Genomic DNA, 57,182 nt, shown 5'->3' on the forward strand with positions numbered 1-57,182 from the left:
CTGGCCGCGACCCCGTGGTCGCGTTACGCGATCGTCTTCCCGTTCCTGCTCGCACGATGTGCCCGGCGGGCTCCGAAGGACGCTCCGCTCCCCGGGTCGACCGCGGCCGTCGCCCTCGGACTCGGTCTGCAGATCGCCGCCGCCTTCGCCGGACAGATCCGCTGGGCCCGCCCCGGGCTGGCGCTGGCCGTGTGGGGGCTCCTCGCCCGCAGCGGCGTGCGTTCGCCAGCGGTCTGGGTGCTGCTCGCCTTCTGTGTGCCCGCACCTGCGTTCCTGATCCACGGAGCCTCCGAGGCGTTCCAAGCAGCGCTGATCGAGCCGATCCTCGGCATCTGGCGCGGACTGGGCCTCGAGGTGCTGCACCACCAGCGCGTGTTGGTCGTGCCGGGCGAGACGGGCCTCGAGCTCACGCGCGGCAATCTCGCGCTCGCCCCGCTGCTGGCCGGGATCGGCTGGTACCACCAGACGCTCCGCCAACAGGGCCCCATGCCGACCGCCGTGCTCGCGGGCCTGATGGCGTTGGCGTCCCTACCGATCGCCGCGCTCTTCCTCGCTATCGCGGCCGGGGCCGCTGCGGCGGGCTGGGACGGCCTGGCACACTTCGCGAACAGCGACGGGCCGTGGCTGCTCACCGCGGCCGGAGCGCTGTCGGCGAGTGAATGGATGCTTCGAAGGGGAGACGCAGCGTGAGCAAGGAATCGATCGCGAACGTCGCGTTGCTGGTGACCATGGTCGCCGTGGGCGCCGGGGCCTGGTGGCTCCAGCTGCGGCCCGCACTCGACTTCGACGCCCGCGCGCTCGAGGGTCTGCCGCTCCGGGTGGGCGCCTGGCAGGGGCACTCGGTCCCGCTCGAGTACGGCGTCGAGCGCATGCTCCGCGCGGATCTCAACCTCCAGCGCGAGTACGAGAGCGATACATCACCGGAAGTCGTCTGGATGTACGTGGGCTACTACGGAACCGAGCGCGGTGGACGCCCCGAGCATACTCCCGAGGTCTGCTACCCCTCCGCGGGCTGGGACATCGTTCGCCACGAGGAACAGCAGTTCGGCGATGGCCATCGCGTGAACGAGTTCATCGTCGAACGCGCGGGCAACCAGCGTCTCGTTCACTTCTGGTACCACTCCTCGCGAGGCGCCGGGCTGCTCGACAACCTCGACGTGAGCGTCGACCACCTGAAGGGCCGCCTATCGGACGGGCGCGCCGATGGCGCACTGGTGCGACTCTCCACGCCGATCACCGACGCCGGCATCGAGGCGTCGCGCGAGCGGCTCACGGCGTTCTACACCGATCTCGTGCCGGAGATCGGATCGCGCTGGCCGAGCGAGGCGCCGAAGCGCTCCTAGGCCTCAGCCGATGTGCGGGAGCGTGCCGAGGATCGGCCCCTCGCTGAGGTTCTCGAGGTGCCGGGCCGTCGCGACGACCGGGTCGATCAGCTCGAGCAGGACCGCGATCCCGAGAGCGAGCGCGATGCTCGCCGCGAACCCGATCAGCGCGATCATCCAACGCGGTCGGACCGGTGAGCTCGGGCGCGACGCCTCGTCGAGGACCGAGACCTGGCCGCCCTGGTGGGCCGACTCGAGACTCTCGGCGAGCTCGGCCTCTTCGACCTTGCGCAACGAACTCAGGTAGTCGTCCCGCAGCACGCCTTCCTTCTGCTCGAGCGCCGTGAGCTGCTCGGCGATCCCCGGGGTCGCATCGATGCGCTCGTTCACGATGGCAACGTCCTCGTCGATCTTCGCGAGGGTCCCCTGGAGACGCGCGATCTCGCGCCGCTCGGACGCGAGTACGATGTTCATCTGGGAGTTTTCCCCGCCCAGGCCACCCGACGCGACCACCTCGTTCAGGCGCACGATCCGCTCGCGCAGGGCGATCACGTTCGGGTGCTCGTCGGTGTGGGCCGCGAGCTCGCGCGCGAGCTGCCGCTGCAATTCCTCGAGCAGGACGCGGCTCTCGGACGGCACGGCCGCCCCCGTGGAGGCGATCTCGAGCAAGCGGTTCTGCTTCTCGGCGACCTGATCGGTGATCGACTCACGTCGGGAGGTCAGCAAGTCGAGCTTGCGCAGGTTCGTCTCGAGCTCGCCCGGGAGGTTCCCCCGATGCTCGCGTCGGAACTCGCTGATCAGCCGTCCCTGTTCACGAAGCTCGTCCTCGTCTCGGCGCAGCTCCTGGCGCAGGAAGGCCGTGGTGCGCTGCGCCTGCCGGTTGCGACGGCTGATGCTCGACTCGACGAAGAGCGCGGCCAGCGCGTTGGCGATGTCCGCCGCTTCGGCGGGCTTCTCGGATTCGTAGGAGATGGCGAACACGATCGAGGAAGCGCGCTTCGAATGGCTGGGAAGCGGATAGGCCTCGATGTTCGAGCGCATCTCGTTGACCAGCGCGATGCGCGGGGTCGTCTCGCGCTGCGCCTGGAAGAGATCGCGCGCATCGATCAGGTTCGAGAGGTTCTGGGTGGACAGGATCTTCCCGATCATCGCGTTGATGTTCGAGAGCGTGTCCTCCTGGACCGTGGACTTCACGAACTCCCGGGGAATCTGCTGGCTGGTGATCAGCACCGTGGAGAGCGCGACGTAGGTCGGCTTCCAGGCGTAGGTCACGCCCACCGTCGCCATCACCCCGATCACGAAGCAGATCACGACGGGCAGCCAGCGTCGCCGCGCGACACCGGCCGGATCGAAGAGGAACTCGGGGATGCCGAGGCTTTCCTCCTCGCCCCAGGGATCCTGTTCTTCGCGGCTCACGGCGCGTCTTCCTGTTTCGGCGGCGCGTCGTCCTCGACGACGGCGTTCACGACGTCGACCCCGTAGTAGCCGTACTCATCGTCGGCGTCGCCGGTGCGCTGGCCGTTGAGGATCGCGGGAAGCATCTGCTTCCGCGGCAGACGCCCGACGAGCTGGCGCATGTTGCGGGCTCGGGTCTTCCCCGCCCGCGCGACGGGAACGCAAGCGCCGACGTGGCGCAGCACGAGGGTCACGTCCGGCACCAGGAGCGCGGGCGGCGTATCGATCAGCACGGTCGCGTAGCGTGATTCGAGCTCCTGAATCATCGCTGCGAAGGCGGGCTGCACGAGCAACTCGTGGGCCGCACGCTGGGGCTCGACGGCCTGGTAGACATCGAGGGTCGGGTTCTCGATCTCGACGCGCACCTCGTCGAGAGTCACCTTGCGTCGCAACACGTCTTCGATCCCGGGCCCTTCGGGCAGGGAGAGGTAGCGACCGAGCGAGGGCTTGCGGAGGTCCAGGTCGACGAGGGCGATCTCGCGACCGCGCGACAAGGACGCCAACGCGATCCCGAGGTCACAGAGGACGGTGGACTTGCCATCGGCGCGTTCGGCGCTCGCGACGGCCACGCTGCGGGCACCGCGCTCTTCCAGCTCGGCGCGCAGGCGCAGGGCCAGGTGGCGGCACTCTTCAGCGCGCGCGCCGTCTTCGAGGATCACCGCTTCGTTGGTCACCTCGACGGATTCGACGCGCTTGCCCAGGAACGGCACGCGACTGCGGATCGAGTCGAGCCCGAAGGAGCTACCCGTGTCTTCGGGCGGCGTCGGGGGCGGAGCTTCCGGGGCCGCCGGAGCCGCCGCTTCGGCCTGGGTGCTGCGAAGGGTGGGCAGCGTCAGCTCCCGCTCACGGGACTCCCCGCGTTCACGGGCACGGCGGATGGCGTCGGCGATCTCACCCACGCCGCACCTGCTCGCCCTGTCGCGCTGCTTCGCGAATCGACACTTCCCCTAGGACTCCTGTGACTGCGCCATGGTTCGTAGGACGATCGACGCGGCGCGGTCTTCGCGCGCGGTGATCGAGAGTTCGCATCGGATCCGGAACCACCGGAACCACGGCCAAGCCCCCGGGGGCCCGTCTCCAACTCTTCGGTCGGCCCCCTGGTCTTCGTGAGTGCTCGAAGACCGTGCCAGGGTAACGCAGTGCAGCGAGCCCCCGTTGCCGATGGGTTGCGGGTCGCTGGACCCAACGATGCGGCAGAATGCGCGTCGATGGGCACCAGCCGCTTCGCTCCCTCCAGCACCGGACCGGCCCATCCGGGGACCCTGCTCGCCGCCCTGCTCGGCTGGCTCGACGCGCGGTCGCGAGGCGACCAATGGCTAGTGCGGATCGAGGACCTCGACCCGGAGCGCACGCGCCCAGAGTGGGACGCGGGCCTGCAGGAGGCGTTGGGCTGGCTCGGGCTCGCCTGGGATGGGTTCCAGCGCCAGAGCGAGCGGGACGGCGCCCATGCCGCCGCCCTCGACCGCCTCGCCGCGCGTGGCGGGCTCTACCCCTGCACGTGTAGCCGGCGTGATCTCGCAGCCGCCGGAATGCCGAGCGCCCTCGGCGGGTTCGCCTACCCGGGCACCTGCCGCGAGCGCCCGCTGCCCGCCGGGGGCTGGCGGAGCAGCACCGAGCCGCTGCGGCTGCGGCTCCCCGCGCAACGCTTCGAGATTGCGGACGAGAGTGGCCGCGACCTCTCGGGCGACCCGAGTCGGGACCCGGGTGACCCGGTCGTGCGCCGACGCGACGGCGCGATCGCGTATCACCTGGCGGGAGTCGTCGACGATGTCGACGCCGGCGTCACACGCATCGTGCGTGGCCACGATCTCGCCGCGACGACGGCCACCCAATGGGCGATCCAAGCGGCGCTCGACGCACCGCACCCCGAGTACCGCCACCACCTGTTGCTGCTCGAGGAGCGCGGGGAGAAGCTCGCGAAGTTCCACGGCGCCGTCGGCTTTCCGACCCTGCGCGAACACCTGAGCGGACCCGCGATGTGCGGAGTTCTCGCTGCGGCGGCGGGCCTGCGCCCCACGCCCGAGCCCGTTCAACCGGAGGCACTCGTCGCCGACTTCGACTGGAGCCGGGTGGCGACGCGCGACCGCACCTTGCGCTGGACCGGCGATCGGCTGCTGCTGCTACCGGCGACGGCGTGACGCGCGCTCAGGGTCGCTCGAAGGTGCCCGCTCCCTCGACCGCCAGCCCGACCAGCCCGTAGCGACTCGGCCGCCACCCGTGGAGCTTCGGGTGGGGATCGTCTCCATCGAAGTCTTGCACGACGACGTTCAAGCGGAAGGCCTGCCACGGTTCACCCGCCTGGGCGTCGAGGGCGGCGTGGGGAATCGCGATCTCGGCGCGATACCCGGCGTCCGTGGGAACCACGACGCGCTCGTACCCCTCGGGCAACGGCGCCATGAACGCGTCGAAGATCGGGTCGGGCGCGGGTTCGATCGGATTCAGCCAGGCCATGAAGATCTTGCGGAAGTCCCCCTGGCCGAGCGCCTGTCGGAAGGAGAGATTCCGGTTTCGTTCTTCCGCCGGACGCGCGTCGAGTTCGACCACCAGTCCGTCCTGTTCGCGCGCGATGCGGTTCGGGTCCTGGGTGGGCGTCGGATCGTTCACCGCGAACGCGAGATAGAGCCGATCGGGCCCGGTGCGAACGTCGAAGCGCAGGTCGGCCTCGGCGACGCCGCCTTCGCGCCGCGGCCAGCCGGTGAGATCGAAACGCAGCGCGCCCCAATCCTCCAGGTCTCCATCGATGCGCAGCGGACGGGTCCGGGTGACCGGGAAGCGTCGGTCGGGAAACACCCACCCCGTGTTCTCCACGCGCACGGGCGCGTGCTCGCCGGGCGCTTCGACCGTCCAGGACGCGAAGGCCGGCGCCAGCGTTTCGAGCCCCCGCGAACCGTCGGTGCGCAGCGTGAAGGTGACCTCGTCCGTCGCCCCCGGCGCCAGCTCGTGCTCGAGGGTCGCCGGAGAAACGCGGAGGTCGGGCCCTTCGCGCAGCTCGGCCCGCACGACGATCGGAACCGAGGTCGGGTTGTGGAGCTCGAAACGCTGCTCCCCTTCGCGGAACCGAGAACCCGGCACCCACGACGGCTGCGCGCTCACCACGTGGTCCAGGCGCCGCACCAGATCGCGGGTCGCGAGGGTACGCACGCTCTCGCCATGGATCCCGTCCAGCATGAGGTTGGCGACCACGGGGCCGTCATCGCTCATCGTCACGAGTACGACGTGATCGAACTCGCCGCGATCGATGCCGCGCATCTCGCTGCCACCGCCGGTCGTCGCGAGCGTGATGTAGCTGTGGTCGTGGCGCACCTGGCGCACGTAGCGGTGGTAGTGACCGGCGAAGACCGTGTGGGGTCGGCCGGCGAGCTGTTCCTCGATTGCCTGCCAGGCGGGGAGAGGCTCCTGCTTGGCGCCCGGCGGGTCCCAGAGCGGTTGGTGGACGATCACGATCGTCCAGCGTGGATCCGGGTGTTCGGCCAACACGCGCTCGACGTAGGCGAGCTGGGCGTCGGCCGTGTCCGGCCCGGCGATCGGCGTCCCGGGTTTCGCGACGCTCGACAGGATCTCGCTGTTGAGCACGAGGAAGAGCACGTCCTTGTACGAGAACGCGTAGTACGACGGACCGAAGCGGCGCTGCCAGTCTTCGGCCATCGCCGTGTTCGAGTAGTCGTGATTCCCCGCGGCGTAGAAGAAGGGCGCGTCGAGGCGCTCGACGAAGCCGTCGAACTCCTCCCACTCGCTGGCGAGCTGGCCGGTGTCGTCGGTGTAGCCCTCGATCAGGTCACCCACGCTCACGACGAAGGCGGGCTGCAGCAGGTTGATCTTGTCGACCGCCGCGTCGAAGACACCGGGGCGCTCCTCGCCGGTGCGATCGCTCACGACCACGAACTTGAAGTCGTCGGGCCCGTCGGCGACCTCGAGGTGCGTCCAGGGGGTGGCCGCCTCGAGGGGTTCGACCTCGATCGCGGGCGGCGCGCCGTCGGGTGTCGCGCAACCGAGCACGACCCACAGACTCGCCACGATCGCGGCGCGCCGCGCGCCGATTCGAAACCCACGCCCCATGTCGTCCCTCCCCTGCATCGCAAAGAGCAGGCGCTGTGTTCGCGCAGTGCGCCACGCCGGTCGAAGCGCGGGTAGGGTACGCCCGAAGCCCGCGCCCCGCCGGAACAGTTCGGGGTGCTTCGGAAAGCGCTAGGAGGCCTGACCCGGCGCTTCTCGGGCCGCGGTCAGCTTGCGCAGCTCGCGCCGCATGGCGCCGCGGGCGTCGGGGGCGACGGCGCCGAGCGCCGCTTCGAGCAGCGCCACGGCGTCACCCGTGCGTCCGTCGCGCACGTAGGCCCGGGCCAGCGCGCGGTTCGCATGGGCCAGGCTCGGGTCGAGGCCAAGGGCCTGTTCCAGGGCCGAGATGGCCTCGGAACGGTGCGCGGCGGCTTCGCTTCCCGAGCTGGACGCCTCCCAGGCCCCGTGCACATCGGCGATGCGCGTCCACAGCCCGGGGGCGTCTCCGGCAAGCGCCTGCGCCTCGGCGTAGGCGGCGAGCGCCTCCGGCCACTGCTCTTGCGCCGCCCGGCTCTCGCCGAGCCCGATCCAGCCGGCCAGGCTGGGCTGGATGAAGACGCTGCGTTCGTACTGGGCGACCGCCGCGGCGACGTTCCCGCGCTGGGCGTAGGCACGGCCGAGCGCGGCGCGGTCCTCGGCCGAATCGCGTCCTACCCAGCGCAGCCGATCCAAAGCGCCCCCCGCCTGCGCCAGGGTCTCGTAGGTGACCGCGCCCAGGGAAAGGCGCCGCTCAGCGAGCTCGTAGACGCCCACCGCGAGGGCCAGCGCGCCGGCGACCCAGACGGCCGTCCACCCGCGCCCGGGCGCGCGGCGTTCGGTGGGCGCATCACTCGGGCCCGAACGCAGCAGCGCTTTCGCCACCTGGCCGTCGCGCAGCTTCCACACCGCTCCGTCGAGAGCGAAGTGGTGCAGGTTCACCACCGCGAACAAGAGCACCCCGAGCCCGGCGTGCCAGGACACCCCGCCGAGCAGCTCGGGCAGGAACAGGAAACCGGGCACCATCGTCACGAACGCGCCCGCCAGGAGCGCGCGCAGCAGGTAGGTGCGCGACCCGAGCTCGGGGTCGGCGCGCTGTGCGTAGTAGGTGGTGACCCAGAGATACTGCACGCTGTGTGCGGCCGAGATCCAGATCGCGGCGAAGGGCAGCAGCGCCCCGCTGTAGTCGCCGGTGAAGAAGAGCAGCACCGGAACCACGAACCACAGCGCCTGGGACAACAGGATCGACACCACCGGGACGAGGTCGGCCACGCGGGCCTGGCGCGAGAAGCGCCAGAGCGCACCGAGCACACAGCCCAGGTACACGAGGAACACCGCCGGCCCCGCGATCGAGGCGAAGCCCGGGGGAATTCCCAGGCGCAGCACCGAGAAGTGACTCCCGCCGCTCTCGGCTCCCGGGGCGTAGATCACGTTCGAGCCGGACGTATGGGTGGAGAGGAAGGCCAGCACAAACGCGAAGACGAAGCTCAGGTAGAGCAAGCGCTTGCCGAGCGGGTCGACGTCGATGCCGCGTCGCCGCAGGAACATCAGCGCGACGCCGTAGTTCTGCCCACCGACGTGCCACGGGCTCGTGGTGATGTAGACGGTGAGCAGCAGCGATCCGACCGTCACCGAGTACACGCCGAACATGAACGCCGCGACGAGGAAGATCGTCAGGTGCACGGCGAAGAAGGCGTAGCGCTGGCGGTCGGCCCGCTGTTCGTAGACGCGCAGCAGGGTGGCGCCGTAGTGGGGGGCGCTGATGAAGAACGAGATCGCCGCCACCACGAGGATCGGCCAGCTATCGACGCCGAACAGCGTGGGCGCCAGCAGCAGCAGTGGGAAGGTCGCCAGATAGACGAAGCCCGCCCCGAAACCGAGGTCGAGGGTCCGCCCGAAGAGCCAGGCGGCGTCACGGGAGATCGCTTGGGTGGGAGCCGCCATCGTTCCTGGGGCCATTATACCCCCCACTCCCCCTCCCCAAGGAACGAGAGTGTCGGGCGGCGTGGACGCGCTGCGCATCGATTGCACAGGGGCAGCGACCGAACGGGGCGGCGCGAGCCGCCCGGGTCGGCTCCCGCAGCGAAACTCAGCGCAGCCCGAGCGAACGTGGATCTGGGCACGGCGGAGCGTCGGACCGACCCATCCGCCGACGCCAGGACGCCCGCAGCGAGCCATTTCGCGGAGGGAGCCCGACCCGGGCGGGCCCCGTCTCCCTACACCCGACCCGCGCAACTCCCGTCAGGAACCCGGCCTGGGAGATCAGCCGTTCCACTCCACCGGCGCATCCACGCCGCCCGACACCTCGGCCAGGCACTCCTCGAGACTCCCCCAGGCGAGCGACCGATCCTTGCCGCGCAGCGTGAAGAAGTAGAGATCGTTCTCCTCGATGATCCCGTTCCCGCCGTGGATCTGGTGGGCGAGCATCACCACCTCGGGCGTCGTTCGCGAGGCCGAGGCCTTCGCGATCGCCACCTGGGCGTCGCTGCCGCCGCCCGCGCCCACCGCGTGCAGGGCCTCGAAAACGAGCTGCCGGCTCGCCGAGACGCGGATCGCCATGTTCGCGGCGTGGTGCTTCACCGCCTGGAAGCTGCCGATCGGGCGTCCGAAGGCCTCGCGGACCGTCGCGTACGCCACTGTCTGATCGAGGGACTGCCCGGCCGAACCGACACACTGCACGGCGGCGAAGAGACGCGACAGGCGCAGCAGCGCCTCCGCACCCTTCGCGTCGGCGACCTTCTCGGCAGGCGCTCCGTCGTAGCGCACGCGCGCGCTGGGCGTGCGCCCGATCGTCTGGAGCGCCTCGGTCGCCACGTCGGGTCCACCCGCATCGACCCAGAAGAGCGCGGGCGTCGAACCGTCGAGGGCCGCGACCAGGTGGTGCGTCGCGAACTGGCCGTAGTCGACGAAACACTTCTCCCCGCGCAGCCGGCCTCCGTCGACGGCCAGGCGGATCGAAGCGAGATCGTCCTCGGCTTCGAGCCAGGCCGGCGTCGGAACGATCGACCCCGACAGCATCCCCTCGATGCAGCGGCGCGCCGCCTCCGGGTCACCGTGACGTTCGAGGGTGATGCCGCAGGCAAGCGCCTCGGCCAACGGAACGACCGCCGCTCGACGCGCCACGGCCTCGAGCAACACGCCGACGTCCACCAGGGAGCCATCGCCGCCGCCGAAGCGCTCGTCGAAGGGCAAGCCGAGCCAGCCCTGGTCGCAGAGTCCCTTCCACAGGCCGTCGTCCCAGCGCCCTTCGCGCTCGAGCTCGCGAATCCGCTCGAGGGGCACTTCGGCCTCGAGGTACTCGCGCACGGTGTCGCGCAGCAGCTCCTGGGTGGGATCGAGATCCAGGTTCATCGGGTGCTCTCCCCTACCGCGGCAGACCGAGGCCGGCCCCGGCCACGATGTCGCGCATCACTTCGTTCGTTCCGCCGCCGAACCGGAAGATCGGCGCGATGCGGAAGGCCCACTCCATGCGCCCCTCGGCGGGAGCCAGGTCGCCGTTCTCCTTCGACAGCCCGCCGTAGCGACCGAGCAGGTCCATGGCGGTGTTGGCGAGACGCGCGCGCAGCTCGGTGCCCGACACCTTCGCCATCGAGGCCTCGGCGATCGGAGTGCCGCCCTTCGAGATGATCCAGGCGTTGTTGAGGGCCAGCGCACGGTGCTCCTGCAGGTCGAGCTGGAGCTCGGCGAGCTTTCGTCGCACCAGCGGGTCCCCGAGCTTCCCCGGCGCGTGCTCCTGCAGGTAGGCGACGAGCTGATCGTAGAGCCGCGCCAATGCACCGGTCGCGGCGAGCCCGACGCGCTCGTGGTTCAGCGCGTGCATCACGATGCCCCAACCCTGATTGAGCCCACCGACGAGGTTGGCGTGGGGGACGCGCACGTCGTCGTAGAAGGTCTCGCAGGTGTGGCCGCCGTACATCGCGTGCAGCGGCCGGATCGTGAGGCCGTCGGCGTCGGTCGGCACGATGAACACCGAGATGCCCTGATGCTTCGGGAGATCCGGGTCCGTGCGCACGGCCAACCAGATGTGGGTGGCCACGTCGGCGAGCGACGTCCAGATCTTCTGGCCGTTGATCACCCACTCGTCTCCGACCCGGACAGCCTTCGTGCGCAGCGAGGCGAGGTCGGTTCCGGCGTTGGGCTCGCTGTAGCCGATCGCGAAGGTGTACTCGCCGCTCCAGATGCCAGGCAGGTAGGCCTCGCGCTGGGCGTCGTTCCCGAATTGCTGAATCGACGGGCCGATCGAGGTGTAGGTGAGGTTGCCGTAGGGCATGCCCCAGTACTCCATCTCTTCGACGAAGAGGTACTGGTAGAGCAGGTTCTTCCCCTGCCCTCCCTGCTCGACGGGCCAGCAGATCCGTGCCCACCCCTTTTCCTCGAGGGCCGCGCGAAACTTCGCGAGCTCGGGACCGCCGGCGCCGTAGGTGGCCGCGTACTCGGCCAACAGCTGCGGAGTTCGCCATTCGCGAATGAAGGCGCGCAGCTCGTCGCGAAACGCCAGGTGATCGGGTTCCCAGGAAAAGTCCATCGCGTTGCTCCCTGGCCGGAGCGGCGTGCAGAGCGCGCCGGCAGCCTCTCGCATTCTGGCAGAAGCCGCCGGCCGAACGCGAACGTCTCGCCCCCTTGACGGTCCGCCCCCGGGCGCGAGCATCCGGCGCATGCCCGCTCACCTCGAACTCCCCCCCGAACATCCCCACGTCGCGCTGGTGACGATCGACCGCCCCGAGCGCGCGAACTCGCTCGATCCGCCGACGCTGCGCGAGCTGGCCGCGGCCTGGGAGCGCATCGCCGACGACGACGAGATCCGCTGTGCCGTGCTGACCGGAGCCGGACCGCGCGTCTTCTGTGGCGGCATGGACATGCAGGCGACGATCGCCGTCTCTCAGGCGCTGGCACGCGGCGAACGCATCGACCCGAAGGACTTCGAGGGCCTGCGCGCCGTCCGCACCGCGACCCTCGCGGGCTTCGATCTCGAGACGCCGCTCATCTGCGCGATCAACGGACACGCGCGCGCCATCGGTTGCGACATCCTGCTGGCCGCCGAGCTTCGCTTCGCCGCACCCCACGCGACCTTCGCCCTCGAGGAGGTTGCGCGCGGTCTCTACCCGACGGGAAATGCCACCGTCATGCTCGCGCGTCAGATCGGCTGGGCCCACGCCCACGAGATCATGCTGACCGCCCAACCCCTCGATGCGACGCGCGCCGCCGAGATCGGTCTGATCAACCGGGTGGTACCCGAGTCCCTGCTGATGGACACGGTCTTCGAAGCGGCCGACGCCATCGCCGCCAATGCGCCACTCGCCGTGCGCGCCACGCGACAGGGCGTCCGCGAGCTCTTCCACCTTCCGCTGGCCGAGGCCTACGAACGCCAGGAGGAACTCGGCAAACCCCTCCGTCGCACCGAGGACGCGGCCGAAGCCACGCGGGCCTTCGCCGAGAAGCGACCGCCGGTGTGGAAAGGTCGCTAAGCGGGAGTCCGGAAGGGCCGCTGGCCGAGCGTTCGGAAAGATCGCGAGGCCGGGTTCTGGAGCGAGACGCGCGGCCTCGCCGTCGACGGCCTAGAGCGGCAGGTCGTGGAAGGTCAGCGCGACCCGGTACGCCTTGAACGAGATCGTCTGAGCCGCGCCCGCCGCCGCGTAGGCCAGCTCTTCGGGGATCTCCTCGATCACGATCACGCCGCGCACGTTGCTGCGGTCCTTCGCGAGGTGCTTCTTCACGTAGCCGATGCGCGCGAAGATCTCGGGCATCAACGTGTCGACGTCCCGCGGATCCGGAACGGCCACCACGACGAAGTCGCCATCGGCGTCGCGCGCGAGGATGTCGATCGAACCCACCGGTGTGCGGTAGTCGACACCGAGCTGGTTGTTGCGCGGATCGCTGTAGAGCTTGAGGTTCGGCTCCACCAGGTCGGGCTGCTCACCCACCAGCGTGCGCACCTGCGCCGCCGAGAGGTGCAGCACGGCCGGCCCGGGCTCCCGCTCGAGCGAGCGCGTGCGTCGCGGTCGCGCGGGACGCTCGGGCTTCAGCTCTTCGGCAGCGGCCGGGTCGACGGCTTCCGCCAGTACATCCACTTCAGCGAGCTCCAGATCCACCGCGCCGTCTCCCTGTTCGTCCTCTTCCACCGGGGCCTTCGCGCGGCCGAGCGAGCGCGCTTCCGCAACGGGAAGGCGCTCGGGCTCGGGACGACCGCTATCGGGGATCGTCGCGAACGCCCGCCGCCCACAGCTGGGGCACGCGCTCTTCCCTTCCTGGAATCGCGTGTTGCACGCTTTGCAGAGGAGCATGGAAGAGGCATCGGCCGATCGGCAGAAGACCTGAAACGGGAACGCAGGCGCCCCGCGAGAACCCCGGAATTTCGTGCATTTTCGGGCGTTTTCGGGCCCTTCCCGTGGTAGAAGAGGGCCATGTCGAAGCCCTTCGAGACGCTCCAGACGGAAACCGCGGGCGGCATCACCACGGTCACCTTCGATCACCCCCCGATGAACCTGCTCGACGGGGCGGTGATGGCCGACCTCGACCGCCTCGGGCGCGAGCTCGAAGCCGACGCGAACCTGCGCGTCGCGATCTTCCAGAGCGCGAACCCGGACTACTTCCTCGCACACGCAGACGTCACGCTGATCCAGCAGCTGCCCACCGAAGTACCGCCGAAATCCGAAGAGCTCTCGTACTTCCACGTGCTGGTCGAGCGTTTCCGCACACTCCCCGCCGCGACGATCGGGGTGATCGAGGGACGCGCCCGCGGCGGCGGCAGCGAGTTCCTGTTGTCCCTCGACATGCGCTTCGGCGCTCTCGGCCACTGCCTCGTCAGTCAACCAGAAGTGGCGCTGGGCATCCTGCCGGGCGGCAGCGGCACCCAACGACTCCCGCGTTTGATGGGACGCGCCCGCGCCCTCGAAGCGATCCTCGGCTGCGACGACTTCGACGCCGCCACCGCCGAACGCTACGGCTGGATCAACCGCGCACTGCCACCGGCCGCCCTGCGCCCCTTCGTACGCGACCTCGCCCAGCGCATCGCGTCGTACCCCCGTGAAGCCATCGCCCTCGCGAAGGCGAGCGTCGACGCGGCGGACGAGACCCTCCGAGACGGCCTGCTCGAGGAAGCCCACCTCTTCCAGCAGACCCTGGGCACGCCCGGTGCCCGCGACCGAATGGCGCGTTTCCTCGAGGTCGGCGGCCAGACCCCCGACGGGGAGCGCGACCTCGCCTCGCTGTTGCAACGCCTCTCTGACTGAAGGAACCCGAATGCCGACCCGGATCCCCCTGATGGAGCCCGAGAACACGCCGGCCGAAACACGCGCCGTGTTCGAAACGCTCCCCGTGCACCTCGACATCTTCAAGCTGATGGCCGTCGCCGAGAACCACTTCCGTCCCCTGCTCCGACTCGGCGCATCGATCCTGGGCCAGCAGGAACTGGATCCGAAGCTGCGCGAGTTCGCGATCCTGCAGGCGGCCGCCCTGACACCGGGACGCTACGAGTGGGTGCAGCACGTTCCGATCGCCCTGGCTGCGGGAGCGCGCGACGAACAGATCGAAGCCCTGGAGCGAGGCGATCTCGGAGCTTCGGTTTGGGACGAGCGCGAGTCGCTCTTGCTTCGCTTCGGCGCCCAGGCGCTCCGCGAGACGCGCGTCGACGCGGAGCTCTTCTCCGAGATGCAGGGCGCGTTCTCGTCGCGCGAGATCGTCGAGGTGCTGATCACCCTCGGCTACTACAACATGCTGGCGCGGCTGACCGAAGTGGTGGACCTCGATCCCCAGTCCCCCGCCGGCACGGCGGTCTCCGACGCGGCGAAGCGTTGAAGCGGCGGCGGGCGGCGGCCCGTGTCCCGCCCGAACGGCGCTAGGCTCGCCCCGTGAGCGCGGCAGAAGCGACCCAACAGGACCGGATCGAACTGGGCATCACGCCCTGGGATTTCTCGGCCGGAATGCAGGCGGACCGGCTTGCCCAACAGGGCGAGCGCGCCGAAGCCCTGGGCATAGGCTCGTTCTGGCTCCCCGAAAACCACTTCTCGGGTCCGGGCGCGATCCCGCAGCCGCTCCTGTGGCTGGGCGCCGTCGCCGCGCGCACCCGCCGCCTGCGACTCGGCACGACCTCCTACCTCTTGCCGATCCGGAATCCGCTGCAGGCCGCGGAAGAGGTCGCCGTGCTCGACCGCCTGTCTGGCGGCCGCGTCATCCTCGGCGTCGGACGCGGTTTTCGAAAGGCGCTCTTCGAAGCCTTCGACGTCGACGTGAGCACCAAGCGTGACAACTTCGAAGCCACGCTCGCCGTCATGCAGAAGGCGTGGTCCGGCGAATCGCTCACCGACGGCCCTGGGCCTCCGACCCGGCTGGCGCCCCTGCCCGTGCAGGCACCCCACCCGCCGATCTGGGTCGCGGCCTTCGGACCGAAGGCACTCGCCCAGGCGGGACGCCTCGGCCTGCCTTATCTGGCATCGCCGATGGAGAGCCTCGACTCGCTGGTGGAGAACTACGGCCGCCACCGGGAGAACCTCGCCGAGCACGACCACGACGGCAGCGACCTCGCGGTGCCGATCATGCGCACCGTGTTTGCCCACCCCGATCCCGGCGTCGTCGGCCGGGTGCGCGACGCGCTCACCCGACAAACCCTGGCGATGGCGAAGAACGCCTCGCCCGCGCTGCGCCGCGCCGGCAGCACCGACGTCGAGGACTTCGCGCTGCTCGGAGAACCGGCCCGCGTCGCCGATGCCGCGGCCCGCTATCGCGAGAAGCTCGGCATGACGCACCTGATCGCCCGCACCCAGCTCCCCGGCGCCGAGGAGACGGAGCTGCTCGAAGGCCTCGAGCACGTGGCGGGCCTGTTTGCCTGACCGATGAACGAGCGCATCCCCGTGCTCATCGTTTCGGGCTTCCTCGGTAGCGGGAAGACGACGCTCGTTCGGCATCTGTTGGCCGACGCCCAGCGCACCGGCGTCCGGCTCGCTGTGGTGTCGAACGAGTTCGGAGAGCTCGGCGTCGACGCGACGCTCTTCACCGCGGCGCGCGAAGACTACGTGGAGCTCTCGGGCGGCTGCATCTGCTGCAAGCTCTCCGACGCGCTCGTCGAGACCCTGCAAGAAATCCGCGAGCGCTCGAACCCGGATCGCATCGTGATCGAGACCTCCGGCGTCGCCCTTCCCTTCGACACCCAGCTCCAGCTCTGGCGGGATCCCGTACGAGATTGGGTGTCCGACGACGTCGCGGTCGTGGTGGTGAATGCCGAGCAGGTCGCGACGGGACGCGACCTCGACGACACCTTCGAGCAACAGGTCTCGTCCGCGGACCTCTTGTTGCTGAACCAGGTCGACCAGGTTCCCGAAGACGCGCTGCCCCGGCTCGAAGACACCCTGCGCGAGCTCGAACCCGAAGCGCCGATCCTGCGCGCGAACCACGCCCGCGTGGCGCCGGATCTGCTGTTCCCGCCCGACCCCGAGGGCCTGCGCCAGCGCCGACGCGCAGACGGCGAGAGCGCCGCCCCCCACACCCACGAGCCCTTCGCCTCCGAGGAGCTCGCGGTGCCCGACGGCATCTCCGAGGCGGCACTGCTCGAACGACTCTCGAACCTGGGCGCGTTGCGCGCGAAGGGGTTCGTGGTCACCGACGCCGGGCTGCGGGTGGTCCAGGGGGTCGGCGCGCGCGTTCAGCTCGAGGTGCCCGACTTCGAGGTACCCGCCGAACAGCGCGGTCGCATCGTCGTGATCCGCCGCGCTGGCAGCGCCGCGGTTCCGCACGGAAGCCCTGCCGCGTGAACCTCGGCGAGCGCATCACCGCCGCCGCGGATGCCGACGCGATCCTCGACCGCTTCCTCGCCTGGGTGAGCGATCAGGGTATCTCTCCCTATCCGGAGCAAGAGGAGGCCATCCTCGAGCTCCTGGCGGGGCACCACGTGGTGCTCTCGACGCCGACGGGCTCGGGGAAATCCCTGGTCGCGCTCGCGCTGCATTTCAGAGCGCTGTGCGACGGCGAGCGATCCTTCTACACCGCACCGGTCAAGGCACTCGTCAGTGAGAAGTTCTTCGCGCTGTGCGACACCTTCGGCGCCGACAGGGTCGGCATGCTGACGGGCGACGCGAGCATCAACCCGGATGCTCCGGTGATCTGCTGCACCACCGAGGTGCTCGCCAACATGGCGGTGCGCGGCGGCGAGAGCACCGACGCCCCCTGCGTGGTGCTCGACGAGTTCCACTTCTACGACGACGTGGAGCGCGGCATGGCCTGGCAGCTGCCGCTCCTCGTGCTGCGCCACTCCCAGTTCCTGTTGATGTCGGCGACCATCGGAAACACCGACGGACTCGAGCGACAGCTCGCCGGCTTCACCCAGCGCGATGTCGCCCACGTCCACTCGGATCTGCGCCCGGTCCCGCTCGAGTTCGAGTACCGGGAGACGCCACTCCACGAGACCCTCGAGGACCTGATCCGACGCGACCTGGCGCCGGTCTACGTCGTCAACTTCACCCAGCGCGAGTGCGGAGAACTCGCCCAGGGGGCGACCAGCGCCAACCTCGCCGACCGCGAGGCCCGCCGCGCGATCGCCGAGGAGGTCGGCGACTTCCGCTTCGACTCGGCCTACGGCCGCGACGTGAAGCGCTTCCTCTCCCACGGCATCGGCATCCACCATGCGGGGCTGCTGCCGAAGTACCGGCTCCTCGTCGAGCGCCTGGCCCAGCAGGGCCTGTTGCGGGTGATCTTCGGGACGGACACGCTCGGAGTTGGCGTGAACGTGCCGATCCGCACCGTCGTCTTGAACAAGCTGTCGAAGTTCGACGGGGAGAAGGTGGCGCTGCTGCGCTCGCGCGAGTTTCGTCAGATCGCGGGACGCGCGGGGCGCAAGGGCTTCGACGACCGCGGCATGGTGATCTGCCAGGCGCCGGAACACGTGATCGAGAACCTCCGCCAGGAAGCGAAACAGCGCGAGTCGGGGAAGAAGAAGCCGCCGCGTCGCAAGCCCGCCCCGGCGGGCTTCGTCCCCTGGAACGCCGAGATCTTCGACACGCTCGTCGAGAAACCGCCCGAGATGCTGCGATCGCGTTTTCAGGTCGACCATGGCCTCGTGCTCGGCGTGCTCCAGCGCGATGGCAGGGCGGACTACGCGGCGGTCGCGCGGCTGATCGAGCGCTCCCACGAATCAGACGCCTCGAAGGCGCGACAGCGACGCCAATCGGCCCAGTTGTTTCGCTCCCTCGTCCAGGCAGACCTCGTCGAGCTGGTTCCCGCGCCGAACGGACGCGAGATCCGCGTGAGCCCCGAACTCCAGGCGGACTTCTCGCTCCACGACACCCTCTCCCTCTTCCTCGTCGAGGCGGTCGACGCCCTCGACCCCGACAGCGACACCTACCCCCTCGAACTCCTCAGCGTGGTCGAGGCCGTGCAGGAGAACCCGCGTGCGATCCTGCGCGAGCAGGAGCGCCGCGAGAAGGGCGAGTGCATCGCGCGCTGGAAGGCCGAGGGCGTCGAGTACGACGAGCGAATGCGCCGCCTCGAAGAGGTGAGCTACCCGAAACCCGAAGAGGAGTTCCTCCGCGGGGCGTTCGCCGTGTTCGCCGAGCAGCATCCGTGGGCCCGGGAGGACGCGATCCGCCCGAAAGGCATCGCCCGGGAGATGGTCGAGAGCTTCCGGAGCTTCGACGACTACGTCCGCGAACTCTCGCTCGCGCGCGGTGAAGGCGTGCTGCTCCGCTACCTGAGCCAGGTCCACAACGCGCTCGTCAAGACCATCCCCGAGGCGGCGAAGACCGACGCCGTGATCGAGGTGATCGCTTTCCTGCGCTCGACCCTGGCGGCGGTGGACACGAGCCTGCTGGAGGCCTGGGAGGCGCTGGTCGCTCCGGACGCGACTCGCGAACGCGCGGCGACCCCCGAACCGCCGCGCTTCGACCTCGCCGCCCAACCGCGCCTGCTGCGCGCGAGGGTCCGCTCGGAACTCCTGGCCATCGTGCGCGCTCTGTCCCACCGCGACTACGGGGGCGCTCTCGAGTGGTTGTGCCCCGACGGCGAGGAGCGCTGGGATGCCGCGCGGCTCGAAGCCGACCTCGAGACCTTCCACGAGGAATACGGCGCCATCCTGTTCACCCCCGAGGCTCGGCAAGCCCATTGGACCCAGCTGAAGCCGGTCGCCGAGCGCCGCTGGCAGGTGTCCCAGGTGTTGCTCGACAGCGCTGGCGACCACCTCTGGGCCCTCCACGGCGAAGTCGACCTGCGGCAAGATCGCGAACCCGACGCCCCGCTCTTCCAGCTGCTGCGAATCGGCACCTAGCGCGCGCGAAGCCCTCGCGCGGTGGTCCGCCCACCCGGAAAGCCAGCTAGGCTCTGCGACCCTATGGCGCTCGACCTCTTCCTGATGGTGGTCGGCCTCACCCTGCTCATGGTCGGCGGCGAGGCCGTCGTTCGCGGAGCAACGGGACTCGCGCGCGCGCTGGGTGTCTCACCGCTCGTCATCGGCCTGACCGTCGTCGCCTTTGGAACGAGCGCGCCGGAGCTCGCGATCAACCTGATCGCCGCCTGGGACGGACGTCCGGCCATCTCCTTCGGCAACATCATCGGCTCCAACCTCGCGAACATCGGCGTGGTGGTGGGAGCAACCTCGCTGTTCCGCCCGATCCTGGTGAGGGGCGTCGTGATCGCGCGCGAGCTTCCCATGATGCTGCTGGCGACGGCCGCCGCCGTCGTGATGGGCTTCGATCGGGTGCTCGGCATGGGCACCGACGCCTTCGATCGCGCCGACGGCCTGATGCTGTTGATGCTCTTCCTCGTGTTCCTCTACTACACGATCGGCGACTTCGTGCGTGAGCGGAGGAGCGCCAACGGGGCCGCGGACGAGGACGAGGAGCAGAGCGCCGCAGCCGAGGCATTGGGCAAGAACGCTCTCATCACGCTCGCCGGACTCGTCGGCCTGGTGGGAGGCGCGGAGATCACGGTCGACGCGGCCGTCGATCTGGCACGCGCCTTCGGTGTCCCCGAGGTCGTGATCGGGCTCACCGTGCTGGCGATCGGAACCAGCCTCCCCGAACTCGTGGCGTCGATCCTCGCCACCGCCCGGGGCCACGCCGATCTCGCCGTCGGCAACGTGGTGGGATCGAACATCTTCAACCTGCTCCTCGTCTGCGGCATCACCTCGCTCGTCACGCCGATCGTGATCCCGCCGGGCGGCCACCTCGACCTCTTGATGCTCGCCCTGTTGTCGCTCGTGCTCTTCGGCGTCGCGATGACCGGCAAGCGTCAGATCGTCCGCCTCGAAGCGGGCCTCTTGCTCTTCAGCTACATCGGCTATCTGACCTGGCGCGCCGGCCAGGCGATGCTCTAGCGCCGCCTCGACCGCGCGGTCTCGCGGGCGACCTGCGCCTTCGACGCCGCCCACCCGCAGATCGGACACGTTTCCAGATCGTGCCCCCGCGCCGGACAGTGTTCCCGTCCGAAGAAGATGATCTGCAGGTGCACCTTGCCCCAGGTCTCCGGGGGGAAGAGCTTCTTCAGATCGCGCTCGACTTCGACGACGTTTCGCGCCCGCGACAAGCCCCAACGTCCCGCCAGGCGGTGGATGTGGGTGTCGACGGGAAAGGCCGGCACACCGAAGGCCTGGGACATCACCACGCTTGCGGTCTTGTGTCCAACGCCCGGCAGGGACTCGAGCGCCCCGAGATCGGACGGAACGCGACCCTCGTACTCGTCGCGCAGGATCACCGAGAGTGCGCGGATGTTCTTCGCCTTCGCGGGGGCGAGACCGCAGGAGCGAATCATCCGCTGGATCTCGGACGCGCGCAGCTTCGCCATCGCATCCGGCGTCGAGGCGCGCGCGAAGAGCGCCGGCGTCACCTGGTTCACGCGCGCGTCCGTGCACTGGGCCGAGAGCAGCACCGCGACGAGCAGCGTGTAGGGATCCGTGTGATCGAGGGGAGCGTCGGGACGCGGGTAGCGCTCTTCGAGAATGGCAGCGATGCGCCGGGCTTTCTCAGCGCGCGTCACGCCGCCTCTCGGTCGCGGGTGGCGTCCTCGACGCGGCCCATGAAAGCCGCAAGGTTCGGGCGCTCTTGGATCAGACGCGACGCGCCGGGGATCGCATCCTTGCGCATCGTGAAGAGCATCGCGTAGACGCCGAGGTCGGCCATGCTCAACGTCTCGGAGTAGAAGAAGGGACGCGCGCCGAGGAAGTTGACCAGGTCATCCATGCGCAGCCCGAGCTCGCGCAGGAGCGCGGTGAGCGGACGCTCCCAGGTTCCTCCGGCGCGCAGCCAGGCGCCCAGCCGGCGTAGCGAACCCGACGTGGGCGACGGCGTGTCGTAGGTGCCGCCGTCCGAGCCCTCGGCGAGGGGCAGGCCCAGCTCTTCGCCGATCATTCGGCGGTACTTCAGGAAGTACCAGAGGAAGGATTCGTCGGCCCATTCCTCGAGCTGTCGCTGCTGATCGGCCACCATCGGGTCCCTCGAGAGCAGCGGGGGCTCGGGGAAGCGCTCGTCCAGTCGCAGCAGGATCTCGGTCGAGTCTTCGATGCCCTCACCGTCGAGGTCCAGGAAGGGAAGCAAGCCCGTCTTCGGGTTCCAGCGCGTGTAGTCTTCCTTCGACCGGGGCTCGCGCAGCTCGAAGGACACACCCTTGTAGAGCAGGGCGCGACGCACCTTCTCGGTGAAGGGAACACGAGCAGCCCCGTAGAGGACGATCATGCTTCGTCCGCTCCCCCTTGGCGCCGACCGCGCTCCTGGATGCCTGCCCGGCGATCGGCGATCGCCTCGGGCGTGACGCTCTCGAGGTGTCTCCGCGACAGACGCGTCTCGGTGCGCAACCCGTCGCCGAAGGTCTGGGCGTAGCCCTCGTCGATCATCTGCTTGTAGCGAACCAGGGACGCCGGATCGCAGGAGAGCATGTCGGCGGCCAGCGATTCGCACGCGGGCAGCAGCTCGCCAGGCGCGACGACGCGGTTCACGAGACCCCAGCGCTCGGCCTGGGCCGCATCGATGAAGTTCCCGGTGAAGGAGACCTCCTTCGCGCGTCCGATGCCGATGAGCCGCGAGAGCTTCTGGCTGAGCCCCCACCCGGGCACGATCCCGACGCGGGCGTGGGTGTCGGCGAAGACCGCCGCCTCGCTGGCGATCAACACGTCGCAGGCCAGCGCCAGCTCGAATCCGCCGGTGACCGCGAAGCCGTTGATGGCGCCGATGATCGGCCCCGGAAAGCGATGCAGCGCCGCAATCGTGTCCTCGTCCGACGCACCGGACGTGCCGAGCGGCGCGGCCGAGAGTTCCTTCAGGTCGAGCCCGGCCGAGAACGCCCGCCCCGCCCCGGTGAGGATCGCCACGCGCACGTCGGGATCGGCGGCGAGGCGATCGAAAGTGTCGCGAATCGCGTCGCGCAGCTCCGCGTTGAGCGCATTCAACGCGTCGGGCCGATTCAGGGTGATCCGGGCGAGGCCGCCGGACATCTCGACGAGCAGGATGGACATGAGCCCCTGGCAAGAGGGGCGGAGGATAACCAATGCCGGTTGGGCAGCCGAACTGGCGCCAGGGACCTGACACCGTGATGGCGAATCGGCGACAATCCGGCGCGTGCCCCCGTCGAGTGACACCTATCCGAAGATCTACGCCGTGGTGAAGCGCATTCCGAGGGGTCGGGTGGCCACCTACGGGCAGGTCGCCGAGCTCGCCGGCCTGGGTCGCGCGGCGCGGCAGGTGGGGTACGCCCTGCACGCGCTGCGGAGCGATCCGGCGCGACTGCCCTGGCACCGGGTGATCAACGCCCAGGGCCGCGTGAGCGTGCGGAGCGAACCGGGCGGCGACTCGATCCAGCGGCAGCTCCTGGAGCGCGAAGGCATCGAGTTCGATGCGCAGGGTCGCGTGCCCCTCGATCGGGTGCGCTGGCGCCCGCGGAGCCGCCGATGAAGCGCGCCCTCGGTCTCCTGGCGATCGTCCTCCTCGCGCTCCTCGCCGTGGGCGCGTGGCGCGCCTGGCAGCTGCCCTCCCGGCAGCTCGAGGCCGCGCCCCTCGAGGATCCGGCGATCGATGCCGATCGCGTGGCCGGGATCCTCGGCCGGACCCTCGTGCATCGGACGATCTCGCACTACGACCGGGAGCGGGTCGAGACCGCCGCCTTCGAAGCCCTGCAGAGCGAACTCGACCAGTCCTTCCCCCGGGTCCACGCCACCCTGGCCGTCGAACGCTTCTCCGATTGGAGCCTGCTCTACCACTGGCCCGGTAGCGACCCGTCCCTGGAGCCGATCCTGCTGGCGGCCCATCAAGACGTGGTGCCCGTCGACCCCAGCACGGCCGACCAGTGGGAGCAGCCGCCGTTCTCCGGCGCGATCGTGGCCGGCGAGATCTGGGGCCGCGGCGCCCTCGACGACAAGGGCAGCCTCGTGTGCGTGCTCGAAGCCGTCGAAGGACTCCTGGCCGAGGGGTTCTCCCCCGCGCGCGGCGTGTACCTCGCGTTCGGCCACGACGAAGAGGTCGGAGGCCACCGCGGCGCCGAGGTGATGGCGAAGGCGCTCGAGGCACGCGGTGTGCGTCTGGAGTGGGTGCTCGACGAGGGCGGCGTCGTGGTGCGCGACCTCGTCGACGGCTTCGACGATCCGATCGCCTTGATCGGCGTCGCCGAGAAGGGATCGGTCAGTCTGGCCCTCATCAACGAAGGCCCCGGCGGCCATTCGTCGATCCCGCCCGCCCAGACCGCGGTGGGCATCGTCGCGGCCGGGGTCCAGGCGCTCGAGCAGCAGAAACCGGAAGCGGATCTCGTCCAGACCACGCGTTCGACGATCGCGTTCCTCGCGCCCGAGCTCCCCTTCGCGTTCCGCTTCGTGCTCGCCAACCTGGGCGTCTTCGAAGGCTGGCTGCTGCGCGGGGCGAGCCACCTGCCGCCGCTCGACGCCGCGAACCGCACCACCACGGCTGCCACCATCTTCCATGGCGGCACCAAGGAGAACGTGCTGCCGCGTCGTGCCGAAGCCGTCGTGAACTTCCGGATCCGCCCGGGCGACAGCGTCGCGAGCATCACCGAGCACGTGCGAGCCACGGTCGCCGACCCTCGGATTCGCGTAGAAGTGGCCGGCGGCACGACGCCGCGCGAGCCGAGCCCCGAGTCGTCGGTGGACAGCGACGCCTTCGCGATCCTGCAGCAGTCGATCCACGCCCAGTTCTCCGACGCACTCGTCCTCCCCTATCTCGTGGTGGGCGGCACCGACGCCCGGCACTACGCGCGCGTCTCGGATGACGTCTATCGCTTCCTGCCGTTCCGCATCGCCGACTCGGAGCGGTCGCGCCTCCACGGGATCAACGAGCGCGTCGCCATCGACGACCTCGTGGCCGGCGTGCGTTTCTACCGCGACGCGATCCTGCGCTCCCAGCCAGGCGCTGGGACGATCACGCCCTAGCGGGTTGCTGAAGATCTCTGGACCGAGCCATGCGAGCGAGTTCCGGTGGCCTTCGAGGCGACGAAACCTAGGGCTGCAACAGCACCTTCCCCGTCGTGGCCCGCCCTTCGAGGGCGCGGTGGGCGTCGGCGGCCGCGGCCAGGGGGAACTCGGCGCCGATGCGAACGTCGAGGGCACCCGACGCCACGGCTTCGAGCACGGCGCCGGCGCGCAGCTCGAGTTCGGCGCGATCGGCGGCGTAGTGCGCGAGGGAAGGTCGCGTCACGAAGAGCGAGCCCTGGGCATTCAAGCGGCCGAGATCGAAGGGCGGGACGGGGCCCGAGGACTGGCCGTAGAGCACCAGGAGGCCGCGCGGCCGCAGGCAGGTGAGGCTGCCCTCGAAGGTCGTCGCGCCAACCGAGTCGTACACGACGTCGACCCCGCGGCCGTCGGTGAGTTCCTGCACGGCCTCGGCGAAGTCGACCTCCGTGTAACGGACGACGTGCTCGGCCCCGGCGCCGCGCGCGAGGGCTTCTTTCTCGGCGGTCGAACAGGTGCCGATCACCCGAGCACCGGCGCGCGCCAGCGTTTGCACGAGCAGCAGACCCGCACCGCCCGCCGCCGCGTGTACCAACGCCCAGTCGCCAGCGCGGGTCTCACGACAGCCGTGCACGAGGTAGTGGGCCGTCATGCCCTGCAGCATCGAAGCGGCGGCCACCGCGTCGGACACTGCCTCGGGGACGCGCACCAACAGGTCCGCGGGTGCGAGGAGACCCGTGGCGTATGAGCCCGGCGCCATCGCCCAGGCCACGCGATCGCCGGGGGAGAGGTCGCGCACCCCTGCACCCACCGACTCGACCACCCCCGCCCCTTCGAGCCCGAGCACGAAGGGCGTGGGCCGCGGGTAGAGCCCCGTCCGGAAGTAGACGTCGATGAAGTTCACGCCGCAAGCACGGGTTTCGACCCGCACCTGGCCCGGCCCGGGCTCCGGCAGGCTGGCTTCCCGGTAGTCGAGAGCCTCGGCGCCGCCCGTCGCGTCGACGTGGATCGCCTGGATCTTCACCGAGGCTCCTCGCGAGAGGCATCGGCGTAGCGCGCCTGTTCCGCTTCGTAGGCGTCGAAGCCCACGATCTCGCGCAGCTCGGCGAAGGGCAAGAGCCCTTCGACCTGGGTTCCGTCGCCGAGCGCCGCGAGCGCCTGTTGCATGGCGCGCGTCGCGGCGGACAGGAGCGTGAGCGGATAGGCCGCGATGCGATAGCCGAGCGACTCCAGGCGATTCGGCGGGAGGATCGGCGTATCGCCGCCTTCGACCATGTTCGCCATCTGGGGGACCGACGTCGCGCCGCACACCCGCTCCATCTCCGCCTCACTCGTCGGCGCTTCGACGAAGAGCAGATCGACGCCGAGATCGGCGAAGGCCTGGGCGCGCCAGAGCGCTTCGTCGAGCCCGTGGGTGGCGCGGGCGTCGGTGCGCGCCATGATGAGGACGTCGGCGCCGGCATCGCGGGCGTCCACCGCCGCGCGCACGCGCGACAGGGCTTCGTCGCGTTCGACCACCTGTTTCCCGCGCGTGTGACCGCAGCGCTTCGGCGCGCGCTGGTCCTCGATCATGGCGCAAGCGAACCCCGCCGCGGCATAGCCTGCGACGGTGCGACGCACGTTCATCGGGTTTCCGTAGCCCGTGTCCGCATCGCCGATCACGGGGAACGAGACGGCACTGCAGATCTGACGCCCCTGATCCTGCATCTCGCCGTAGGAGAGCAAGCCCGTGTCGGGAAAGCCGCGCGCCGCGGCGACGGCGAAACCGCTCATGAAGGTCAGGGGGAAGCCGGCGCGTTCGATGAGGCGCGCGGTGTGGGCGTCGTAGCAACAGGGCATCCGCAGCAGTGCGGAGCCCTCCAACAGTGTCCGCAACCGGTCGGCGGGGGACGTACGGGTCATGTCTCAACTCTCTCGGCCAACACGCGCAGCACTGGCGTCGTTCGGAATCGCGACCGGGATGGCTTCGTCGGGCAGGCGCGTACGGGGCAACTCGGCTTCGACCCGCTGCCCCGCGCGCTTCACGATGCGAGCCGGGGTACCCACCGCCGTGCAGTCGTCGGGCACGTCGCGCATGTGGATGAAGGAGCCAGCGCCCACCTTCGCGTTCTCGCCCACCAGGATCGGTCCCAGCAGGGTGGCCCCCGTCCCCACGTAGACCCGGTCGCGCAGGGTCGGATGGCGTTTCCCCTGATGTTTCCCGGTGCCACCGAGGGTGACGTTGTGGAAGAGCACGCAGTCGTCTCCGATCTCGGCGGTCTCGCCGATCACCACGCCACTGCCGTGATCGATGAAGAAACGCCGTCCGACCTGCGCACCGGGGTGGATCTCCACGCCCGACCACGCGTGGGCCACGGCGGCCACCGCGCGCGCGAGACGCCGGAAGCCCGAAGTGAAGAGCCGGTGCGCGATGCGATGGGCCCAGATCGCGTGAAGCGCGGTGTGTCCGAGGGCGGATTCCCAGCGGTCGCGCGAGGCCGGATCGTTGCGCGCGACGGCGTCCCAGTCTTCCGCCATCGCGGCCCAAAGCTCACCGGCCATGGGCGGCAGTGTACCACCGGCCCGAGAAGGGTACGTTTCGGGTCGTGTCCGACTCCCTCAAAGGCTTGTTGCAACTGCTCGACCTCGAAGACCTCGAGGTGAACCTTTTCCGTGGTCGCAGTCCGGCCTCGGGCGGGCAGCGTGTCTTCGGCGGGCAGGTGTTGGCCCAGGCGCTGATGGCCGCCGGGCGCACGGTCGAACAGGGCACCGCGCACTCCCTGCACGCCTACTTCGTGCGCCCGGGCGATGTCCGGATCCCCATCCTCTATCAGGTCGACCGCACGCGCGACGGGCGCTCCTTCACGACGCGGCGGGTCACCGCCATCCAGAAGGGGCGCGCGATCTTCCATCTCGAGACCTCCTTTCATGTGGACGAGGACGGTCCCCGGCATCAGGTCGAGATGCCCGACGTCCCGGATCCCGAGGGTCTTCCCACCTGGCAGGAGCGCTTCGCGCCGCTCGTCGAGCAGCTCGGGGACGGCGCGAGCTGGTTCCTCGGCAAGGGCCCGATCGACATCCGGCACGCGACGGCCTTCGACCCGATGCAGCCCGCCGAACGGCCCCCGCGCCTCGATGTCTGGATCCGGGCCGACGGACAGGTACCCGACGACCCGATCCTGCAACGCTGCCTCGTGGCGTATGCCTCGGACATGACGCTGATCGACGTCGCCGGCATGCCTCACGCCATGGACGCCCTCGCGACCGGCTACCAGCTCGCGAGCCTGGACCACGCGATGTGGTTCCACCGGGATTTCCGCGCGGACAGCTGGCTGCTCTATTCCCAGGAGAGCCCGATCACCTCGGGTGCCCGGGGGTTCACGACGGGACGGCTGTTCACCCAGTCGGGAGAACTCGTGGCATCGGTCGTTCAGGAAGGGCTGCTGCGCCCGGAAAAGCCCGCCGCAGAGCGCAGCTGACGGGCACGCGCTCCTGACGAACCGTGATCGGCCCCGGCAGCTGGTCTATCTTGCTGCGCCCGGGCCCCATCGGCCCGACCCCCCATCTCCGCCGGCTCCCGGTGGATCCCTTTCCGACCCGCACGCCACGAAGCCGCGCGGGAGAGGAGAATCTCCATGCGCGAAGCCGTCATCGTCGACGCGGTGCGAACTCCGATCGCCCGGGGCAAGCCGATCAAGGGCGACCTCTCGGGAATCCACCCGGGCACCCTGTTGGGCCGGGTCCAGGACGGGGTCGTGGACCGCGCCGGTGTCGATCCGGCCGAGATCGAGCAGGTGGTGGGCGGCTGCGTGACCCAGGCCGGGTCCCAGTCGAACAACATCACTCGCGTCGCCTGGCTCAACCGCAACAAGGGTTGGCGCACGGGCGGAACGACCGTCGACACCCAGTGCGGCTCGGGCCAGCAGGCGAACCACATCGTCTCGGCGTTCATTCGCGCGGGCTCCATCGACGCCGGCATCTCCTGCGGCGTCGAGGTGATGAGTCAGGTCGGCCTGGGCGCCAACGTGATCAACGGCCCCGGCTACTTCCAACCGCCCGAGTGGGGTTGGGACACGGCCCCGGACCAGTTCACCCACGCCGAGCGAATCGCTCAGAACCGCGGAATCACCCGCGACGACGTCGACGCCTTCGCGCTCGAGTCGCAGCAGCGCGCGATGCGCGCGCGCGACGAGGGCTACTTCTCACGCGAGATCCTGCCGATCGAGTCGCCGGTGCTCGGTGAGGACGGTCAGCCCACGGGCAAGACCCGCACCATCGACACCGACCAGGGCATCCGCCCCAGCACGCCCGAGGGCCTCTCGAAGCTGAAGCCCGTGATGGACGGCGGCATCCACACGGCCGGCAACTCGAGCCAGATCTCCGACGGTGCGGCGGCCGTGCTGTGGATGTCGAAGGAGAAGGCCGAGGAGCTGGGGCTCCGCCCGCGCGCGCGCATCGTCGCCGACGTCGTGGTGGGCACCGACCCCTACTACCTCCTCGACGGCCCGATCGACGCCACCAAGGAGATCGAGCGCAAGACGGGCATGACTGTGAGCGACTTCGACCTCGTCGAGATCAACGAGGCGTTCGCTGCCGTCGTGCTGTCGTGGGCGAAGGTCTTCGAGCCCGACATGGGCAAGGTCAACGTGAACGGCGGCGCGATCGCCCTCGGTCACCCGGTGGGCGCGACGGGGTCGCGGCTGATCGTGACGGCGCTCCACGAACTCGAGCGCCGCGACGCCACCACCGCCTTCATCACGATGTGCTGCGGAGCCTCCGTCGGCACCGGAACGATCATCGAGCGGCTCTCCTAGCCGCCGTCAAGGAGAGACACCGCCATGGGTTCGCTGGAAGGAAAGGTCGCGGTCATCACGGGCGCCGCGAATGGGCTCGGGAAGTCCCACGCCCTCGAACTCGCTCGCGAAGGCGCGCGCATCGTCGTCAACGACATCGGCACGAGCGTCGATGGCGAGGGCCGGGACGAGACCGCGGCGCGCGCCGTCTGCGAAGAGATCGAGAAGATGGGCGGCGAGGCCGTTCCCCACTTCGGCGACTGCGCCGACTTCGGCGACGCCCAGGCGATGGTGAAGACCGCCGTCGACGCCTTCGGCAGCCTCGACATCCTCGTCTGCAATGCGGGCTTCACCCGCGACGGCGTGATCTTCAACATGAGCGAGCAGGACTTCGACGATGTCGTGCGCGTGCACTTGAAGGGTCACTTCGCGCCGCAGAAGTTCGCGGCGATGTACTGGCGGGAAAAGAGCAAGACCGAGGGCGGCCCGGTGTACGCCCGCGTGATCGCCACCGCCAGCGAGTCCTTCCTGTTCGGCACGCCCGGCCAGCCGAACTACGCGCCGGCGAAGGCCGGCATCGTGGCGCTCACCCTGGGCACCGCGAAGGTGCTGCTCAAGTACGGCGGCACGGCGAACATCGTGATGCCCCGGGCGCGCACGCGCATGTCCCACCGCGGTCCCTTCGCCGCGATGTTCGACGTTCCCGAGGAAGGCTTCGACAACATGAACCCGGGCAACAGCTCGCCGCTCTTCGCCTACCTCGCGAGCCCCCAGGCCCAGAACGTCACGGCCCAGCTCTTCATCGTGTGGGGAAAGCAGGTGGTGGTGATGAACCGCCCCTCCCACGGCGCCACCTTCGACAACGACCAGGCCTGGTCCGCGGAAGACCTCCACAAGCACCTCGGGCCCCACTTCGAGAAGCAGGAGCCGATCGTCGACGGGTACCCGCTGCCCGAGGTATAGGCCGCCTCACCCCCCGGGTCCGCAGACGGCCCGACCGCCCACGCCGTCCCGCCCCGTGCGCTCCGCGATTGAAAGCGGACTCCTGGTCATGTTATGAGCGGTAGGGTCACTTGCGTCCAGGGAGTCCCACGTGGAGCGCGTTGCGATCGTTACCGCCCTGGTCTTGGCCGAGTATCTGGTGATCGTCTGGCTCACCGGCCAGTCCCGGGGTCGCCACGGGGTGCCGGCCCCCTCCATGACGGGTGACGTGGCCTTCGAGCGCTGGGCGCGTGTCCAGGGCAATACCGTCGAGCAGCTGGTCGTCTTCCTGCCAGCCCTGTGGCTCTTCGCCATGTACGTCTCCGAGCTCTGGGCCTGCGTCCTGGGGCTGGTCTTCTTCGTCGGCCGGGCGCTCTTCGCCCGGGGCTACGCCGAGGACCCGGCGAAGCGGGGTCCGGGCTTCATGCTGACCCTCGGCGCGAACATGATCCTGACCCTCGGAGCCCTGATCGGAGCGACCCTGGCGGCCTTCTGAGGGGCCGCCTCGGGCCCCTCGCACGCAGCCATGGCCCCGTGGGGAGAAGGCGATTCCGCGCCGGATTTCCACGTGACCGAATGTTCCGTCTGGGTCACGAACGATATACTGGGCGGCCTCGCGGCTTCGCCCGCGACCTGGGCCCGTGCTCTTCCGGCGCGGGCCGTTTTCCTCCCTGACCGAGCGCGCCGACCTCGACCCGGCAGCGGCCCATCCGCTGCGACCGGGCGGTGACCGAGTCGCGACTCCCAATTAAGCGAGACTCCATGTCCAGCAACAATGCGAAGTTGAATTCGTGGGTGGCCGAATTCGAAGCTCTCTGCCAGCCCGACCGTGTGCAGTGGTGCAACGGCAGCCAGGCTGAGTACGACGAGATGGTCGCCCTGATGCTCGAGGCCGGTACGGCCCGGAAGCTCGACGCGCGCCCCAACAGCTATCTGGTCTGGTCGGATCCGGCCGACGTTGCGCGTGTCGAGGACCGCACCTTCATTTGCTCGGAGCAGGAGATCGACGCGGGCCCCACCAACAACTGGGCCGACCCGACCGAGATGAAGACCAAGCTGCGCGGCCTCTTCGAAGGCTGCATGCGCGGTCGCACCATGTACGTGATTCCCTTCAGCATGGGTCCCGTGGGATCACCCATCGCCCACATCGGGGTTCAGCTGACCGACTCGCCCTACGTCGTGGCGAGCATGCACACCATGACCCGCGTCGGCAGCCGCGTGCTCGAGGTGCTGGGCGACGACACCTTCGTCCCCTGCCTCCACTCGGTCGGCGCGCCTCTCGCCGAAGGCCAGCAGGACGTGCCGTGGCCCTGCAACGGCGACAACAAGTACATCGTCCACTTCCCCGAGACGCGCGAAATCTGGTCGTTCGGTTCGGGCTACGGCGGCAACGCCCTGCTCGGGAAGAAGTGCTTCGCGCTCCGCATCGCCTCGGTCATGGCCCGCGACGAGGGCTGGATGGCCGAGCACATGCTCATCCTGAAGCTCACGCCGCCGGAAGGCCAGCCGCGCTACGTCGCAGCCGCCTTCCCCAGCGCCTGCGGCAAGACGAACCTCGCGATGATGACGCCCACGATCCCCGGCTGGAAGGTCGAGTGCGTCGGCGACGACATCTGCTGGATGAAGTTCGGCGACGACGGGCAGCTCTACGCGATCAACCCCGAAGCCGGCTTCTTCGGCGTCGCACCGGGCACGAGCATGCACTCGAACCCGAACGCGATGCTCTCGCTCAGCGAGAACGCCTTCTTCACGAACGTGGCCCTCACTCCGGACGGCGATGTCTGGTGGGAGGAGATGACCAAGGAGCTCCCGGCACGCCTGACCGACTGGCACGGCGAGGACTGGACGCCCGAAAAGGGCAGCCCGGCCGCCCACCCGAACGCGCGCTTCACGGCGCCCGCGAGCCAGTGCCCGGTGATCGCCGACGAGTGGCAGGACCCGAAGGGCGTGCCGATCAGCGCGATCCTCTTCGGCGGTCGCCGCGCCACCGTCGTGCCCCTGGTGAACGAAGCCCGCGACTGGCAGCACGGCACCTTCCTCGGGTCGATCATCAGCAGTGAGAAGACGGCCGCCGCCGCGGGCAAGGGCGTCGGCGAGCTGCGGCGCGACCCGATGGCCATGCTGCCCTTCTGCGGATACAACATGGCCGACTACTGGAACCACTGGCTCGAGATCGGACAGAAGGCCGGCGCGAAGCTGCCGAAGATCTACAACGTCAACTGGTTCCGGAAGAGCGACGGCGGCGACTTCCTCTGGCCCGGCTTCGGGGAGAACGGCCGCGTCCTCAAGTGGGTGTTCGAGCGCTGCGAAGGCACGGCGAAGGCGATCGAAACGCCGATCGGCAACCTGCCCCAGGAAGGCGACCTCGACACCAAGGGTCTGGACATCGACGCCGACGACATGGCGCAGCTGCTCCGGGTCGACGTCGACGGCTGGCTCCACGAGCTGCCCCTGATCCGCGAATACTACGAGCAGTTCGGCGCCCGCATGCCGCAGGAGCTGGTGAACCAGCTCGACGCGCTGCGCGAGCGGCTGGAAGCCGCGAAGAGCTAACGGACGAAGGCGCTGCGATCCTGCGACCGCGGCGCCTTCGCGCTCACCCCATGGCCTCGATCCCTCCCGATCCGGACGCCGCCGAGCGCCTGACTGCCGAGGCGCGCCGCGTGGTCGACCTGGTGCGTCGGACCCAGGCGCCGACGGAAGTCGCCGACGCGGCCCTCGCCCACCTCGAGCAGGCGACCGCGCTGCTCGCCCCCCACGCCCATCCAGGGCCCTGGGCCCAGCGCTCATTGGCCTGGGAGGACGGCTTCACCTCGTTCGAGCCGGGCGAAACCCTCGAGCAGTACTTCCCCTACAGCCCGCTCATCGGCCCGCGCAATCCGCTCGCGCCGCCCGCCGAGTTCACGGTGCGCGACGGCCGCATCCACGGCCGGGTGCGCTTCGGCGCGGCCTACATCGGCCCCCCGACCTGCGTGCACGGGGGCGTGATCGCGGCACTCTTCGACGAGCTGCTGGGCTCGGTCAACGTCGCCAACCAGGTCGGCGGGATGACCGGCACGCTGCGTGTCATCTACCGCTCGCCCACGCCGATCGACACCGAGTTGCGGCTCGAGAGTTGGGTCGATCGCACCGAGGGCCGCAAGATCTTCGCGAAGGGCACGATGCACGCGGGCGAAGTGCTCACGGCCGAGGCCGAGGGCATCTTCATCCAGGGCACCATCCAGCGCTTCGAAGAGATGCGGCAGCGGGGAGCGACCGCCGGCCCAGCGAGCGACTCGCCCGCCCGGTAACGTTTCCCAGCGCCCCGCCCCGCGCGGCGAGGGCACTCGGGTGCGCGACACCACCGGGCGTACGGTTTGTCGATCCGGCGGTGGACCGCGCGCGTATGATGCGAGGGAACCCCGAGCCCGGAGGCGCCATGTCCCCCTCTCATCCGACCGTCGTTCCCACCCTTCGATACACCGACGCACGGAAGGCCATCGACTGGCTCTGTGAGGTCTTCGGCTTCGAGCCGCACCTCGTGGTTCCAGACGAGGCAGACGGCGTCGCGCACGCCCAGCTCGTGCTCGGCAACGGCATGGTCATGCTGGGCAGCGCCCGCGACGACGAGTGGGGCCAGTTCGTGAAGCCGGCGAACGCACTCGGCGGCAACTCGCAGTCCGCCTACGTGGTCGTGCCGGACTGTGAAGCCCACTACCAGCGGGCGAAGGAACGTGGCGCGCGCATCGCGATGGGACTCGAGACGAAGCCCTACGGTGGTTCGGGCTACGGCGCCTGGGACCTCGAGGGCAACGTCTGGAGCTTCGGCAGCTACGACCCGTTCGCCGAATCCGACGGCGGCGCCTGAGCCCTCAGCTCGAGAGCAGGGTGCCCAAGGCTCCCAGCAAGAGCGCGCCATCGACCGCGACCAGCCCGTAGCGCTCGCCCGGCGAGAACGGCAGCAGCACCACCGCGGTCGTCCATGGAACGAACGCCAGAGGAAGAAGCGGATCGGGCGCCAGCAAGGCCAACAGCAGACCCAGGAGCGCGCTCCCGCGCGCCAATCGCAGCGGCACCGCCGGCCCGTAGCGTGCGGTCACGGCTTCGCCGTCGCGCAGGTTCGAGGCGACCACGTTGGCGAAGATCGTGGTGCCGATGATGGCAGCGGCCCAGCCCACGTCGACGACCGACTCCACACCCGCGATCGGCAAGCCGACGGTCACCGCGGTCCAGGCACCGCTGATGTAGAAGGGCTTCCACCAGCGGTGTCGCTTCAGACGGCGATGGAAGAGGCCGAGCAGGGCCACCGCCGCGAGCAGCACCCAGGCTTCGGCGGGCAGGCGCCACGCCGCCAGCGTCGCCACCACGACCCCGAAGAGGCTGAGACCCACCAGGCTGGGCGTATGCGTCTCGACGAAGTCGGTGCGCGCTGGCGTCGTCTCCCGATCCCGATCGCGATCGCGCAGCCGGTCGACGTTGTAGACGACCAGCGTTCCGGCGCCGGCGAGAACCGCGGCGTCGACCGCCACGGCGCCGAGCAGGATGCGCGCGACGGCCGCACACAAGGCCGCCGCCGTCAGCGCCACCCACACCGAGCTGAAAGCGAGGGTTTCGAGGACGCGGATGATCACACGCGCAACGGTACCCGAGTCCGACCCGTCGGCTCTTCGCTACGCCGAGGCGCGCACCCGCCAGGTTGCCCCGGAGAGCGTCACGCCGTTCGCGTCGTGATGCGGCTTCAGCGCCTCGCGCACCGCATCGGTCGCCTGGGCGCGCTGGGCGTCCGTCGCGTCTTGCATCATGCGCCCGGCCGGGCCCATCGCGAGCGAGAACTCCACCGCGACATCGAGCTCCGGCCCGCCGCCCAGGACGAGCGCCGCGTCGTCGGGCTCGACGGTGATGTCGCGGTAGCCTGCATCGCGCAGGATGCCCTCGACCCGGTCGGGGTCCGCCAACGAGAACGGGCCCGGCGCGCCCGGCGCCGGCATGTCGGGAGGCGGCAGAATGTCCGCGACCGCCTGCATCGGCACCATCACCCAGGGGTTCTCGGTCGGTGGCCGCCAGCAGGCGAACACGAGTCGGCCGTTCGGAGCGAGAGCGCCGCGCAGGTTCGCAAAGGCAGCCGTCGGATCGTCGAAGAACATCACCCCGAACCGAGACACCACGGCGTCGAAGTGACCCGCCGGGAAGGCGTGGAGCTGGGCGTCCGCGTTCACGAAGGACACCTGTTCGAGACCGTCGATCTTCGCGCGCTCGCGCGCCCGGCCGAGCATGACGGTCGAGATGTCGACACCGACCACTTCGCCCGCGCTGCCGACGCGACCACCGGCGTCGAGACTCGTCGCTCCGCATCCGCAGCCGACGTCGAGCACCTTCTCGCCGGCGGACAGCTTCGCCGCGTCGAGAACGCGCTCCCCGAAGACGGCGATCTGGGCGTCGATGCGCTCCTGGAGCGCCACCCACTTGTCTCCCGAGGCTTCGTTCCAGTAGGTGATCTGGTCCTTGTTGGGACCGTCGGCGGCGAGCGTCATGGGGCCTTCCTTTGCTGCGGGCGTCGCCTCAGTCTGCCGAATCGAAGCCCCAGGCGCCGCGGCGGGTGGGCGCCGCGACCGCCTCGGCGAGGGACCGCAGGAAGCGGTTGCGCGGCCACTGGACGGCGCCGAAGCGCTCCAGATGCGCGGTGTGCATCTGACAATCGATGAGCGTGAAGCCCCAGCGCGCGAGCTGCTGGACGAGCGACACGAACGCGACCTTCGAGGCGTCGGAGGCGTGGGCGAACATCGATTCGCCGAAGAAGGCCCGTCCGATCGAGACACCGTAGAGCCCGCCGACGAGCTGCCCGTCCTGAAACGCCTCGGCCGAGTGGGCGAACCCCGCCTCGTGCAGCGCAACGTATGCCTCCTGCATCTCGGGGGTGATCCAGGTGCCGACCTCCCCGCTCCGCGGCGTCGTCGCGCAGGCACGGATCACCTCGGGGAAGACGCTGTCGAGGCGGAGTTCGAACGGAGCCCGACGTACGACCTTCGCGAGGCTCCGCCCAACGTGCAGGGCGCTCGGGATCAGCACGGCGCGCGGGTCCGGTGAATGCCACAGGATCGGCTGGTCGTCGGAATACCACGGGAAGATCCCGGCGGAGTAGGCCAGCAGCAGACGCTCGACCGACAAGTCGCCCCCCACCGCCAACAAGCCCGAGGGATCGCTCTCGGACGGGTGGGGAAACACGAGTTCGGTCCCGAGGCGGTAGATCGGCATGGGAGTCGACGGGGAGACGGTCGCACGCGGCGGCCAGCCCTCCCCTTCTCTTGCACGGGTGCTCTTACACGAAGCGCGTCCAGCCGTCGGGGTGGCGCGACTTGTAGCGATGGTAGGCCAGGCACGCGGGATAGAGGAGCACGACGGCTGCCAACGCCGCGAGGTACGTATGTACCAACCCGCCAGCCTGCAGAGAACCCGTCGCGATGGCCATCGCGAGCAGCAGCGGGAAGTGCAAGAGATAGAAGAAAAGCGCCGTGCGACCGAGCACGAGGCACGGGTTGTACTTCCAGGGTTCCCCTCGCATTCGGCCCTGGACGAAGAGCAGCGCCGCCAGCAGCAGCGCCATCAATCCGAGTTCCAGACACGCGAACGAAAGGCTCGGCGGATACTTGCTGGTGTGGAGCCACTGGACCCAGGAACCATCGTCGCGGAGGAGCCCGAGGTTGCCGATACCGTTCGAACCTCGCACCGCCGTGAAGACCAGCAGACTCGCCACGCCTGCGAATGCGCAGTGGGGGGCGACCGCGTCCGAGGTCTCTCCACGCTCCCGGCGGCGCATGAGGTGGGTGCCGAAGGCCCACCCGAGCATCATCATCGCCAGCCAGGGCAGCACCGGGTAGGCCACCGCCGCAAGACCGAACTCACCCGGGGCGAGCAGGAGCGCGGCGACGGGGCCGACGTCCGGTCCGACCGGCGCGAGACGGGGCGTCAGGACGTCGCTCACGACGAACCAGGCCAGCGCGAAACCGACCAACCACGCAGAAGGCAGGCGGCGCAAGGCAGCCATCGCGACCAGCGAGGCGCCGATCGCGAACAGCACCTGGAGCACGAGCAGGTAGCGGCCGACGGCGGCGCTGGGCCCCAGCGAGAGCCAGCACGCCTCGAACGCGATCAACACGAGGCCGCGGGCCACCAGGTGTCGGTCGATGGAGCGTGCGGACTCGCCGCGGACCGTACGGCCCGCCACGCTCATGGCAAGTGAGGTTCCGGACAGGAAGAGGAAGGTCGGAGCACACAGGTGAGTGATCCAGCGTGTGAAGAACTGGGCGCCGTCGAGGGAGGTGCCCGCTTCCCAGCCGGGCACGAAGAACGCGGCAACGGGATACACCGAGTCCACGGCCAGACGACCCGTGTTCATGAAACCAGACGCGTGATCGATGGCCATCAAGATCATCACGAAGCCACGCAACCAGTCGATCGCGATGAAACGCTCTCTCGGCATGGTCTCCTCGAAGGCGGTCGGGTCCGCCGGGAGCGCAGCGTTCGCGCCCGCTACGACCGGTTCCGCGCCTAGCGGCCGACGAACTTGGGGCTGCGCTTTTCGAGGAACGCGGAGACGCCCTCTTTGTAGTCGTCGCTCGCGAAGCACACGCGAATCGACTCGGCGACCGCCTCGAGGTCGCGCTTCGCCGCCGGCTTGCTCAGCTCGAAGACGATCTTCTTGACGCTGGCCACGGTGAGCGGCGCGTTCGCCGCGATGCGGCCGGCGGTCTCTCGAACCGACGCCTCGAGTTCGGCCTTCGGGAAGACGTCGTTCACCAACCCGATCGCGTGGGCGTCGGCGGCCGAGTAGCGCTTCGCGGTGAAGAAGATCTCCTTCGCGCGCGACGGCCCGACCAGATCCTTCAGCATCTCGATCCCCGACATGTGGTACCCGAGCCCGAGTCTTGCCGCGGGTACCGCGAACACGGCATCGTCCGCCACGTAACGGAAGTCGGCGCAGAGTGCGATCGCGACGCCGCCTCCCACACAGAATCCGTGAATCATTGCGATCAGCGGCTTCGGAAAGGCCTCGAGCGCGCTGAACGCGCGCTGCCCGTCGGCGTCGTAGTCCTTGGCGGCGTCGCCGGTGCGCGTCTCGCTGAACTCGGAGATGTCGGCGCCGGCCACGAAGGCGACGTCACCGACACCGCGCAGGATCACCACCCGGACGCTGTCGTCCGCGGCGAGCTCTTCGAGTCGGGGCGGAATCTGTCGCCACATCTCCACGCTGATCGCGTTGCGCCGTTCCGGGTGATCGAAGATCAACCAGGCGACGCCCGGGTCGTTCGAGTCTCGTTCGATGCGTACGTGTCCGCCCATGGCGGGGCAGTCTAGTGGTTTCGAAGCGGGCCGGTTTCGACGGCCCACCGCTCGGGTGCCCTCCGCGCCGACGGCTTGACAAGAAGTGACTGTGGGTCAGAATACCGCCCGTCGGCCCCCAAGAGGCCGGGGGGTCGGGTTGCGTGGCAACCCCGCCCTGTCTCGAGCCAGCCAAAAAACCTGAATTCGATCAAGGTCTTGGCGCGCCCCCAAGGTCTTCCCGACCGCGCAACGCCGCCACCCCCTGGGGGAATCGCTTGAGCCTCTATCTACACGGGCTGGGACACGCCCACCCGGAAGCCGAGATCTCGAACCGTTTCCTGGAGTCGCTCGACATCGGCACCAGCGACGAGTGGATCCTGGAGCGCGTCGGGATCCGCTCTCGTCGCAGCGTCATGCCCCTCGACTACATCCGGACCACCCGCAACCGCGATCCGCGCGAGGCCCTGGACGCCGCCACCGACAACAACGCCAGCCTCGGTGCACGCGCCGCGCGGATGGCGATCGCGCGCGCCGGGATCACCGACACCGAGATCGGCCTGGTCCTCTCGGGGAACTCGGCCACGGACACGAGCGGCGCTCCGGCGGAAGCCTGCAACGTCGCCGCGGCGCTGGGTCTGGACACGCCGGCCCTCGACGTGAGCTCCGCCTGCACCAGTTTCTTCGCCCAGCTCTACTTCCTGTCGCTGATGGACCCGGCCAAGCTGCCCCCGTACGTGCTGCTGGTCGCCCCGGAAACCTTGTCGACGACGGTCGACTACGAGGACCGCGCGACGGCCGTCTTGTGGGGCGACGCCGCGGCGGCGGGGATCGTCTCCACCCGGGTTTCGGCTCCCGCCGAGATCGTGGCCAACGCGCTCGCCAGTCAGCCTTCGGGGCGCGACAAGGTCGTCGTCCCGCGCGGCCGGCACTTCCGCCAGGAGGGCCGGACGGTGCAGATGTTCGGCATCAAGAAGATGGTGGCGGCCGTCGAGCGCCTGCGCGACGAACTCGAGGTGCCCACGCGCCGCCTGCACTTCGTCGGCCACCAGGCGAACCTTCGCATGCTCGAGCGGGTGCGAGATCTCGCCGAGATCCCGACGGAGCGCCACCACACGAACGTGGAATGGTATGGCAACACCGGCGCCGCCAGCGCCGCCAGCGTGCTCTCGATGGAGTGGGAAAAGTGGCGACCCGGTGACGACGTCGCGGTGGCCGGTGTGGGCGCCGGCCTGACCTGGTCGAGCTACGGTGTCCGCTTCGTGGGAGAGAGTGCGTGAAGTACGAAGAGTTCCAGGCCCGCGACGCCTTCGACCACGCCGAGCTGCTCGCCTTCGCGCACGGTCGACTGTTCGATGATCCGCCGCTGGGTTTCGACGCCCGCCTGCCGCTGCCGCCGATGCTGATGCTCGACCGCATCACCCACATCGAGCGCAACGGATCGCGCGGAAGGATCGTCGCCGAGCGCGACGTGCGTCTCGACGACTGGTTCTTTCAGTGTCACTTCCTCGGCGACCCGGTCCAGCCGGGCTGCCTCGGCGTCGACGGTATCTGGCAGTTGTTGGGCTTCTTCTGCGCCTGGGCGGGCGGGCTCGGATCGGGCCGCGCGCTGGGCTGCGGTGAGGTGGAGTTCTTCGGCCAGATCCGCCCCCACGACCGCTGCGTTCGCACCGAGGTGGACGTCCGCCGCTACACCGAGCTCGAGAAGGCCGGCGCGGCCATGGTCATCGGCGACGCCACCCTGTTCGTCGACGACGCCCCGATCTACACCGTCAAGCGCGCGAAGGTCGGCACCTTCCAGGGCATTGCCTACCCCGACTACCCCCACCCCTCCCCGCACGGTCGCGGCGGGCAGATGGAGCGCTGAGCGGTCTCCCGCTCACGAGCACCCGACCCATGACGATGACCCCGGCCGAAGTCCTGGCGGCGATTCCCCAGCAGGAGCCGTTTCGCTTCATCGACGAGATCCTGGAGCTGGGCGACGAGCACATCGTCGCGGCCACCCGTTTCCCCGCCGACGCGGATTTCTATCGGGGCCATTTTCCCGGGAACCCCATCACCCCCGGGGTGATCCTGATCGAGGCCATGGCTCAGGCAGGCGTCGTGGCGCTCGGGATCTACCTCCTCGAGCGCGAGGTGGGCGCCGACGAAGCCAGCAAGTACACCACCCTTTTTACCGACGCCTCCGTGGACTTCAGCGGTATCGTCGCTCCGGGGGATCGTGTGCTCACGACCGGGCGCGTCGTCTTCTTCCGCCGTCGCAAGCTGCGTTGCGCGGTGGAGATGAAGCGCGAAGATGGGACGGTGGTCTGCTCGGGCACGCTCTCCGGCATGGGGGTACCCAAGTGACGAACCGCGTCGTCATCACCGGAATCGGGGTCGTGGCGCCCAACGGCGTCGGGACCGATGCCTTCAGCGGCGCCCTCCGCGCCGGCCTCTCGGGCATCCGTCACAACGAGGCCATGGCGGAGCACGGCTTCGGCAGTCAGGTCGCCGGCGTGCCCGAGGGCATCGACGAGATCGCCGAGAAGCACTTCGACGAAGAGCTCCTGCGCGCGATGAACTCGTCCCACCGCTATGCGGCGATCGCCGCTCTCGACGCCTGGCGCGACGCGGGGCTCACCCGGCCCAGCCCCGAGGACGACGCCGTCGATTGGGACACCGGCGCGATCATCGGGACCGGCATCGGGGGCATGGACACCACCGGCTCGCGCGTCGTCCCGCTCACCGACGCGAAGAAGGTGCGCCGCCTGGGCAGCACGGCCGTCGAACAGGTGATGGCCAGCGGCGTCTCGGCCCGTGTGTCGGGCCTCCTCAGCCTCGGCAACCAGGTCACGACGAATTCGAGTGCGTGCAGCACGGGCGCCGAGGCCATCGCGATGGGCGCCGAGCGCATCCGACGCGGGCAGGCGACGCGCATGCTCTGCGGCGGCGCGGAAGGCGAGAGTCACTACATCTGGGCGGGCTTCGACGCCATGCGCGTCCTCAACCGCAATCACAACGACACGCCGGAACTCGCGTCCCGACCGATGAGCGCGTCGGCCGGCGGGTTCGTTCCGGCGGCGGGCGCGGGCCTGCTCATGCTCGAGAGCGAAGAGAGCGCGCGCGAACGCGGTACCCGTATCTACGCCGAGGTCGCCGGGTCCGGCATCAACTGCGGCGGGCACCGCCAGGGCGGCTCGATGACCGCGCCCAACCCCAACGCGGTGCGGCGCTGCATCCAGCTGGCCCTCGACGACGCGGACATCGGCCCGTCGGATGTCGGTGCCATCAACGGCCATCTCACCGCCACCGGAGCCGACCCCAAAGAAGTGGCTTCCTGGGCAGTGGCGCTCGACCGCGCGCCCGGACAGCTGCCGCCGATCACGAGCACGAAATCGATGGTCGGCCACACGCTGGGTGCGGCGGGCGCGATCGAAGCGGTGGCCTGCGTGCTGATGCTCGACGGCGGGTTCGTACACCCGTCGACGAACTGCGAGGACGTCCATCCCGAGATCGAGCCCCATGCCGACTCGATTCCCCACGAAGCCCTCGACCGGCCCGACCTCGATGTCGTGGTGAAGGCGGGCTTCGGATTCGGGGACGTCAACGCCTGCCTGGTGTTTCGACGCCCTCGCGACTAGCGCCTACGAACCGAGAAGCCAAGCAATCAAGGAGAAGCCATGAGCCAGGAAGAAGTCTTCGAGCAGGTCGTCAAGATCCTCACGCCCTACGTGAAGAGCCAGGAAGCGCTCGACGCCGTCAGTCACCAGACCCACATCCTCGACGAGCTCAAGGTGAACTCCGCACGACTCGTCGATGTGGTGCTCGAATTCGAGGACGCGTTCGACATCGAGATCGCCGACGAGGACGTCGACAAGGTCGAGACCGTGGGCAACGCGGTGGAGCTCATCTCGGCCAAGCTCGGGTAGTGGGCGACACCGCCCCTTCCGACCTCTCGAGTCATGCCCGGTTCGCGCTGAAGATGCAGCGCGCGGTGGGGAGAGTTGTATCTCCTCTCACCACCGCCGCCGTGGGTTGGTTCCTGCGCGGATTCCTACGGCTGCGTTTCGTCGACATCGCGCCGCTGCGCCGGGCCTATCGAGAGCATCGCCAGCGCTCGGACGCGCCGCTGCTGATCTGCGGCAACCACCTGACGATGATCGACTCGGCCCTGATCGCCTACGCCCTCGCGTCGCCCGCCTGGTACGTCGCACACTTCTCGTCGCTCCCGTGGAACATGCCGGACCGCACCACCTTCGCGTCGAAGCCCTGGCAACGCCTGTTGACCTACTTGTACAAGTGCCTGCCCGTGGCACGCGGAGGGTCGCGCGAAGAAGTGGCGGGATCGCTGGCGCGCTTCGCCCATCTCCTGCAGCGCGGCGACGTCGGCCTCGTGTTTCCCGAAGGCGGCCGCAGCCGCACCGGCCGGATCGAGGTGGAGAGCGCGGCCTACGGCGTCGGCCGGATGGTGAAAGCCGTGCCCGGTTGTCGGGTGTTGTGCGTCTACCTCCGTGGCGACGCGCAGCAGGAGTACAGCGGGGTTCCGGAACGCGGCGACACGATTCGGGCGCGCATGGCGTGGCTCGAACCCAAGAGTGACCACGGCGGCTTGCGCGGTTCACGCGACATCGCGCGGCAGATCCTGGCGCGTCTCTCCGAACTGGAGCAGGAGCACTTCGATGCCGCCGCCTGAGGATCCGCGACGAGCACGTCCGATCCAACGCATCGCCATCGTCAACCGCGGTGAAGCCGCGCTGCGCTGCATCCGAACCGTGAAGGCGATGCGCGCGCGCGATGGCTCGGAGCTCACCTGCGTTGCGCTCTACACCGATCCCGACCGCGACGCGCCCTTCGTGCGCCAGGCCGATGCGGCCCTGCGCCTGGAGCCGACGGGCGCGACCGCCGTCAGTGCCTACCTCGATCACGAGGGTCTGCTCGAAGCCCTGCGCCGCTGCGAGGCCGATGCCGTCTGGCCCGGTTGGGGGTTCGTCGCCGAGGACGCCGCTTTCGCCGATCGGGTGAGCGAGGCGGGGATCACCTTCCTCGGTCCGAGGGGCGACGTGATGCGCGCGCTGGGCGACAAGATCGGCGCGAAGCACGTGGCCGAGGGCGCCGGTGTGCCGGTGATCCCTTGGAGCGGCGGCGAGGTCGAGAGCGTCGAAGCCGCCCGGGAACACGCCGAACGCATCGGCTACCCAGTGGTGCTCAAGGCGAGCGCGGGTGGTGGGGGACGCGGCATCCGCGTGGTCAGCTCCGAAGCGGAGCTGGCGCCGGCGTTCGAGAGCGCCCGTTCGGAAGCCCGAACCGCGTTCGGCGACGACCGCCTGTTCGTCGAATCGAGGCTGCGCCGCGGTCGCCACATCGAGGTGCAGATCGCGGCCGATCTCCATGGCACCGTGTGGGCCCTCGGCAGTCGCGACTGTTCGGTGCAGCGCCGACACCAGAAGATCCTCGAAGAGGCTCCGCCGCCCAGCCTCGACGCAGGGCGCATTCACGATCTGCTCGACGCCGCGAAGCGGCTCGCCTCGAGCGTCGGCTACACGGGCGTCGGCACCGTCGAGTATCTGGTCACGGACGACGAGGTCGCCTTCCTCGAGGTGAACCCCCGGCTCCAGGTCGAACACGGGCTCACCGAGGAACTCACGGGCGTCGACCTGGTCGAGCTGCAGATTCGCATCGGCAACGGAGAAGCCCTCGCACCCGAACCTCCTCCGAGCGAGGGAGCCGCGATCGAGGCCCGGGTCTGCGCCGAAGATCCGGAGGCCGACTTCCTGCCCTCGCCCGGGCACATCGCCCGCTTCGACCCCGCACTCGGTCGCGGCATCCGCATCGATACCGGCGTGGGGGTCGGCTCCGACGTCCCGCCCGACTTCGACTCCCTGATCGCGAAGGTGATCGCGATGGGGAAAACGCGCGAGGAAGCGCGGGCGCGCCTCGCCATGGCGCTGCGCGACTTCGACCTCGTGGTCGAGGGCGGCGCGTCCAACAAGGGCTACCTGCTCCACCTGATCGAGACCGAGCGCTACCGCAGTGGCGACGTCGACACCGAGTGGCTCGACTCCCACCCGGAACTGCGCGAGGGAGACGCCACCTACGCCGTCCCGGCGCTGTGCGCGGCGGCGGTGCTTTCTTACCAGCAGGGTCGCGATCGCGCACGCCGCGAGATCTTCGCCGACCCGGCGCACCTGACCCCGGCCTCGGCTCCCGCTTCGACCGGGCAACACATCGACCTCTCGTTCCGCGGTGAGTCCTACGAGCTCGACGTCTTCGCGATCGGCGCCTGGCGCTACCGCGTCCACCTCGACGGAAGGGTCGTCCCCGTAGCCCTGCGCAGCGACGGCCCCCACCGCGCCAGCTTCGAGTTCGGCGGCAAGAGCCTACGCCTGCTCTTCGATCACACCGACCAGGGGCTCCGGGTCGAGGTCGAGGGGCACCCCTATCGCTTCGCCACCGGCTCCGCCGGCCACGTGCGCTCGGGGACGCCGGCGATCGTCGTCGCCCTCGACGTCGTCCCGGGTGACCGCGTCGACGCGGGTTCGATTCTCGGCCGGCTCGAAGCGATGAAGATGGAGATCGGCTTCGAGGCACCGATCAGCGGCGTGGTGAAGGAAGTGCTCGTCGCTGCGGGCCAGCAGGTGGAAGCCGGCGAGCTGCTGCTGAAGATCGAGCCCGACGGAGACAGCGACGACGCATCGGCTCCGCGCCTCGCGATCGAGGCCGAGGTCGATCCGCTCGACGGCTTCTTCGTCGACGGGGTCCCGGACCTGGCCCAGGCGGAACAGGCGGCCCAGGGCGAGCGTCGGGCGGCGATGGACGCGGCGCGCGAGGAGATCCGCCGCGTGCTGATGGGCTACGACGTCAATCCCGACCGCGGTGAGAAACTCGCCGCCTTCCTGGAAGCGCCGCTGCCCGACGGCTTGAGTGATGGCTTCCGATGGGAGCTCGCCGAGGTCCGCCGCGAGCTGACACTGTTCGCCGACATCGAGCAGCTCTTCAGCCGCGCGCCGTTGCCGCGCCCCACCGGGGAAGCCGGCGCTTCGACGCGTGCGCTCCTGCTGGACGCGATCCGCCGCTACCGCGATGGCGGCGAGTCCGTGCCCGAGGGTTTCCGGGAGATCTGGCTGCGCGCCCTGGGGCACTTCGGGGTCGACTCCCTCGAGGCGACCGGCGCGCTCGAACGCGCCTTGCTGCGCCTGCTGGCGTCCCAGCTCGCTCCCGAACTGCGACGGCGGCTCGTGCTCGGGTGCCTCTCCCGCATCCACGCCCTCGCGGCCACGGGGATCGACCTGGGCGGCGATCGCGCCCTCGACGACGTGCTCGCCCGCATTGCCGGCCTGCGGGGCCTCGTCTCCGACGCCATCGCCGACCTCTGCCTCGAAGCGCGCTACACGATCTTCGAGGGGCCGCGCCTCGAGGTCCAGGCCGAGCGCACCTCGAAAGAGGTCGAGAGCTGGCTGGCTGCGGCCGAGGCGTCGCTCACCCACCCGCCCGAGTCGGTCCTGGCGCACCTCGCCAACGCGCCGCGGGCCGTCTTCCATCGCGTCGGGCGCTGGCTCGAAGACGACGACCCGCGACGCCGTGCGATCGCCGTCGCCGCCCACGTCCGTCGTCTCTACGGGCACCAGCGGCCCAACGCGCACACGTCGGGCGTGGTCGGTCCGGTCCACGTCGAGCGCATCGACCTTCCGGGTGAACGCATCGTCCTCGGCAGCCTGTCGCGCGTCGATGCCCTCGGCCCGACCCTCGAGCGGCTCGGACGCGCGGCGAGTGCCGCATCGAATCGGACGCCGACGCGCCGCGTGCACGCGATCGAGCTGCTCGTGCCGTTGCACGACGACACCGACGAGGCCGCCGTTTCGGAAGCCATCGCTCCGCTCCTCGGCCCGTCCCTGTCGACCCAGCGCCTGACCCTCACCTTCCTGCGAACGGGCACGCCGCCGACCCACCTGACCTTCGAGCACGAGGGCGCCGGCGCATCTCCGTTGCGTGAGCGCCGCGATCTCTGGGGCATCCATCCGGACACGGCCGCCCGCATCGACCTCGATCGCCTGCGCAAGTTCGACGTCGAGCGCCTCGACGCGCCCGAGGATCTCTATTGCTTCCACGCCCGCAGTCCCGAGATCCCCGACGACGAGCGGCTGCTGGTGTTCGCCGACGTGCGCGGACGCTCCCCCGACGACACCGATGCCCACGAGGCGAGCCTGCACGTGCCGGCGTTCGAGCGGGACTTCTTCGAGGCCGCGCGCTGCCTGCGCAATCACCTCCAGCTCCGCGACCCGCGCCGACGCCTGCAGTGGAATCGGTTGATGCTGTTCGCGACGCCTTCGGTCTACCTCGAGCAGGAGCTGGTCGAGTCCCTGGCGCGTCGACTCTACCCCGCCACCCGCCACCTCGGACTCGAGAAGGTCGTGGTTCGCTTGAACGTGCTGGATCGGGAAGCGCCCGAGTCACCGGCCCGCCCCGTCGAGATCGTCTTCATGGATCCCACGGGCAGCCGCCTCGAGCTCTCCTGGCGCGAGCCTCACCACGAAGCCCTCGAACCCGCCCAGACCTACGAGCGCAAGGTGGTCGCGGCCAGGCGCCGACGCCTCGTCTATCCCTACGAGATCGTCCGGATGCTCACCGGCGCACCGGACAACGTCGACCTCGCCGGCGACGGCGGCCTCCCGGCCGGTCACTTCGAGGAGTTCGACCTCGACCCCGATCATGCGGCGCCGAAGGCGAAGAGCGTCGCCGGACGTCCGCCGGCCCAGAACACCAGCGCGATCGTCTTCGGCGTCATCGACACCCCGACCGAAGCGATCCCGGAAGGCATGCGCCGGGTGCTGGTGCTCTCGGACCCGACGCTGGGCATGGGGTCGCTCTCGGCCGCAGAGTGCGATCGCATCGTCGCGGCCATCGACCTCGCCGAGGCCGAGGGCCTCCCGGTCGAGTGGGTGCCGGTTTCGAGCGGCGCGCGAATCGCGATGGACAGCGGCACCGAGAACCTCGACGCTACCGCGCGGGTGGTGCGACGGATCGTGACCTTCACCCAGGCGGGTGGATCCATTCACGTGATCGTGCAGGGCGTGAACGTCGGCGCCCAGAGCTACTTCGACGCCCTCTCCACCATGCTCCAACACACCCGAGGCGTGCTGATCATGACGCCGTCGGCTTCGATGGTGCTCACGGGCCGGGCCGCACTCGCGGCTTCGGGGTCCGTGTCGGCGGAAGACGAGGTCGGGATCGGGGGCTACGAGCGCATCATGGGCCCGAACGGCCAGGCCCAGTTCCTCGCACGGAATCTCGCCGAAGCCTACGGGATCCTCTATCACCACTACCGCTACGCCTACGTGGTGCCCGGAGAACTCGCGCCGCGACCGCTCCCGACCGACGATCCGATCGATCGCCGCGTCACCGAATCCGAGACGCGCCGCGCCCACGGCCACGACTTCGACCGCATCGGCCAGATCTTCGACACCACTGAGAACGCGGAGCGCAAGCGCCCCTTCGCCATGCGCGCGCTGATGGAGTCGGTGGTCGACCACGACTTGGGCCACCTCGAGCGCTGGCGCGGCTGGCGCGGCGCCGAGACCGCCATCGTCTGGGATGCCTGCCTCGGTGGCCAGCCGATCAGCCTGATCGGCATCGAGAGCCGCAACCTGCCGCGCGCAGGCGCGCCGCCCACCGACGGGCCGTCTTCCTGGACCGGCGGCACGCTGTTCCCCGGGTCGAGCAAGAAGGTGGCGCGCGCGCTCAACGCGGCGAGCGGTGTGCGCCCGGCGGTGGTCCTGGCCAACCTCTCGGGGTTCGACGGTTCGCCCGAGTCCATGCGCACGCTCCAGCTCGAGTACGGTGCCGAGATCGCGCGTGCCGTCGTGAACTTCAGCGGCGTCCTCGCCTTCCTGGTGGTGTCTCGGTATCACGGCGGCGCCTACGTCGTGTTCAGCCGCGAGCTCAACCCGGGCCTGCGAGCCGCCGCCGTTGAGGGCTCTTTCGCGTCGGTCATCGGCGGCGGGCCGGCCGCGGCGGTGGTCTTCTCGCGCGAGGCACGCGCTCGAGCGCTGCGCGACCCCGAGATCGCGCGCCTTCAGCGGCTGTCCCAGCGGCACGACGACCCCGAGGCCCGCGCCGCCTTCGAGGCTGCCTACCGCCAGGTGCTCCTGCAGAAGCAAGCCGAGATCGGAGCGGAGTTCGACGCCATCCACTCGGTGGAACGCGCCCTCGAAGTGGGATCGCTCGAAGGACTGATCGCCGCGGAGGAGATCCGTCCCTTCCTCGCCGGTCTGGTGCGCGGCGGCGAGATTCCCCAGCGCGACTAGCGCTCGAGCGACTCCAACACGCGCCGCGCCACCTCGCGCACGCCATCCTCTTCGTGCTCCAGCCGCTCCTGGGCGGCAGCGCGCACGCGGGGATGGTCCACCCCGATCAGTGCTTGCAGGGCGGCGACGGACACCTCGGGGACGTCGTCGTCGAGGGCGTCGATCAGCGCCGCGCGTGCTGCGGGTTCCTCGCTCCCCGCGAGTTGCAGCGCCGACCAGGCGCGCATGTCGGCCGGGAGCGCCGGGTTCTGGACGGCGACCAGGAAGGCGGTCGGATCCGCCACGGCCGGCGTCACGTTCGGAGCGGGATCGGGCACGGGATTCGCGGGCTGCGTGGGAAGCGCGACGTCGTCCCCGCTGCCTCGCGCGACCCAGGTATCCGGGCCGCCCTCCAACGCGAACTTGAGGATCTCTCCCGTGTCGGGGTCGGTCCGCACGAGCACGGGCGCACCGGCGGCGAAGCCCGTGATGCTGTACCGCGCGTCGTCGCTGCACGGCACGGCGTCGGCTGCACCCCAACTGCGTACGAGCAGCGCAAGCAGACACACGACGACGGCGCCCAGCAGACCTCGCGAGATCCAATCGGCATTCATGACGCAAGCACTCCGCAAGCGAGAGGAAGAACGAACCGCGAGCCAGGCTAGCAGCTCCGCGTTGCGCCCTTCGCGTGATGGGGGTCACCGTCGTCGTGGCAGGCCGGGTGACCCGGGTCACCCGCAGTGTTTCGAGTTTCGCCGAAACCGGGTCCAGGACGGGAGGGTTTCGGGGAGCGAGCACGATGGGCGTGCGAACGATCGTGGGAGTCGCGGGGCTGGTCTTCTCTTTGGGGGCCGGCACGGCGCAAGCAGAGATCGTATTGGAAGGAACGCGGCAGGTGACCCTGGAATGGGACGCCGCGACGGGAGCCATCGGGTACTACGTCATCGTGACGCGCGACGGCGGGGCCGCCCGCGTCGAGGCGATCTCGATGGACCCGAAGCAGAAGCTGAAGGGGCGCTTCGGCGAATCCCTGGTGGTCCAGGTAGCGGGCTTCGACAGTGAAGGCACGGCGGGGCCGATCTCACCGCCCTCCGAGGCGCTGCGCTTCGCGCGCCGGGGCAGCGGCGCGAACCCGCCGCCGGACGAAGACCCGGGCTCCGGGGATCCGGGCAACGGCGGCGGCAACGAACCGCCGCCGACCGGCAGCGGCGTTCGCTTCGACCACGACGGCGATGGCGTCTCGGACTGGGTCGTCGGTTTGGGTGGAGCGCGCACGCTGTGGCGCCGCCAGGCTGGTGGGACCATCGTCGAGGCCACGCTACCGCCGGGGCCTGGCGCCCTGGTCGCGCGCGGAGACTTCGACGGGGACGGCATTGCCGATCTGGTGTGGCACGACCCGGCGGCGGGTGTCGTCACGCTGTGGCCGATGGGCGCGGGCGGGGCCAGCGGTGCGCGCACCTTCGCGACCGATGGGCTGGCCGCCGCCGAGCGGTGGCTGGTGGCCGGGTCGGGCGACATGGACGCTGACGGGCGCGACGAGCTCGTCTGGTTCAGTCGCGTTGCCGGGCAGACGGTGGCTTGGAGCCTCGAGGGAGCCGAAGCCACCGCGGTGACCGCCGACGGACACTTCGGTGCCTGGAGTATCGTCGCCATCGACGACTTCACCGGAACGGGCACGGCCCGGTTGCTCTGGCTCGACGAGCGCTTCCGCGAGCTCGAACTCGATGGCGGCAACCTGGGCGGATTGGACCCGGCTTGGCGCGTCGCCGGCAGCGCGGATCTGGACGGCATCCCGGGCGCGGAGCTCGTGGTCCGACACCGGGATACGGGCGCCGTCGAAGCCTGGTCCCTGAGTGCCGGATCGGTGAGTGGAGGTGCGGTCGGGATGGACCCCCTCGAAGCCGCCGACACGCTGCTCGCCGGCGGCGACTACGACGGGGACGGGGTCGAAGATCTGCTCCGCGCGGGCGGCGGAGGCGACATCGGGCTGTGGCTCTCCGGCGCGTCGCTGCTCGACCCGGTCGAGCCCTTCCTGGCACCGGGCGCTGCAGTCCTCGCCGGGCGTGGTTCGGACGACAGCGTCTTCCGACGCCGGTTCTGTAGCGGCGACCTCGACGGGAGCGGCGCCGTGGATGGCTCCGACTACGCGGTGCTCCAGCGCTGCTTCTCGGCCGATTCCGTGACGGGAGAGTGCGCAGACGTCGACATGGACGGCGATGGGGTCCTTTCCCTGGAGGACGCCAACCTGTTCATCGAACGCTTCCAGGGGCGCCGCTGCGGCGGCTGAGCCCCCCTGTCGGGGGCTTCCTGGCCTGGGGTAGGCGATCCGCGGAAACCCTCCAGACCGGGAAGCGTAGAGAGGCCTCGCGGCGTTGCCGCGGGGCCTCTTTCCTTTGGCGAGCGCGGATCGGGCGCCCTGGACCTGCGCTTACGTGCGGTGGCGACCGCGCAGGCCAAGACCCAACAGACCGAGCCCCAAGAGGGCTGCCGTCGTCGGCTCTGGCCCGATGTAGGGCGAGGTGCTGGCGTCGGCGGCGCCGAAGAATCCATTCACGGCCGTATCGAAGCTGGGGAAGCTGCCGGGTGCGTCCGCGGAGAACGTCAGCACGATGGTGCTGGTATAGGCGTCCGCCGCCGCCCCCGTCGGGTTGGGAGCGATCTGATCGACGAGTCGGCAGAGGTCCGGCTGGTCGCACTGACCCTCGAGGGCGCCGACCGTCCACGGGGCCGAGCCGCCGAAGGACGCGAGCTGCGCCGCCGGTGCGTCGACCGACGCGTTGCCAACCAGAGCGACGTCGTAGCCCAGGGTCAGTATCGCGCCCGAGGCGCTCTCGCCGGCGTTCACGAGGAGGTCCACCACGACGGTGATGGTCTCACCGGGGATGTAGCTCGCCTTGTCCGTCGAGATCGCGACCGAAGCGGCGTGGGCCGTCGCTACCAGCCCGAGGACAGCGAGGACAGCGAGCATCCCGAGTACGGGATGAGGGACGCGCGTCATGGGGCCCCTCCTCGAAACGAAAAGAGCCCCGAGGTCGAAACCTCGGGGCTCTCTCATTCACACGGTCTCCGCAGAAGCGGAGCCCGGCGCCTCAGCTGATTAGCTGCGGCGGCGGCCGCCCAGCGCGAGGCCGAAGAGGCCCAGGCCGAGAAGCGCAGCCGTGGTCGGCTCCGGCACGATCGTGACACTCGCGTTGGCGTTTGCGGCGCCAAAGAAGTTGTTCACGGCCGTCGTGAAGTCGATCGTGCCAGCGTTGCCAGCCAGGAACGTCAGGACGACGCTCGAAGCATACGCCGGGCCCACTGCGGCACCCGTCGGGTTCGGAGCGATCTGGTCGACGAGGCGGCAGAGGCCGGGGGCGTCGCACTGACCCTGGAGGGCCGCGACGGTCCAGCCAGCCGAACCACCGAACGACGTGATCTGAGCCGCGCCGGTATCAACGGATTCGCCCGAAACCGTCCCGGTGTCACCCGAGCCGAAGCCCAGCGTCACGATCGCACCCGAGGCGCTTTCGCCGTCCGCGATGGCCAGGTCGACCGTCACGGTAATCGTCTCACCAGTGATGTAGCTCGCCTTGTCCGTCGAGATCGCGATCGAGGCCGCGTTGGCCGAAACCGCGAATCCGAGAACGGCGACTACCGCAATCAAAGTCCGCTTCATTGTGACATCTCTCCTCAGTTGTTGCGTCTGCTGCCGGTCAGGCCCGGATCGACGCGTGCGTTAGAAACCAATCAGAAATCGAGAATCAAAAAGTGCTTGAACCGTTCAGGATCAGCTGCAGGGCGGCGTGCCGGCGCAACCGAGGCCCGAGGGACCGGGGGCACCCGTACCCGTGAACTGGTTCAGGAAGCCCGGGTTGAAGTCCGTACCGTCGACGTCGCCGTCGCAGTCGATGTCGGTACCGGTGCCGCCGTCCGTGCCACTGCCGGTGAAGTCGGACAGGAAGCCGGGGTTGAAGTCCGTGCCGTCGATGTCGAAGTCGTTGTCGAAATCGCCATCACAAGCGTTGCCGTAGCCATCAGTGTCGGTGTCGCAGTTGATCGGGGCGGCATTCGCCACGCCGCTGCAGTTGTCGAGCACGTCCGGAACGCCATCAGAGTCGGCGTCGGGAGCCAGCCCGGCGAAGGCCGGGAAACCGACCATGAGGGTGAAAATCATCGTTGCCAGTACACCAAACTTCATTTCGTCTTTACTCCTCGGTGTTACGGGTATTGGGCATTAGGCCTGATTCGTAGGCTCTTGTCCAGCTTTACCTGGGTCTGCATCCAGCCCCGGCACCCCCGGGGGTTCGCCTCCGCATCGGTCTGAATGCGTCCCGAATCCTACACGCGATCTCGCGCTTGCCTCCATGACTCTTTCGTGGCTTTGCGACCGCGACCGAGTGACAGGTGTTTTCAGGACTTATCGGGAGCTTGGCTCGGATTCCGAAGGGCTCTGAAACCTGCCTGGAAGGCGCCTGCGATGAAACTCCCGTGTCTGACCGGGCATTGGCTGGATCCCAGCCGTCGCCCGTCGCAGTTCCAGTCTGCAAACCCCATGCCCGAGCGGGGAAAAATCGTAACTCCCTGAAAATGCAGTGAAACGCGATCCGAGCGACCCCCCGAAAGGTGGAAAAAGTGTTCCCAGGGAAACTCAGGTTAAGAAAACCGTTTCCCTCGGCCCCTTAAACCCCCCTGGGGGATCCGATCTCCTTCAGGGCGGGTCCCAATGCCCCCGCAAACTGCTCGAGGCGCGCCCGAGCGCGGTCGCGTGCGATCGGCTTGGAGGTGAGGAGCGGGGTCGAGAGCCGGACCGCCACGGGCAGTTCTTCGCGAGCCGCCGGCGTCGCATCCAGGGCGAGCAGGGAGCGCGTGGTCTCTTCGAGCACCCCCGGGGAGTCCTCGAACCAGTGGGCCACCAGCATCCGCCGGGACCCGAGGCGCAGGGTCCGGAACGTCGCCGGGCGGCCGGCGAGCGCGTGGGTCTCCTCGCGCTCGACCGTCCAGCCACTGCCTGGGTAGGCGACCTTCGGAGAGAGGTAGCTGCGGACGCGGTTGTCCAGGTCGGCCTGGCCGACGAAGACGTCGACGGCTTGCTGCCCGGCCTCGTAGCGACGGTGGAGGGTCTGGCGGAACTTCGCCTTGCCGAGGAACAGCCAGTCGACCTTGATGTCGGTGCCCTGCCAGTCCCCGAACTCGAGCGGCAGCGCCCCGGCCACGGCCGCCGGCTCGGTATCGGGGCGCTCGAAGGGCGGCAACCAGGAGAGGGCGAACAGCGCCAGGCAGAATGCGAACACACCCGCAAAGCGAGGCTCGATCCGCGCGAGCGGGGCGCCGGCACCCCGCACCGCCCGCTCCCACGAGGACACCGGGCCCGGGTCCTTCCACACCCGCTCGAGCAGACCGTCGATCGCGTAGAGCAGGAGGACCCCGCCGAGCAGCATCACGACGCCCTGCAGGTTGTGGATGCTCGAGATGTCGGCGTGGGGGTTGAACACCAGCCCGACGCAGCGGAACCCATTGATCAGGAAGGCGACAAAGGGGGAGGCGGCCAACAGGGCGACGGCGTGGCCCCCACGCCGTCGGAAGAGTTCGACCATCAGCACGCTCAGCATCCCGAGCGTCTCGATCGAGCGCATGCCGCTGCAAGTCTCGATGATCTGGTAGTAGCCGTCGCTCATGATCAGGCGGTCGCCGGTGAGCAGGACGTCGAACCCCAGGATCTCGATCAGGAAGGCGGTGAAGCCGGCGGTCCAGATCTGGAGCTTCCACAGAATGGCGTTGGTCAGGGGCGCCGGGATGGGCACGGCGAACAGCAACACGGCCGCCGGCAGCGCGACCACCCGCAGCCCGGCGGGCCCGCAGAGCGCGTGAGCGGCCCCCAGGAGCCCGGGGATCAGCGCGATCGCCTGGAGATCCGGCGCGCCGGCCAGCAACGACCAGACGAAGATCCCGGCGGCCGCGGCGAAGAGCACCGCCGTCCATAGGAAGGGAGCGGGTGCCCCGAAGAGCTTTCCGAGACGCGCGCGGCGCCTCCATACCAGCCACGCGCAGAGCCCGAGGACGATCCACGGCGAGCTGTCCGAGGGCTCGAAGAAGAACTCCTCGACCTCGCCGGACAGCAAGACGAGATTGGTCTCCGGCTGAAACCCCAGGAGCTCGCGACAGGCGAAGCCCAGCAGCACCAGCGCGCCGGCCAGACCCGCAGCCATCCAGGGGCTGCCTCCCGGCTTCGCCGTCTTCGGGGCCGGGGCGCCGGGGGGCGCGTCCGGGAGCTTCTGAGATTGCGCGGGGGCGTCGTCCAAGATCTCTTCCAGCAGATCGGTGTCTTCCAACGGATCGGGTCGCGGCGCGCGAACGGTACCGCGCGAAGCCGCGAGTGTCTGACGCCGAGGTGAGGTCCCGGGTTCCACATCGGCGGAGTCCCGCCTCGACTCCAGGTCGGCCCGGCGCGGCCCGGGTGCAGGGGGGCCTGGCCCGCGTGGCCTGCCCAACGCACACTCGGTCGCGAGGGGAGGGGGTTCTGGCGGAAGAGCCGGACAGGGGCACGGGTGGGGTTTCCTACCGACCGGTCGAAGCGGACTACTTCGCCGACCGGGGACTGCGACGCTTCGCCGGCGCCGGTTCGCTGTGGGCGCTCGGAGTCGGTGCTGTCATTTCCGGTGACTTCTTCGGCTGGAACTTCGGCCTGGAGGCCGGTGGCTTCGGTGGCCTGCTGATCGCGACCGCGATCGTCACCGTCCTGTTTACGGGTCTCTGCTTCAGCATCGCCGAGATGACGGCGGCGCTGCCCCACACCGGCGGCGCCTATTCCTTTGCACGCTCGGCGATGGGTCCTTGGGGCGCCTATGTCACCGGCCTCGCCGAGAACATGGAGTACGTCCTCACGCCGGCCGTCATCGTCGTCGGCATCGGCGGCTACCTGGGGGCAATCACGGGAACCCCCGCCGAGGCGGCTCCGCTCTGGTGGCTCGCGACCTACGTCGCCTTCGTCGGCTTGAACGTCGTCGGAGTCGAGGCCAGCCTACGCTTCACGGTGTTCATCACCTTGGTCGCCCTCGCGATCCTCGTGGTGTTCTACATCGGCGCGATCCCCCACCTCGACATCGCGACCCACGCGCTCGCCCGGGGCGATCGGCCCTGGCTTCCGAATGGCTGGGCCGGCGTGTTCGCCGCCCTGCCCTTCGCGATCTGGTTCTACCTCGCGATCGAGGAACTGCCGCTCGCGGCGGAAGAGGCGCATGCCCCCGAACGCGACCTGCCGCGCGGAATTCTGCTCGGACTCGCCACGCTCGTCGTCTGCGCCTTCCTGACCCTGATCCTGTCGGCGGGGATCGCGCCCGGCAGCGCGGCGCTGGGCAAGAGCGACGAACCCCTGTTCGACAGCCTGCGCACGATCTTCGGCGACGGACTCGGCGCTCGGGGGCTCGCGCTGGTCGCCGTGGCTGGCCTGGTCGCGAGTTTCCACACGATCGTGTTCGCCTACGGTCGGCAGATCTTCTCGCTGTCGCGCGCGGGCTACTTCCCGCGCTGGCTCTCGAAGACGGGCCGACGCCAGACGCCCCACCGCGCTCTCTGGGTGGGGGCGGCGATCGGGTACGCCGTCGCGGCCACCGTCCACACCCTCGGACCGGAGCATCCCGTGGGAGCGGTCCTGTTGAACCTCGCCGTGTTCGGTGCGGTGCTCTCCTACACCTTCCAGATGACGTCCTACATCCTGTTGCGACGTCGCTTCCCGGACATCGAGCGGCCCTATCGAAGCCCCTTCGGCGTGCCGGGTGCGGTCGCGGCGCTGGTGATCTCGCTGGTCACGCTGGTCGCGCTGTTCGTGAGCGACCCCGTGTACCAGCGCGTCGCGATCGGCGCGGCCGTCTGGTACGCCCTTGGTCTGGTGTACTTCGCCGTGTACGGACGCCACCGTCTGGTGCTGTCTCCCGAAGAAGCGTTCGCCATGGATCTCGGCGCAGGTGCGCCCGAGGCCCGCGATGCTGAGCCGACCCCGGACCCGTAGAATCGCGCCATGACCGATCCCGTCGCCGACCTGCTCTCGTTTCTCGATCGATCACCCACGCCGTACCACGCGGTGGCCGAATGCGTGGCCCGGCTCGAACGTGCGGGCTTCCGCGCCCTGGATGCCGGGGCACGCTGGAAACTCGACGCCGGTGACAAACGCTACTGCGTGCGCGGCGACGGGAGCCTGGTCGCTTTCGAGATCGGCCAGGCGCCGGTCGCCGACGCGGGCTTCCGCTGGATCGGCGCACACACCGACTCCCCCAACCTGCGCGTGAAGCCCCTGCCCGACGCGAGCGCCCATGGCTACCAGCGCGTGGCGGTCGAGACCTACGGCGGCGTGCTGCTCCACACCTGGCTGGACCGCGACCTGTCCTTGGCCGGCCGCGTGACCCTGCGCGGAGCCAACGGCCCGACCACGGTGCTCGTCGACTTCGCGCGCCCGTTGCTGCGCGTCCCGAACCTCGCGATCCATCTCTACCGGGAGATCCGCACCGACGGGCTGAAGCTCAACGCCCAGACCCACGGGATCCCGGTGCTGGGGCTCGAGGATGCGCCGGCGCTCCCGGAGCTCCTGCTCCAGGAGCTCCGAGCCCAGGACCTTGCGCCGAAGTCCGTCGCGGCATCGGACCTCCTCGGCTTCGACCTGATGGCCTACGACACGCAACCGGCTTGTGTGTCGGGAGCCCGCGGCGAGTTCGTCCAGGCCGCGCGTCTC

52 protein-coding genes (2 of these 52 only partly in view) are annotated in these 57,182 nt (G+C 69.6%); 29 read left to right on the top strand and 23 right to left on the bottom strand.

The features are described 5' to 3' along the window. A protein-coding gene (locus AAF430_10005; GenBank protein ID MEM7410553.1) for a hypothetical protein crosses the window boundary here: on the top strand, positions 1–690 show its 3' portion. It extends 114 nt beyond the left edge of the window; the window shows 690 of its 804 coding nt (coding positions 115–804); its start codon lies beyond the left edge, outside the window; its stop codon occupies positions 688–690. Continuing rightward, a complete protein-coding gene (locus AAF430_10010) occupies positions 687–1,343 on the top strand; it encodes an exosortase C-terminal domain/associated protein EpsI (GenBank protein ID MEM7410554.1) in 657 nt (218 codons plus the stop codon). Before AAF430_10005 ends, AAF430_10010 begins: the two co-directional genes overlap by 4 nt. A 3-nt stretch (positions 1,344–1,346) precedes the next feature. On the opposite strand, the gene AAF430_10015 is transcribed toward AAF430_10010, so the two are convergent. Beyond that, positions 1,347–2,738 (bottom strand): hypothetical protein, encoded by a 1,392-nt coding sequence (locus AAF430_10015; GenBank protein MEM7410555.1) that lies wholly within the window; start codon positions 2,736–2,738, stop codon positions 1,347–1,349. Then, positions 2,735–3,676: a CpsD/CapB family tyrosine-protein kinase gene (locus AAF430_10020; protein ID MEM7410556.1), complete on the bottom strand. Its 942-nt coding sequence runs from the start codon at positions 3,674–3,676 to the stop codon at positions 2,735–2,737. The genes AAF430_10015 and AAF430_10020 overlap by 4 nt, the downstream gene beginning before the upstream one ends. Positions 3,677–3,985: 309 nt before the next feature. On the opposite strand from AAF430_10020, the gene AAF430_10025 reads away from it, so the two are divergent. Further along, the gene (locus tag AAF430_10025) at positions 3,986–4,915 is read left to right on the top strand and encodes a glutamate--tRNA ligase family protein (GenBank protein ID MEM7410557.1); all 930 of its coding nucleotides are present in this window, start codon (positions 3,986–3,988) and stop codon (positions 4,913–4,915) included. A 7-nt stretch (positions 4,916–4,922) separates the two neighbouring features. Here AAF430_10025 and AAF430_10030 read toward each other — a convergent pair whose 3' ends face one another. From AAF430_10030 to AAF430_10045, 4 genes are all read right to left on the bottom strand, one after another. Next, positions 4,923–6,833 carry a metallophosphoesterase gene (locus AAF430_10030; GenBank protein ID MEM7410558.1) on the bottom strand — a complete coding sequence of 637 codons (1,911 nt, stop codon included), beginning with the start codon at positions 6,831–6,833 and terminating at the stop codon, positions 4,923–4,925. A gap of 129 nt (positions 6,834–6,962) precedes the next feature. Then, entirely contained in the window at positions 6,963–8,750 is a 1,788-nt protein-coding gene (locus tag AAF430_10035) for a tetratricopeptide repeat protein (protein MEM7410559.1), read from the bottom strand. 318 nt (positions 8,751–9,068) lie between these two features. Next, positions 9,069–10,157 carry an acyl-CoA dehydrogenase family protein gene (locus AAF430_10040; protein ID MEM7410560.1) on the bottom strand — a complete coding sequence of 363 codons (1,089 nt, stop codon included), beginning with the start codon at positions 10,155–10,157 and terminating at the stop codon, positions 9,069–9,071. Between the two features lie 13 nt (positions 10,158–10,170). Further along, the gene (locus tag AAF430_10045) at positions 10,171–11,331 is read right to left on the bottom strand and encodes an acyl-CoA dehydrogenase family protein (GenBank protein ID MEM7410561.1); all 1,161 of its coding nucleotides are present in this window, start codon (positions 11,329–11,331) and stop codon (positions 10,171–10,173) included. A 130-nt stretch (positions 11,332–11,461) separates the two neighbouring features. On the opposite strand from AAF430_10045, the gene AAF430_10050 reads away from it, so the two are divergent. Beyond that, a complete protein-coding gene (locus tag AAF430_10050) occupies positions 11,462–12,271 on the top strand; it encodes an enoyl-CoA hydratase-related protein (GenBank protein MEM7410562.1) in 810 nt (269 codons plus the stop codon). Between the two features lie 90 nt (positions 12,272–12,361). Here the strand turns inward: AAF430_10050 and AAF430_10055 are convergent, their stop codons facing one another. Then, positions 12,362–13,087, bottom strand: coding sequence for a hypothetical protein (locus tag AAF430_10055; protein MEM7410563.1), 726 nt, complete (start codon positions 13,085–13,087; stop codon positions 12,362–12,364). A 120-nt stretch (positions 13,088–13,207) separates the two neighbouring features. Here AAF430_10055 and AAF430_10060 point away from each other — a divergent pair, with 120 nt between their 5' ends. The 6 genes from AAF430_10060 to AAF430_10085 all read left to right on the top strand — a co-directional run bounded on the left by AAF430_10060 (position 13,208) and on the right by AAF430_10085 (position 20,100). Then, positions 13,208–14,035 carry an enoyl-CoA hydratase/isomerase family protein gene (locus AAF430_10060; protein MEM7410564.1) on the top strand — a complete coding sequence of 276 codons (828 nt, stop codon included), beginning with the start codon at positions 13,208–13,210 and terminating at the stop codon, positions 14,033–14,035. Positions 14,036–14,045: 10 nt separating this feature from the next. Next, entirely contained in the window at positions 14,046–14,600 is a 555-nt protein-coding gene (locus AAF430_10065) for a carboxymuconolactone decarboxylase family protein (GenBank protein MEM7410565.1), read from the top strand. A 53-nt stretch (positions 14,601–14,653) separates the two neighbouring features. Then, the gene (locus AAF430_10070) at positions 14,654–15,631 is read left to right on the top strand and encodes an LLM class flavin-dependent oxidoreductase (protein ID MEM7410566.1); all 978 of its coding nucleotides are present in this window, start codon (positions 14,654–14,656) and stop codon (positions 15,629–15,631) included. Between the two features lie 3 nt (positions 15,632–15,634). Continuing rightward, positions 15,635–16,549, top strand: coding sequence for a GTP-binding protein (locus tag AAF430_10075; GenBank protein ID MEM7410567.1), 915 nt, complete (start codon positions 15,635–15,637; stop codon positions 16,547–16,549). Then, complete coding sequence (locus AAF430_10080) at positions 16,546–19,053, top strand: DUF3516 domain-containing protein (GenBank protein MEM7410568.1); 2,508 nt, start codon at positions 16,546–16,548, stop codon at positions 19,051–19,053. Before AAF430_10075 ends, AAF430_10080 begins: the two co-directional genes overlap by 4 nt. Before the next feature lie 63 nt (positions 19,054–19,116). Beyond that, positions 19,117–20,100 carry a calcium/sodium antiporter gene (locus AAF430_10085; GenBank protein ID MEM7410569.1) on the top strand — a complete coding sequence of 328 codons (984 nt, stop codon included), beginning with the start codon at positions 19,117–19,119 and terminating at the stop codon, positions 20,098–20,100. Here the strand turns inward: AAF430_10085 and nth are convergent. Genes nth through AAF430_10100 form a run of 3 tightly spaced genes read right to left on the bottom strand, consistent with a single transcriptional unit; the run spans position 20,097 to position 22,230 of the window. Then, positions 20,097–20,759, bottom strand: a complete 663-nt coding sequence (gene nth, locus AAF430_10090) for an endonuclease III (GenBank protein ID MEM7410570.1) — start codon at positions 20,757–20,759, stop codon at positions 20,097–20,099. The genes AAF430_10085 and nth overlap by 4 nt on opposite strands. After that, positions 20,756–21,454 (bottom strand): glutathione S-transferase family protein, encoded by a 699-nt coding sequence (locus AAF430_10095; GenBank protein ID MEM7410571.1) that lies wholly within the window; start codon positions 21,452–21,454, stop codon positions 20,756–20,758. The genes nth and AAF430_10095 overlap by 4 nt, the downstream gene beginning before the upstream one ends. Further along, entirely contained in the window at positions 21,451–22,230 is a 780-nt protein-coding gene (locus AAF430_10100) for an enoyl-CoA hydratase (GenBank protein MEM7410572.1), read from the bottom strand. The genes AAF430_10095 and AAF430_10100 overlap by 4 nt, the downstream gene beginning before the upstream one ends. A 103-nt stretch (positions 22,231–22,333) precedes the next feature. Here AAF430_10100 and AAF430_10105 point away from each other — a divergent pair, with 103 nt between their 5' ends. Both AAF430_10105 and AAF430_10110 read left to right on the top strand, forming a co-directional pair. After that, positions 22,334–22,666 carry an MGMT family protein gene (locus AAF430_10105; GenBank protein MEM7410573.1) on the top strand — a complete coding sequence of 111 codons (333 nt, stop codon included), beginning with the start codon at positions 22,334–22,336 and terminating at the stop codon, positions 22,664–22,666. Beyond that, entirely contained in the window at positions 22,663–24,150 is a 1,488-nt protein-coding gene (locus tag AAF430_10110) for a M20/M25/M40 family metallo-hydrolase (protein ID MEM7410574.1), read from the top strand. The genes AAF430_10105 and AAF430_10110 overlap by 4 nt, the downstream gene beginning before the upstream one ends. Before the next feature lie 67 nt (positions 24,151–24,217). Here the strand turns inward: AAF430_10110 and AAF430_10115 are convergent, their stop codons facing one another. Genes AAF430_10115 through epsC form a run of 3 tightly spaced genes read right to left on the bottom strand, consistent with a single transcriptional unit; the run spans position 24,218 to position 26,709 of the window. After that, positions 24,218–25,186: a quinone oxidoreductase gene (locus AAF430_10115; protein ID MEM7410575.1), complete on the bottom strand. Its 969-nt coding sequence runs from the start codon at positions 25,184–25,186 to the stop codon at positions 24,218–24,220. Between the two features lie 2 nt (positions 25,187–25,188). Beyond that, entirely contained in the window at positions 25,189–26,070 is an 882-nt protein-coding gene (locus tag AAF430_10120) for an isocitrate lyase/PEP mutase family protein (protein MEM7410576.1), read from the bottom strand. Positions 26,071–26,073: 3 nt separating this feature from the next. After that, entirely contained in the window at positions 26,074–26,709 is a 636-nt protein-coding gene (epsC, locus tag AAF430_10125; protein ID MEM7410577.1) for a serine O-acetyltransferase EpsC, read from the bottom strand. A gap of 44 nt (positions 26,710–26,753) precedes the next feature. Here epsC and AAF430_10130 point away from each other — a divergent pair, with 44 nt between their 5' ends. The 7 genes from AAF430_10130 (at position 26,754) to AAF430_10160 (ending at position 33,768) form a co-directional block, all read left to right on the top strand. Continuing rightward, positions 26,754–27,626: an acyl-CoA thioesterase II gene (locus AAF430_10130; GenBank protein ID MEM7410578.1), complete on the top strand. Its 873-nt coding sequence runs from the start codon at positions 26,754–26,756 to the stop codon at positions 27,624–27,626. Positions 27,627–27,782: 156 nt separating this feature from the next. Then, complete coding sequence (locus AAF430_10135) at positions 27,783–28,961, top strand: steroid 3-ketoacyl-CoA thiolase (protein ID MEM7410579.1); 1,179 nt, start codon at positions 27,783–27,785, stop codon at positions 28,959–28,961. Positions 28,962–28,985: 24 nt separating this feature from the next. Next, the gene (locus AAF430_10140) at positions 28,986–29,903 is read left to right on the top strand and encodes an SDR family NAD(P)-dependent oxidoreductase (GenBank protein MEM7410580.1); all 918 of its coding nucleotides are present in this window, start codon (positions 28,986–28,988) and stop codon (positions 29,901–29,903) included. A gap of 130 nt (positions 29,904–30,033) precedes the next feature. Continuing rightward, positions 30,034–30,417 carry an MAPEG family protein gene (locus AAF430_10145; GenBank protein ID MEM7410581.1) on the top strand — a complete coding sequence of 128 codons (384 nt, stop codon included), beginning with the start codon at positions 30,034–30,036 and terminating at the stop codon, positions 30,415–30,417. Between the two features lie 266 nt (positions 30,418–30,683). Continuing rightward, positions 30,684–32,474 (top strand): phosphoenolpyruvate carboxykinase (GTP), encoded by a 1,791-nt coding sequence (locus tag AAF430_10150; GenBank protein ID MEM7410582.1) that lies wholly within the window; start codon positions 30,684–30,686, stop codon positions 32,472–32,474. Between the two features lie 50 nt (positions 32,475–32,524). Beyond that, entirely contained in the window at positions 32,525–33,211 is a 687-nt protein-coding gene (locus tag AAF430_10155; GenBank protein ID MEM7410583.1) for a PaaI family thioesterase, read from the top strand. Positions 33,212–33,339: 128 nt separating this feature from the next. Further along, positions 33,340–33,768: a VOC family protein gene (locus tag AAF430_10160; protein MEM7410584.1), complete on the top strand. Its 429-nt coding sequence runs from the start codon at positions 33,340–33,342 to the stop codon at positions 33,766–33,768. Between the two features lie 4 nt (positions 33,769–33,772). Here the strand turns inward: AAF430_10160 and AAF430_10165 are convergent, their stop codons facing one another. From AAF430_10165 to AAF430_10185, 5 genes are all read right to left on the bottom strand, one after another. Then, a complete protein-coding gene (locus AAF430_10165; GenBank protein ID MEM7410585.1) occupies positions 33,773–34,531 on the bottom strand; it encodes a hypothetical protein in 759 nt (252 codons plus the stop codon). 39 nt (positions 34,532–34,570) lie between these two features. Beyond that, a complete protein-coding gene (locus tag AAF430_10170) occupies positions 34,571–35,431 on the bottom strand; it encodes a class I SAM-dependent methyltransferase (GenBank protein MEM7410586.1) in 861 nt (286 codons plus the stop codon). Positions 35,432–35,459: 28 nt separating this feature from the next. Continuing rightward, positions 35,460–36,152 (bottom strand): leucyl/phenylalanyl-tRNA--protein transferase, encoded by a 693-nt coding sequence (aat, locus tag AAF430_10175; GenBank protein ID MEM7410587.1) that lies wholly within the window; start codon positions 36,150–36,152, stop codon positions 35,460–35,462. A 64-nt stretch (positions 36,153–36,216) separates the two neighbouring features. After that, entirely contained in the window at positions 36,217–37,377 is a 1,161-nt protein-coding gene (locus AAF430_10180) for a heparan-alpha-glucosaminide N-acetyltransferase domain-containing protein (GenBank protein MEM7410588.1), read from the bottom strand. A 68-nt stretch (positions 37,378–37,445) separates the two neighbouring features. After that, positions 37,446–38,237 carry an enoyl-CoA hydratase gene (locus tag AAF430_10185; protein MEM7410589.1) on the bottom strand — a complete coding sequence of 264 codons (792 nt, stop codon included), beginning with the start codon at positions 38,235–38,237 and terminating at the stop codon, positions 37,446–37,448. A gap of 257 nt (positions 38,238–38,494) precedes the next feature. Here AAF430_10185 and AAF430_10190 point away from each other — a divergent pair, with 257 nt between their 5' ends. Genes AAF430_10190 through AAF430_10220 form a run of 7 tightly spaced genes read left to right on the top strand, consistent with a single transcriptional unit; the run spans position 38,495 to position 48,499 of the window. Then, entirely contained in the window at positions 38,495–39,496 is a 1,002-nt protein-coding gene (locus AAF430_10190) for a ketoacyl-ACP synthase III (GenBank protein MEM7410590.1), read from the top strand. Continuing rightward, the gene (gene fabA / locus AAF430_10195) at positions 39,493–40,083 is read left to right on the top strand and encodes a bifunctional 3-hydroxydecanoyl-ACP dehydratase/trans-2-decenoyl-ACP isomerase (GenBank protein MEM7410591.1); all 591 of its coding nucleotides are present in this window, start codon (positions 39,493–39,495) and stop codon (positions 40,081–40,083) included. Before AAF430_10190 ends, fabA begins: the two co-directional genes overlap by 4 nt. A gap of 29 nt (positions 40,084–40,112) precedes the next feature. Continuing rightward, a complete protein-coding gene (locus AAF430_10200; protein ID MEM7410592.1) occupies positions 40,113–40,565 on the top strand; it encodes a hotdog domain-containing protein in 453 nt (150 codons plus the stop codon). Beyond that, positions 40,562–41,839 (top strand): beta-ketoacyl-[acyl-carrier-protein] synthase family protein, encoded by a 1,278-nt coding sequence (locus AAF430_10205; protein ID MEM7410593.1) that lies wholly within the window; start codon positions 40,562–40,564, stop codon positions 41,837–41,839. Before AAF430_10200 ends, AAF430_10205 begins: the two co-directional genes overlap by 4 nt. 39 nt (positions 41,840–41,878) lie before the next feature. Then, positions 41,879–42,127, top strand: a complete 249-nt coding sequence (locus tag AAF430_10210; GenBank protein MEM7410594.1) for a phosphopantetheine-binding protein — start codon at positions 41,879–41,881, stop codon at positions 42,125–42,127. After that, positions 42,127–42,891 carry a lysophospholipid acyltransferase family protein gene (locus AAF430_10215; protein ID MEM7410595.1) on the top strand — a complete coding sequence of 255 codons (765 nt, stop codon included), beginning with the start codon at positions 42,127–42,129 and terminating at the stop codon, positions 42,889–42,891. Before AAF430_10210 ends, AAF430_10215 begins: the two co-directional genes overlap by 1 nt. Continuing rightward, positions 42,878–48,499, top strand: a complete 5,622-nt coding sequence (locus AAF430_10220) for a biotin carboxylase N-terminal domain-containing protein (protein MEM7410596.1) — start codon at positions 42,878–42,880, stop codon at positions 48,497–48,499. The genes AAF430_10215 and AAF430_10220 overlap by 14 nt, the downstream gene beginning before the upstream one ends. Here the strand turns inward: AAF430_10220 and AAF430_10225 are convergent. Beyond that, positions 48,496–49,092, bottom strand: coding sequence for a HEAT repeat domain-containing protein (locus tag AAF430_10225; GenBank protein ID MEM7410597.1), 597 nt, complete (start codon positions 49,090–49,092; stop codon positions 48,496–48,498). The two genes, AAF430_10220 and AAF430_10225, sit on opposite strands and share 4 nt — an antisense overlap. A gap of 185 nt (positions 49,093–49,277) precedes the next feature. Here AAF430_10225 and AAF430_10230 point away from each other — a divergent pair, with 185 nt between their 5' ends. Continuing rightward, positions 49,278–50,765: a dockerin type I domain-containing protein gene (locus AAF430_10230; GenBank protein MEM7410598.1), complete on the top strand. Its 1,488-nt coding sequence runs from the start codon at positions 49,278–49,280 to the stop codon at positions 50,763–50,765. 141 nt (positions 50,766–50,906) lie between these two features. Here AAF430_10230 and AAF430_10235 read toward each other — a convergent pair whose 3' ends face one another. From AAF430_10235 to AAF430_10250, 4 genes are all read right to left on the bottom strand, one after another. Further along, positions 50,907–51,476: a PEP-CTERM sorting domain-containing protein gene (locus AAF430_10235; protein MEM7410599.1), complete on the bottom strand. Its 570-nt coding sequence runs from the start codon at positions 51,474–51,476 to the stop codon at positions 50,907–50,909. 99 nt (positions 51,477–51,575) lie between these two features. Next, entirely contained in the window at positions 51,576–52,136 is a 561-nt protein-coding gene (locus AAF430_10240; protein MEM7410600.1) for a PEP-CTERM sorting domain-containing protein, read from the bottom strand. A gap of 111 nt (positions 52,137–52,247) precedes the next feature. Next, on the bottom strand, positions 52,248–52,634 hold the full coding sequence (locus tag AAF430_10245; protein ID MEM7410601.1) for a hypothetical protein: 387 nt from the start codon (positions 52,632–52,634) through the stop codon (positions 52,248–52,250). 505 nt (positions 52,635–53,139) lie between these two features. After that, on the bottom strand, positions 53,140–54,666 hold the full coding sequence (locus AAF430_10250) for an exosortase C-terminal domain/associated protein EpsI (protein MEM7410602.1): 1,527 nt from the start codon (positions 54,664–54,666) through the stop codon (positions 53,140–53,142). 248 nt (positions 54,667–54,914) lie between these two features. On the opposite strand from AAF430_10250, the gene eat reads away from it, so the two are divergent. Both eat and AAF430_10260 read left to right on the top strand, forming a co-directional pair. Next, entirely contained in the window at positions 54,915–56,465 is a 1,551-nt protein-coding gene (gene eat / locus AAF430_10255; GenBank protein ID MEM7410603.1) for an ethanolamine permease, read from the top strand. 9 nt (positions 56,466–56,474) lie between these two features. Beyond that, positions 56,475–57,182, top strand: the 5' portion of a protein-coding gene (locus AAF430_10260) for a M18 family aminopeptidase (protein ID MEM7410604.1). The gene runs 609 nt beyond the window's last position; 708 of the gene's 1,317 nt are visible here — the first part of the coding sequence; it begins with the start codon at positions 56,475–56,477; its stop codon lies off the right edge, out of view.

This window comes from Myxococcota bacterium, from assembly GCA_039030075.1.
In the GTDB taxonomy this organism is placed as follows: domain Bacteria; phylum Myxococcota_A; class UBA9160; order UBA9160; family SMWR01; genus JAHEJV01.

Bases quoted from the DNA above. Each gene is read 5' to 3' on its own strand.
- AAF430_10030 (MEM7410558.1), bottom strand. From the start codon at position 6,833: ATGGGGCGTGGGTTTCGAATCGGCGCGCGGCGCGCCGCGATCGTGGCG.
- AAF430_10240 (MEM7410600.1), bottom strand. From the start codon at position 52,136: ATGAAGCGGACTTTGATTGCGGTAGTCGCCGTTCTCGGATTCGCGGTT.
- AAF430_10075 (MEM7410567.1), top strand. From the start codon at position 15,635: ATGAACGAGCGCATCCCCGTGCTCATCGTTTCGGGCTTCCTCGGTAGC.
- AAF430_10040 (MEM7410560.1), bottom strand. From the start codon at position 10,157: ATGAACCTGGATCTCGATCCCACCCAGGAGCTGCTGCGCGACACCGTG.
- AAF430_10050 (MEM7410562.1), top strand. From the start codon at position 11,462: ATGCCCGCTCACCTCGAACTCCCCCCCGAACATCCCCACGTCGCGCTG.
- AAF430_10055 (MEM7410563.1), bottom strand. From the start codon at position 13,087: ATGCTCCTCTGCAAAGCGTGCAACACGCGATTCCAGGAAGGGAAGAGC.
- AAF430_10085 (MEM7410569.1), top strand. From the start codon at position 19,117: ATGGCGCTCGACCTCTTCCTGATGGTGGTCGGCCTCACCCTGCTCATG.
- AAF430_10200 (MEM7410592.1), top strand. From the start codon at position 40,113: ATGACGATGACCCCGGCCGAAGTCCTGGCGGCGATTCCCCAGCAGGAG.
- AAF430_10045 (MEM7410561.1), bottom strand. From the start codon at position 11,331: ATGGACTTTTCCTGGGAACCCGATCACCTGGCGTTTCGCGACGAGCTG.
- AAF430_10235 (MEM7410599.1), bottom strand. From the start codon at position 51,476: ATGACGCGCGTCCCTCATCCCGTACTCGGGATGCTCGCTGTCCTCGCT.
- AAF430_10025 (MEM7410557.1), top strand. From the start codon at position 3,986: ATGGGCACCAGCCGCTTCGCTCCCTCCAGCACCGGACCGGCCCATCCG.
- AAF430_10095 (MEM7410571.1), bottom strand. From the start codon at position 21,454: ATGATCGTCCTCTACGGGGCTGCTCGTGTTCCCTTCACCGAGAAGGTG.
- epsC (MEM7410577.1), bottom strand. From the start codon at position 26,709: ATGGCCGGTGAGCTTTGGGCCGCGATGGCGGAAGACTGGGACGCCGTC.
- AAF430_10110 (MEM7410574.1), top strand. From the start codon at position 22,663: ATGAAGCGCGCCCTCGGTCTCCTGGCGATCGTCCTCCTCGCGCTCCTC.
- AAF430_10135 (MEM7410579.1), top strand. From the start codon at position 27,783: ATGCGCGAAGCCGTCATCGTCGACGCGGTGCGAACTCCGATCGCCCGG.
- AAF430_10230 (MEM7410598.1), top strand. From the start codon at position 49,278: ATGGGCGTGCGAACGATCGTGGGAGTCGCGGGGCTGGTCTTCTCTTTG.
- AAF430_10220 (MEM7410596.1), top strand. From the start codon at position 42,878: ATGCCGCCGCCTGAGGATCCGCGACGAGCACGTCCGATCCAACGCATC.
- AAF430_10180 (MEM7410588.1), bottom strand. From the start codon at position 37,377: ATGCCGAGAGAGCGTTTCATCGCGATCGACTGGTTGCGTGGCTTCGTG.
- AAF430_10150 (MEM7410582.1), top strand. From the start codon at position 30,684: ATGTCCAGCAACAATGCGAAGTTGAATTCGTGGGTGGCCGAATTCGAA.
- AAF430_10245 (MEM7410601.1), bottom strand. From the start codon at position 52,634: ATGATTTTCACCCTCATGGTCGGTTTCCCGGCCTTCGCCGGGCTGGCT.
- AAF430_10120 (MEM7410576.1), bottom strand. From the start codon at position 26,070: ATGACCCGTACGTCCCCCGCCGACCGGTTGCGGACACTGTTGGAGGGC.
- AAF430_10210 (MEM7410594.1), top strand. From the start codon at position 41,879: ATGAGCCAGGAAGAAGTCTTCGAGCAGGTCGTCAAGATCCTCACGCCC.
- AAF430_10140 (MEM7410580.1), top strand. From the start codon at position 28,986: ATGGGTTCGCTGGAAGGAAAGGTCGCGGTCATCACGGGCGCCGCGAAT.
- AAF430_10035 (MEM7410559.1), bottom strand. From the start codon at position 8,750: ATGGCGGCTCCCACCCAAGCGATCTCCCGTGACGCCGCCTGGCTCTTC.
- AAF430_10250 (MEM7410602.1), bottom strand. From the start codon at position 54,666: ATGGCTGCGGGTCTGGCCGGCGCGCTGGTGCTGCTGGGCTTCGCCTGT.
- AAF430_10185 (MEM7410589.1), bottom strand. From the start codon at position 38,237: ATGGGCGGACACGTACGCATCGAACGAGACTCGAACGACCCGGGCGTC.
- aat (MEM7410587.1), bottom strand. From the start codon at position 36,152: ATGCCGATCTACCGCCTCGGGACCGAACTCGTGTTTCCCCACCCGTCC.
- AAF430_10160 (MEM7410584.1), top strand. From the start codon at position 33,340: ATGTCCCCCTCTCATCCGACCGTCGTTCCCACCCTTCGATACACCGAC.
- AAF430_10065 (MEM7410565.1), top strand. From the start codon at position 14,046: ATGCCGACCCGGATCCCCCTGATGGAGCCCGAGAACACGCCGGCCGAA.
- AAF430_10155 (MEM7410583.1), top strand. From the start codon at position 32,525: ATGGCCTCGATCCCTCCCGATCCGGACGCCGCCGAGCGCCTGACTGCC.
- AAF430_10100 (MEM7410572.1), bottom strand. From the start codon at position 22,230: ATGTCCATCCTGCTCGTCGAGATGTCCGGCGGCCTCGCCCGGATCACC.
- AAF430_10170 (MEM7410586.1), bottom strand. From the start codon at position 35,431: ATGACGCTCGCCGCCGACGGTCCCAACAAGGACCAGATCACCTACTGG.
- AAF430_10060 (MEM7410564.1), top strand. From the start codon at position 13,208: ATGTCGAAGCCCTTCGAGACGCTCCAGACGGAAACCGCGGGCGGCATC.
- AAF430_10225 (MEM7410597.1), bottom strand. From the start codon at position 49,092: ATGAATGCCGATTGGATCTCGCGAGGTCTGCTGGGCGCCGTCGTCGTG.